Genomic DNA, 47,139 nt, shown 5'->3' on the forward strand with positions numbered 1-47,139 from the left:
TGGCGGTCTGCGCAAGAAGAGCCCCTATACGTTCTGGGCCATGATGATCGGCACGCTGGCCATCACTGGTGTGGGTATCCCGCTGACCGGGTGGATCGGCTTTGCCGGGTTCGCGTCCAAGGATGCCGTGATCGAAAGCGCCTATGCCGCCGGTCCGATGGGTTATGCGTTCTGGATGCTGGTCATCGCGGCGCTCTTCACCAGTTTCTACAGCTGGCGCCTGATGTTCCTCACGTTCTACGGCAAGCCACGCGGCGACAAGCACACGCATGAGCACGCGCATGAAAGCCCGATGATCATGCTGATCCCGCTGGGGGTGCTTGCTCTTGGGTCGGTCTTTGCCGGTGCGATCTGGTATTCGAGTTTCTTTGGCAAAGTGAACGAGGTCGTGAGCTTCTTCGGCGGTGCCTATGGCGAGCCGACGGCCGAGCTGGTCGAACAGGTGGCCGAGCGCAGCCCGAAAGCGTCGGAACTGCACTACATCATGGAAAGCGCGCCCGGTGAGGCCGCGATCTACATGGCACCCGAAAACACCGTTCTGCACGAAGCGCATTATGTGCCGACATGGGTGAAACTCAGCCCGTTTATCGCGATGCTGATTGGGCTTGGCACAGCCTGGATGTTCTACATCCGCGACCGGTCGCTGCCCAAACGGCTGGCCGAGAACCAGCGCCCGCTCTACGAGTTCCTGTTGAACAAGTGGTATTTCGACGAGATTTACAACTTCCTCTTCGTGCAACCGGCGCGCAGTCTGGGGCGGCTCTTGTGGAAACGCGGTGATGGCAATGTCATTGACGGGTCGATCAACGGACTTGCCATGGGCTTTATCCCGATGCTGACACGGCTCGCCGGGAAGGCGCAGTCCGGATACATCTTTACCTATGCCTTCTTCATGGTGATCGGCATTGCCGCGCTCATCACATGGATGACTCTGAGCGGAGGAGCGAACTGATGGATAATCTTCTTTCCATTGTCACGTTCCTGCCTGCTCTGGCGGCTTTGATCCTGCTGGTCTTCCTGCGGGGCGACGATGAGGCGGCCAACCGCAACGCCAAGTGGCTGTCGCTGATCGCGACCAGCGCGACGTTCCTGATTTCGCTGTTCATCCTGTTCCAGTTCGACCCATCCAACACCGGTTTCCAGATGGTGGAACAGGGCGAATGGCTTTTGGGGATGCAGTACAAGATGGGTGTCGACGGGATATCGGTTCTGTTCGTCATGCTCACGACGTTCATGATGCCGCTGGTGATTGCCGCGTCCTGGGATGTGTCGGTGCGCGTCAAGGAATACATGATTGCCTTCCTGATCCTTGAAACGCTCATGCTGGGCGTGTTCATGGCGCTGGACCTGGTGCTGTTCTACCTGTTCTTCGAGGCGGGCCTGATCCCGATGTTCCTGATCATCGGTATCTGGGGCGGCAAGAACCGCATTTATGCATCGTTCAAGTTCTTCCTCTACACCTTCCTTGGATCGGTTCTGATGCTGGTGGCGATGGTGGCGATGTTCTCGGATGCGGGGACGACGGATATCGAACAGCTGTTGGTCCATCAGTTCGGATCGGAAAGCTTCTCGGTGCTTGGCGTGCAGATCGTCGGCGGTTTGCAGACCCTCATGTTCATTGCGTTCTTTGCCTCTTTCGCCGTCAAGATGCCGATGTGGCCGGTCCATACCTGGTTGCCGGATGCGCACGTTCAGGCGCCCACGGCCGGGTCCGTGGTTCTGGCCGCGATCCTGCTCAAGATGGGGGGATACGGCTTCCTGCGGTTCAGCCTGCCGATGTTCCCGGTCGGGTCCGACGTGATGGCGCCGCTCGTGCTTTGGATGTCGGTCATCGCGATCGTCTACACCTCGCTGGTGGCGCTGGTGCAGGAAGACATGAAAAAGCTGATTGCGTATTCGTCAGTGGCCCATATGGGCTATGTGACCATGGGGATTTTCGCGGCCAACCAGCAGGGCATCGACGGCGCGATCTTCCAGATGATCAGCCACGGTTTCATCTCGGGCGCGCTGTTCCTGTGTGTCGGCGTGATTTACGATCGGATGCACACCCGCGACATCGACGCCTATGGCGGCCTGGTGAACCGGATGCCGGCCTATGCGCTGATCTTCATGCTGTTCACCATGGCCAATGTCGGCCTGCCGGGCACATCCGGTTTCATCGGCGAATTCCTGACGCTTGTGGGCATCTTCCAGGTGAACACATGGATCGCGGCGGTGGCCACATCGGGTGTGATCCTGTCGGCGGCCTATGCGCTGTGGCTCTATCGCCGGGTGGTCATGGGCGACCTCATCAAGGAAAGCCTGAAGACCATCAAGGACATGACCCGCCGAGAGCGCGCGATCTTTGCGCCGCTTGTGGTGGCGACGATCCTCTTTGGCGTCTACCCGGCCCCGATCCTCGATACGATCGGACCGTCGGTCGAAGCGCTGGTTTCCAATTATCAAGTCGCGGTTGCGGAGGCGGATCTCGCCACGCAGGTCGCGCATAACGAATAAGGGGGCGAGGCCATGCTCTCGGCTGATCTGGGTATCATCCTGCCGGAAATCGTGCTGTCGGTTTACGCAATGCTGGCGCTTCTGGGCGCGGTCTATACCGTCAAGGACGGCGCGGCATCGTTGCTGGTCTGGGCAACCTCGGGGCTCTTCCTTGCCATCGCGGTGTGGATCGGACTGAACGGCGCAGGCACCAACGTGGCCTTCAACGGCATGTTCATCGACGACGGCTTTGCGCGCTTTGCCAAGGTGGTGATCCTTGTGTCTGCCGCCGCGGTGCTGCTGATGTCCGAAGCCTACATGACGCGGCGCGGCTTGCTGCGGTTCGAATATCCGCTGCTGATTACGCTGGCGGTTGTCGGCATGATGATGATGGTGTCGGCAGGCGACCTGATGTCGCTTTACATGGGGCTCGAGCTGCAATCGCTGGCGCTCTATGTCGTGGCATCCCTGCGCCGGGACAGCCTGAAATCGACCGAAGCGGGGCTCAAGTATTTTGTGCTGGGCGCGCTGTCTTCGGGCCTGCTGCTCTACGGTGCATCGCTGGTCTACGGGTATTCGGGCACAACGCTGTTTTCCGGCATTATCCTGACGGCGACCGAGGGTGAGGTCTCCCTTGGCCTGTTGTTCGGCCTCGTGTTCCTGATCTCGGGTCTGGCGTTCAAGGTCTCTGCCGTTCCGTTCCACATGTGGACACCGGATGTCTACGAAGGCTCACCCACGCCGGTGACGGCGTTTTTTGCCACAGCACCCAAGGTGGCCGCGATGGCGCTTTTCGCGCGTGTTCTGCATGACGCCTTTGGTGGAGCGGTAAGTGATTGGAGCCAGGTGATCGCGCTTCTGTCTGTCCTGTCGATGTTCCTTGGTGCTATTGCCGCAATTGGTCAGACCGACATCAAGCGTCTGATGGCGTTCTCGTCCATCGCCCATATGGGCTACGCGCTGATGGGGCTGGCGGCGGGCACGGCGTTTGGCGTGCAGGCGATGCTGATCTACATGGCGATCTATGTCACGATGAACGTGGGCACCTTCGCGTTCATCCTGTCGATGAGCCGCGACGGTCAGCCGGTGTCGAATATCGCGTCGCTGAACATGTATTCCAAGCGAGAACCCGGCAAGGCGCTGGCGATGCTGGTGCTCTTGTTCTCGCTGGCTGGTGTGCCGCCTCTGGTCGGATTCTTCGGCAAGCTGTATGTTCTGCGCGCGGCTTATGATGCCGGATTGGCGTGGTTGGCAATTGCCGGTGTGGTCGCGTCGGTGATCGGTGCGTTCTACTACCTGCGGATCGTCTTCTACATGTATTTCGGAGAAGAGCGGGACGACGCGCTGGATACCGGCAAATCTCCGATCCTGTGGGGCATGTTGATGGCAAGCGCCGTGATCATGGTGGTTGGTGTCGTGAACCTTTTCGGGATCGAAGGGGCGGCGGCAGCGGCGGCGGCGACCCTTGTCAACTAAGCGAGTCCCATCGTTGGACCATCGTGGCGCGCCTTTGGCGCGTCGCTTTGTTTATTGCGCCCCGCTGCGCGGGACGCGGTGCCTCCGGCGGGAGTTTATTTGGCAAGATGAAGGTGCAGGTGACCGTGTCTGACTGGCCCCCGGGATACGCGCGACAGGTGCTGGGCGAGGTGGACAGCACCATGCTCGAGGCCGCGCGTCAGGCGCCGGGTCTGAGCGGTCCGACCTGGATTTGCGCGCTGCATCAGACGGCGGCGCGGGGACGGCGGGGGCGCGTCTGGGCCAACCCCGCGGGCAATTTTGCGGCGACGCTGGTGATGCCAACGCCGGATGCCCCCGACAAACGCGCCCTGCGCAGTTTCGTGGCGGCGCTGGCGCTGTTCGATGCGCTTGTTGCGGTGTCGGGACGCGTGGATGGGCTGGCTCTCAAATGGCCGAATGATGTCTTGCTCACCGGCGGCAAGGTGGCTGGTATCCTGCTGGAAAGTCTTGGGAATCATCTGGCCATCGGGATTGGTGTGAACCTTGTGGCTGCTCCCGGACTGTCAGAGGTCGAAGCGCACGCGGTGCCGCCGGTGTCGGTGTTGTCGGTGCTGGGGGTCGAGGTCGGGCAGGAGGTGTTCCTTGACATGATGGCGACCGCGTTTGCCCGCCACGAGGCGCAGTTCACGACCTATGGGTTTGCCCCGATCCGAGAGGCCTGGCTGGCGCGCGCTGCCCGCTTGGGCGAGGTGGTCACTGCACGGATGGGCGCGCGCGAGGTCACTGGCACGTTCGAGACAGTGGACGCGGAGGGCCGGATCGTCCTAAACACCGCGACAACCCGTCAAGCCATCGCAGCTGCGGATATTTTCTTTTGAGGAGCCTTCGGGATGCTTCTGTGTATTGATTGCGGCAACACCAACACCGTGTTTTCCATCTGGGACGGGGAGCGGTTTCTGTGCACCCTGCGCACCTCGACCCATCACGGGCGGACGGCGGATGCCTATTTCACCTGGTTCTCGACGCTGATCAAGCATTACGGGATCGACGCGGATATTTCCGATGTGATCATCTCGTCCACGGTGCCACGGGTGGTGTGGAACCTGCGGGTGTTCACGGACCGGTTTTTTGGCGTGCGCCCCATCGTGGTGGGCAAGCCTGACTGCCTCTTGCCGCACCCGCCCCGCGTCGATGCAGGCACCGGGGTGGGGCCGGACCGTCTCGCCAACGCCGCAGCGGCCTTTGATCGGCATGGCGGAGACGTGGTGGTCGTCGATTTCGGGACCGCGACGAATTTTGATGTGGTGGCCGAAGACGGGGCCTATGTGGGGGGTGTGATTTCGCCGGGTGTGAACCTGTCGCTGGAAGCACTGCACCAGGGCGCGGCGGCCTTGCCGCATGTGGATATTTCCCAGCCCGAAAGGATCATCGGCACCAATACGGTCGCCTGCATCCAGTCCGGCATTTTCTGGGGCTATATCGGTCTGATCCAGGGGATCACCACGCGCATCAAGGAAGAATATGGCCGACCCATGAAGGTGATCGGTACCGGCGGGCTTGCCCCCTTGTTTGCACAGGGTGAACTGCTATTTGACACAATCGAAGATGATCTGACCATGCATGGTCTGACGGTCATCCACGCCTATAACACGGAAAACGGATAAATCATGAGCGGTGAACGGATCATCTACCTGCCCCTTGGCGGGGCCGGCGAAATTGGCATGAATGCCTATGTCTATGGCTATGGCAAACCGGGCGAAGAGCGCCTGATCCTGGTGGATCTGGGGGTGACCTTTCCGGACATGGACAGTACGCCGGGGGTTGATCTGATCCTGCCGGACATCACCTGGCTCAAGGAGCGGCGCAACCGGCTTGAGGCGATCTTTATCACCCACGCCCATGAAGACCATGTCGGCGCGGTTGGACATTTCTGGGAAGAGCTGGGCGCGCCGGTCTATGCGCGGGCGTTCACGGCGCATATCGCACGGCTCAAGATGGACGATCACGGCGTGTCACCTGAAACGGTGAAGACCGTGTCGCCCTGGCCCGAGACGGTTGAGGCAGGACCGTTCAAGGTCGGGTTTGTTCCGATTTCGCACTCGATCCCCGAAAGCTCCGGGTTGGTGATCGACACGCCGCAGGGGCGGCTGGTGCATTCCGGCGATTTCAAGATCGACGAGACCCCGATCGTGGGAGAGGCGTTTGATCGTGCGCTTTGGGAAGAGGTCGGCAAGCCCGGTGTGAAGGCGCTGATCTGCGATTCCACCAACGTGTTCTCACTGCATGAAGGCCGCTCGGAGGCGACCGTGGGACCCGAGATCGAAACCCTTGTGCGCGACGCGACGGGCATGGTTGTCGCCACCACGTTTGCCTCCAACGTCGCGCGGGTGAAGACGCTGGCTGAGGCGGCGGAACGGGCCGGGAGATCAATTTGCCTGATGGGTCGGGCCATGCGACGGATGATCGAGGCGTCGATCAAGACAGGTGTTCTGGCGGATTTCCCCACGGTGATCAGCCCCGAAGAGGCGACGCAGATCCCGCGCGAAAACCTGATGCTGATCGTGACAGGAAGTCAGGGCGAACGGCGCGCGGCCTCGGCGCAACTGGCGCGTGGCAAGTACCAGGGTGTCACGCTTGCGGACGGAGACACGTTCCTGTTCTCGTCCAAGACCATTCCGGGCAACGAACGCGGTGTGATCCGCATCATGAATGCGTATTCCGAGCAGGGTGTCGATGTGATCGATGACAGTTCCGGCAAGTACCATGTGTCGGGCCATGCCAACCGTCCGGATCTCGAGACGATGCACGCCGTGGTCAATCCGCAGTTTGTCATTCCGATGCATGGCGAACATCGCCACCTGCGCGCGCACGCCAAGGTTGCCGACGTGGGGGGGCGCAAAGGGGTGCTTGCCGTAAACGGGATGATGATGGACCTGTCCGGCAATGAACCAACCGTGGCCGAATATGTCGAGACGGGTCGGACCTATCTGGATGGATCGGTCAAGATCGGCGCGATGGACGGCGTGGTGCGCGACCGTATCCGCATGGCGCTGAACGGGCATGTGGTTGTCACCGTCATTCTGGACGAAGATGACGAGATGCTGGGCGAGCCGTGGTGCGAGGTCATGGGCCTGCCCGAAATGGGCCGCAACAACGCGCCGCTTGTAGATGCGCTGGAGGAAGACCTGTCGCAGTTCATTGGCCGGGCCGGTGCCAAGACAATCACCGATGACGACAAGCTGGAGGAAGGTCTGCGCCGCATCGCGCGGCAAACCACGCAGAACGAGATTGGCAAAAAGCCGGAAGTGACGGTTGTCATCAGCAGGCTGGCATAGTGCGCGCGGTTGTCTTTGACCTTGACGGAACGCTGATCGACAGCCTGCCGGATATCGCCGCCGCGGCCAACGCGCTGTTGGCCGATCACGCAATGCCACCGTTGCCACAGCAGCAGATTGGCAGTTTTGTCGGAATGGGGGAGCGGGTGTTCCTTGACCGGTTGATTGCCGCAACCGCGTTGGATGGCACGGCTTATGATGCCCTGCTTGAAGAGTTTGTGGCGATCTACAAGCAGAGCACGGGGCGCACCACCGTGTTTCCCGGTGTTGTCGCTGCGCTTGAGGCGTTGCGGGCCGATGGAATCAAATTGGGGATCTGCACCAACAAACCGTCCGGACCGCTTGGCGCGGTGTTGTCGGCGGTGGATCTTGCACGATGGTTTGACGTGATCGTGGCGGGCGACACCTTGCCTGTGCGCAAGCCCGACCCCGCGCCGTTGCGCCTTGCGTTCGAGCGGATGGGCGCGACCGAGGGTGTTTATGTCGGGGACAGTGACGTGGACGCGGAAACGGCGCAGCGTGCGACTGTGCCGTTTGCGTTGTTCACCGAAGGCATCCGCACGAAACCCATCGACGAAATCCCGCATGATCGCGCGTTCACTGATTTTGCCCTGTTGCCGGGCCTTTGTCTGGATGTGATGCGTTCGATCCAGGTGGGCGATGATGCGTCGACGCATCGCGTTTTTTCGTAAACGGAAACAGGTGCGCCATACACTTTCGGGATGATCCGGTTGAGGATCATCCCTGAAACCAGTCAGCCAGCGCGGCGTTCGTCAAAGCTCTTGGCGATAAAGGACGGCATGTGGTCGCCCATTCCCACAACATTGTTGTCACGCCCGCCCCGATCGTTGCGGCGATTGCGGTTGTTGTTGTTGCGCGACGTGTCCTGCTGTGGCGCCTTTTCGTCTTGTGCAGCCTCTTGAGGAGCGTCTGGCATCTTTGCCGGTGCCGGTGCCGGTGCCGGTGCTTCGGGCGCCGCCTCTGCGGCCACCACATCCGACTTGGGCTCGGGGGCTTTGTCTGTGGGTTTTGTGCGCCCTCTGCCGCCGCGTGACCGGCGCGGTTTGGAGTTCTTGTCAGGCTCGGACGACGCATCCTGTGCAGAATCGCTGGCTGCGGGCGCAGATTCGCCCAGCGGGTTGTCGACGCGCGGAATGTCTTTTTGCAAAAGACGTTCGATGGCGTCGAAGTTCTTTTCGTCTTTCGGGCTGCAGATCATCAGCGCCTTGCCATCGCGTCCGGCGCGTCCGGTCCGGCCAATCCGGTGGACGTAGTCTTCGGCATGGCTTGGCACATCGAAGTTGAAGACGTGGCTGACCGCAGGCACGTCAAGACCGCGCGCGGCAACGTCCGAGGCGATGAGAAAACGCAGGCTGCCTTCGCGGAAGCCGTCAAGTGTCTTGGTACGCTGTGACTGGTCCAGATCGCCATGGATCGGTGCGGCGTCATAGCCGTATTTCTTGAGCGACTTTGCCACGATATCCACATCCGTCTTGCGGTTGCAGAACACGATGGCGTTGGAGCATTTGTCGCCCTCGTTGTCGATCAGCTTGCGCAGAAGCTCGCGCTTTTCGGTGCCTTCGCGATCGCGCCGCGACGCCTTGAACATGACCACGCCCTGTTCGATCGTTTCGGAGGCCGAGGCTTGCCGCGCCACTTCGATCCGCGCCGGGCCGGACAGGAAGGTGTTGGTGATCCGTTCGATCTCTGGTGCCATTGTGGCCGAGAAGAACAGCGTCTGACGGGTAAAGGGCGTCAGGCTGAAGATGCGTTCAATGTCCGGGATGAACCCCATGTCGAGCATGCGGTCGGCTTCGTCCACCACCATGACCTGAACACCGGTCAGCAGAAGCTTGCCGCGTTCGAAATGGTCAAGAAGACGACCCGGTGTTGCGATCAGAACGTCCACACCCTTGTCGATAAGCAGGTCCTGTTCCTTGAAGCTTACCCCGCCGATCAGCAGCGCTTTCGTCAGTTTGACGTATTTCGCGTAAATGTCGAAGTTTTCCGCCACCTGCGCCGCAAGTTCGCGGGTCGGGCAAAGCACAAGGCTGCGTGGCATCCGCGCGCGGGCACGGCCACGGGCCAGAAGCGTGATCATGGGCAGCGTGAAGCTTGCCGTTTTGCCGGTGCCGGTCTGGGCGATCCCCAGAACATCGCGCCCTTCGAGGGCGGGGGGGATGGCACCTTCCTGAATCGGGGTGGGCGTGTCGTAACCCGCCTCTTCGACAGCTTTCAGGACTTTCGGGTTGAGATTCAACTCAGAGAATTTTGTCATGTGTATCCGTTGTTCACGGACTGACTGCGCCCGTGCATCTGTTGCGATCCGGCCCGTATGGCCCTGTGTTTGTCCACAGTCACGATCTGCCCGCGTATGTACTCTTGGAATGGGGCGGGGTCAATGAGCCTGCGCACCGGTGTACAAATGGGCCTCTGGCGCGGCGTGATTGGTGGCGATGCCGCAACAATACCTTTGTGATGCAATGATTGTTGCGCCTATGTCATCAGTTGAGCGTCACACCGAAAACGCGCTGGATCGCGGCGTCGGGATCAAAGCGGGGCTTCAAGAGCAGGTCGTGCCGTTTGAGGTTCTTGCGCAACGCGGCACTGTCGAGGCACACCTCGTCAAAGAACAGGCGCAACCCGTCTTCGCCTTCCTCTTCGCGCAGATAGCGTAGCAGGTGGCCAATGGATTTCAGCGCGCCGTCCGATTTGATGCGGTAGGATCCCTTGGTTTGACGAAATTCAAGCTTGGCCGCAAAGCTGTCCCAATCCGGGGCGTGTAGATGCCCGACAAATGCTTCGGGTAGTGCGGCGGTGTTCAGCACGTCCTCTCCCTTGAGACGCAAGCGGTGGATGGCAAGCCGCAAGTCGCCAAGACCTGTGCGGGCGAACACCTTGCCGGCAAGATGGCTGAGGAACCCGCCACGGACATAGCTGCCGAAGGTCGGATAAATCTCATTGATTGCGCTTGCCGGGACGCCGTCGGCGGTAGTGCGCAGTTTGAAGCGCTTTGGCATCTCTCCGGGATCGGGCATCGCCAGTGCCTCGGCCGGGAAAAGGCGCACTCCGGCCATGTCGTCGGGGACCGATTTCAGCGCGGTTGACAGCTTTTTGTCGCACAGGATGAATTCGTCGGTGTCGATATGGCCAAGCCAGTCAACCGTGCCGGTGGCTGCGCGCAGGGCGCGGGTGGCGTTGTAGGTTTGTCGCAGCTGATGTGCGTCCGGGCGGGCCTTTCCGGTGTCTTTCCAATAGGCGCTGTCACACACCGTCACATCCACCTGCGGGTGATCCCGCAGCAGGTCACTGACCTCCGGATCCGGCGCATCAAGGTACAGGTAAACCCGTGTTGCGCCGATATCGAGATGATGCGCGACAAAGCGGGCAACCTCGAGCAACGGAGCGTTCGTGGTAAACACAACCCCCCAGCGCGGTGTCCGGGTGGGGACTTTCGGAACCGTCACGGTTACGCCGGTTTGCGTATCGTCATCGTTGGTCTGATCCTTTTGTCGCTGTCTGCGCGCGCGCAGGCGATGCAGGCGGCGGAACACGGTGCCGGGATCGTCGATCAACCGTTGAAGCATGTCATGGGCAAGCGGGCGGATCACCGGGTCCGTATCGGCTTCTTCATACAGGCGACCGATCATGTTCACGTCGAGCCCGCCATCCAGAAGGGAATAGGCGTTCATTTCAAGCGGGAGCGGTCCGGTCGCGCGACCGTCAAGCGTGAAGGGGCGGTCCGACTCCCGGCCCGAAAACAGCCGCTCACTTTCATAAAGTTTTATTGCGCCAAAAAGTGTCGAAAGACCAAGACCCGCGCTGCGCTGTGCCGTTGTCTTGCCGTGGTCTCCAAAGGTGGTCAGGCTCGATACCTTCCAGCGCAGGTCCATGTCACGGATCAGCAGATCGGCCTGTTCGCTCCAGAGGCGCTGGAACAGATCGGCGGTGTGTGCCGGTTGACTGTGCTTGCGCAGATGGGCGATGAGCAGGGCGTTGAGGTGAAGTAGGGCGTTTTGCCCTTTCAGTTCCTTGGCGATTTCCCAGGTCTTGCGCGCATTTTCGGACCGTGTTCTGGTGCTGTCGGCGGGCAGCTTGACCCTGGTCTTCGCCAAGGCGGCCAAATCGCAGTCAAGCGGCGGCAGTGCTTCGCCTTGGGCAAAGCCAAGTGGCGCGCGGCGTGTGTTCATCTGGTCCAGAATACCGGCCAGCCCGTTTGGATATGCCGGGTTTGGCGGCGTTGTTTTCCTGCTCATGGTCGCAGAGTGCCGTGTCGCTTGGGTTGGATCAATGAAAAAGGCATTTCGAAATGCCTTGGTCAAGCCCGTTCGAACGGGCTTGTGTCACACCATCATCTCCTTGGTCGCAGACAAGGTCACATCGGGATAATCGCGCCCGATGCGGTCAATGTCCCATTGCAGGCGGGTCAGATACACCACATCGCCGTCATTATCCTCGGCCATGTGCTGTTTGTTGGCATTGACCAGCTTGTCGACCGCCGCCTTGTCCCCATGCACCCAGCGGGCAGAGGTGAATTGCGACGCCTCGAACCGGACGGGCAGGCCGTATTCAAGTTCGATCCGGCTGCCCAGCACCTCGAATTGCAGGGCACCGACCACTCCGACGATAAAGCCCGAGCCGATCATCGGCTTGAACACCTTGGCCGCGCCTTCTTCGGCAAATTGCATCAGCGCCTTTTCAAGGTGTTTGGACTTGAGCGGATCACCGGCGCGCACGGTCTGAAGCAGTTCCGGCGCGAAGGACGGGATACCCGTCACCCTGAGCGCTTCGCCTTCGGTCAAGGTATCACCGATGCGCAACTGGCCGTGGTTCGGGATGCCGATGATGTCGCCCGCCCAGGCCTCTTCCGCCAGTTCGCGGTCAGAGGCCAGGAACAACACCGGGTTGCTGATCGACATCGACTTCTTGGAGCGCACATGGGTGAGTTTCATGCCACGATGAAAATGCCCCGAGGCAAGCCGGACAAACGCCACGCGGTCGCGGTGTTTTGGATCCATGTTCGCCTGAACTTTGAAGACAAAGCCGGACACCTTGGTTTCTTCGGGAAGAATTTCCCGCGGCGTTGCCTTTTGCGGCTGCGGTTCCGGGCCGTAGGTGCTGATCCCGTCCATCAGTTCCTTGACGCCGAACGAATTGATGGCAGAGCCGAACCAGATCGGCGTCATGTGCCCTTCCAGCACCGCCTTCGGATTGAGCGTCGGCAAAAGCTCGCGCGCCATCTCGACCTCTTCGCGCAGCTGTGTCAGCAGGGCGGCGGGGACGTGTTCGGCCAGTTTCGGATCGTCCAGACCATTGATTTCAATGCTTTCCGCAACCTTGTTGCGGTCGGCGCGGTCCATCAACTCCAGCCGGTCGCGGATCAGGTCATAACATCCCAGGAAATCGCGGCCGACCCCGATGGGCCAGCTTGCAGGGGTCACGTCGATGGCAAGGTTTTCTTGGATCTCGTCAATGATATCAAAGGTATCACGGCTTTCGCGGTCCATCTTGTTGCAAAAGGTCAGGATCGGCAAATCGCGCAGGCGGCACACCTCGAAAAGCTTTTGCGTCTGGCTTTCCACACCTTTTGCGCCGTCGATCACCATCACGGCGGCATCCACCGCTGTCAGCGTGCGATAGGTGTCTTCGGAAAAGTCAGAGTGACCCGGCGTGTCGACAAGATTGAAGCGAAACGTCTTGAAATCAAACGACATGGCCGAGGCCGAAACCGAGATGCCCCGGTCCTGTTCCATCTTCATGAAATCGGATCGCGTGCGCCGCGCCTCGCCCTTGGCGCGCACCTGTCCGGCCATCTGGATGGCACCGCCGTAAAGCAGGAATTTTTCGGTCAGGGTCGTCTTGCCTGCATCCGGATGCGAGATGATGGCAAAGGTGCGCCGCCGGGCAATTTCGGCGGGCAAGTCAGGGCGATTTGAAACGATGTCCAGCATGGCGCGCGTATAGGCGGCGCTTGGCGGCTTGTCCATAAGCCGGGTGGGGCTGTGGTGTGGTGATCAGCCGATCAGACGCAGGGTCGAGATCGGCTCTCTTGCGTAAGACTTTGGCGCATGGGACGGTTGGGGTGTGGGCACGACGGCAGGCACAAATTCTTCATCGCGCATCTGGATGTCGATCAGCACATATTCGACGCCCACCTGGAATTCCGTTTCCGACACAAAGTGCAACAGCCCGTCACAGATTGTGGCAAAGACATCGGTGCGCCGTCCGCTGGTCGTCATGAAGATCAGGTGCGCGAGATTGGTCAGCTTCCTGGTTGGCAAATTCGCAGCAAGATCGAGCGTGAAGCCCGACGTGTCGGTATCCGAAACCGAAACCGCAACCCACTTGGCGTCCCGTTTGGATCGGTAGATATCGCCCAGCATCAGATCCTGAAAGTGTTGGATCGGCTCACCACGGCACACGCCGAATTCCGCGCGAACGCCGTCGGCCGAACAGGCCTTGAAGGTCGCGATATGTGGGCTTTGGGCGGTCGTCATGCTGGGTTACTCAATCCGTGGCAGGTACTGGACAAAAATACACAGTTCGTGATGCCTTTAAGATCAAGGTAAATTGTGGCACGCCTATGGACAGGACGTGGTTTTTCGCGGACGAATTTAGTCAAATCTGGGAGTGAACGAATGGATCTGGGGATCAGTGGAAAGCGGGCTCTGGTATGCGCCTCGAGCAAAGGGTTGGGGCGGGGATGTGCCGAAGCGCTGGCAGAGGCAGGTGTCAAGCTTGTCATGAACGCGCGTGGAGCAGAGGCGCTTGAAGCGACCGCAAACGATATTCGAACCGCCTATGGCGTCGACGTGATCACCGTCGCCGCAGACATCGTGAGCGAAGAAGGCCGTGCAAAGGTGCTCGAAGCGGCAGGCGACGTGGACATTCTGGTCACCAACGCGGGTGGTCCACCTCCGGGGGTGTGGTCCGATTGGGGTCGAGAGGATTTTATAAAAGCGTTGGATTCCAACATGCTGACGCCCATCGCGCTGATGACTGCGTTGATGCCGGGCATGATCGACCGGGGCTGGGGCCGTGTCGTCAATATCACGTCGCAATCGGTCAAGGCACCGATCCCGGCCCTGGGTTTGTCCAATGCCGCGCGCACCGGATTGACCGGTTATGTTGCAGGCACGGCGCGGCAGGTGGCGCCAAACGGGGTTGTCGTGAACAACATGTTGCCCGGCATCCACGCCACCGACCGTGCCGATCAACTGGATGGCGGTGTGTCCAAGGCCCAGGGGATCACTGTTGATGAAGCCCGCGCAAACCGTCAGGCCACGATCCCGGCGCGGCGCTATGGCACGCGCCAGGAATTCGGCGCGATGTGTGCGTTCCTGTGTTCGCAGCACGCCGGCTTTATCGTCGGACAGAACATCCTTGTGGACGGTGGTGGCACCAACGCGACGATCTGATCCGTGGCGCGCGGACCGGACGGGAAAGGGCAGGCACAGGGATTTTCCCTGAAGGATCAGCTGTTCAATGCCGAATCCATCGGGGATTTGGCAGCAGAATATTCGGTTCTGCCCTACTTTGACGGTGCGCGGTTTCAGACTGACGCCCTCGCGGGGATGGCCTCGCGGGGGTTGCTTGAACGGTTGGATTGGCTGGCCGATTGCGTTCAGGCGCAACTGCCTGCACGATTTCCCGAAATGGCAGAAGCGCTGGAGGCGGCGATGCCCCCGGCGCTGAGCGCAGACAAAACGGACGATGATTTCGGGCGATTCATCCATGCCGTGCCCGGAATTCTGGCGGTGCGGCATGGACTCGAGGCCCATCGGGACCGCGCACTGGACCTGTTGGAAACTGCGACACAGCGGTTTTCGATGGAGTTTTACATCCGCCCGTTTCTGAACCGCTGGCCGGATGAAACTCTCGCGCGGCTGGAGCGCTGGGTGACGCATGACCACTATCATGTGCGACGGCTGGTCAGCGAAGGCACGCGGCCCCGTTTGCCCTGGGCGGCCAATATCGCGCTGGATCCCCTGGTTCCGGTGCGGTTGCTGGATGCGCTTCACGCCGATCCGACCCGGTATGTCACGCGTTCGGTGGCCAATCACATGAACGACCTGACGCGGCATGCACCGGATGTGGTGGTCGACCGTCTTGGCGTTTGGGTGGCCGAGCGACGGCAAGACCCGAAAGAACTGGATTGGATGACTCGCCACGCGCTGCGCACGGCGGTCAAGCGCGGCGAACCGGGTGCGCTTGCTTTGCTGGGCTATGCGCAGGATCGCGCGTTGTCGGTGGATGTCAGCCTGACACCCAACCCGGTGGCGATCGGAACGTCGCTTGAGATTTCGGTTAGGTTGGAGTCCATAGACACCCTGCCGGTCCTGGTCGATTACCGGATCGTGTTTCACCGCCCGAATGGGCGACGTGGTGAAAAGGTGTTCAAGCTGAAGGCGGCAAAGATCCGGGCAGGGGAGCCGCTTGTCCTGACCAAGGTACACAGGCTGAAAGACGCCGCGTCGACTTTTACCCTGCACCCCGGACCACATCGGGTGATTGTGCAGGTGAACGGGCAGGACAGGGCGGAAGCCGAGGTCGCGTTTGTTTAGCGGGTCGGGGGCAGATGCCCGGCCCGTGGGTTTGGCGGCCTGATCCCGTTCAAAGGATGTGGTCCATCAGAGTGTCGCGTTCGACCAGCGGGATTCCAGCTTTTCCAATGCGTCGATGCGTTCGGATGTTTTTGGATGCGACATCAGCCACGCCGGAACCACACCCGACCGGGACTTGGTCAACGCATCCAGTTTTGTGAACAGCGACTTCTGCGGCGCAATGCCGATTCCGGCCTTGTGCAGCAGGGCTGCGGCATAGGCATCCGCCTCGTATTCATCGCCACGCGACAGACGTGCGGCCAGAAGGGTTGCAACCGAGTTCGCGATCATCACGCCAATCCCGGGCAGGAACCGGGACAACACCATCGCAAGCGCGGTCCGCAAGGCGTTCTGGCCCGAGAAGTCGATCATCCTCCGCCGCGTGTGGCCAAGCGCGACATGTCCCAATTCGTGTGCGATGACGCTCGCCAACTCTTCGCCAGACACCTCGCCGTTCTGGTATTTGTGGTAAAAGCCGCGCGTGATGAAAATACGTCCGTCCGGTGCGGCAAGCCCGTTGACAGGATCGATCTCGTAGATGTGGACGCGAATACGCTCTAGCTCCAGCGCTTTGGCAAGACGGTCGGTCAATGCCTTGAGCCGCGGATCCGCCAGTTCGGTTGACTTGGCGTCCAGTTCGCGTTTCGTGCGCCAGACCGAGAAATGATACATCGCCAGCGCGTAGAGAATCGCAAGAAGGATCGGGGTGACTTTCAACATACCCAAGATATGGGTTGAGGGGACGCCAAGGGCAAGCACGGCGCGACGGTTGCGCCGTGCAAAATTTTAACGAAGCGGTCAGCTTGCAAGTTTCGCATCCAGCGTGATGTCCGCAGCCGTCAGAAGCTTGGACACCGGGCAATTTTCCTTTGCCGTGGTCGCCGCCTTCTGAAAGTCGCTTTCGCTGATTCCGGGGATCGTCGCAGTAAGATCAAGATGGATCTTAGTGATCGCAAACCCGTTCGCTTGTTCTTCAAGACTGACTTTCGCTTTTGTATCAATGGCATCTGCGACCACGTCATATTCGCCAAGGATCATCGACAAGGCCATGGAAAAGCACCCTGCATGGGCCGCGCCGATCAGTTCCTCGGGGTTCGTGCCGGGCTTGTCCTCGAACCGGTTGTTGAAGCCGTAGGGTTGATTCTCCAGCGCGCCGGACTGGGTCGAGATCTTGCCTTTGCCGTCTTTGAGACCACCAGACCAATGGGCGGATGCTGTTTTGTTGATCATGTCGACGCTCCTGTCATTCGTGTTGCACTTCCATGTGAACGACTGGCGGCTGATGTTGGTTCCAACACAGCCCCGTGTCGTCACTGCGCGTGCCGGACCGAGCGCCGCAAATGGCGTCCCAGCAGGACCGCAAGGAACGCGGCGGCAAGGGCAGCGGTGATGTTGCCTGACAGGTCGGCGATCATGTCGATATTGCTCGCAAAAGCCCAGCCAAGCCCCGCATAAAGCGTCACCCAGACCAGTTCCCCACCTGCGCTTGCCACCGAAAAGCGCATCCAGCCAAACCCTGTCGCACCCGCCGTGAGGTTTACATAAGGGCCAAGCGGGCTCATCAGCCAGCGGGTCAGAAACACCGTCAGACCACCACGCCGGGACAGCCGGTCCTTGGCCGCCGCCATCATCCGCGCAGCATTGGCCCTGCCGACGAGCGCCGAGTCGATCCGCGTTTGAAACAGCCGGGCCGCAGTGTAACCCGCCTGATCCCCCAGCACGGCGCCCGAATAGGACGCAAGCACAACAGCGGTGATCGACAGGTCACCGCCTGCCGCAAAGGCTCCGGCGGCCAGCATCAGCAAGGATGATGGCACCGGCACCATCAAACAGCTGAGAAAGGTGACAAGGAACAACAAGGGAATGCCGGTCGATGCCAATCCGGACAGCAACCATTCGGTCATGGGAGCGTCGCGTCCAGAAACAGACGTAGATCCGTGATCAGGGTCTCGACCGGGACACCTTGCGCCGCGGCAATGTCGTTCAGCGTCTGACCATGCGGTTGCACCTTCGCATCAAGACCAAGGGCCGTTGCCACGTCCTTGGGGTCGATCTCCCATGAGCGGGCAATGTAGCCGGGGGTCATCCAGCGATCCGGCTGTTGCTGCAAATGCGCCGGATCAGACCAGTAGATCGTTGCGACCGCCAGTCGTACGGCAAAGAACCCGGTCGCAAGAACGGCGAGCAGAAACGCAATCAGGGGCAGGCGGCGATGTGTCCAGAGATGCACAAGCGCCGACCAGCTCACTTTGCCAGTTCCCGGATCCCGCGGCTGATCCCGTCAAGCGTCATCGGCACCATCGCATCCTCGAAAATCTCGCGGATCATCTGGATCGACTGGGTGTAGTGCCAGTGATGTTCCGGTGTCGGGTTGATCCAGACATGGTGCGACCATTGCGTCCGCGCCCGCTCCAGCCAGACCCGACCGGCTTCGGCGTTCCAGTGTTCATTCGCGCCCCCGGCATAGGCAATCTCGTAGGGGGACATTCTGGCATCCCCGACGAAGATGCATTTGTAATCCGGCCCATAGGTGTTGAGAACGTCCATCGTTGGTGTCTGCGCGTCCCAGCGGCGGCGATTGTCCTTCCACACGCCTTCATAAAGGCAGTTGTGGAAGTAGAAATGCTCAAGATGTTTGAATTCGGCGCGCGCGGCCGAGAACAGTTCTTCCACCACTTTCACATGCGGATCCATCGACCCACCGATGTCCAGAAACAGGATCACCTTGACCGCGTTGCGTTTTTCCGGCCGCGTTTGCACGTCAAGATACCCATGCTCTGCCGTAGCGCGGATGGTGCCGTCCAGATCAAGCTCGTCCGCCGCACCGTCGCGCGCCCAGCGGCGCAGCCGTTTCAGCGCCACCTTGATGTTGCGGGTGCCAAGCTCGACACTGTCATCCAGATTGCGAAACTCGCGCTTGTCCCAGACCTTGACCGCCCGCTGGTGGCGGGACTCGCTCTGGCCGATCCGGACGCCTTCGGGATTGTAACCATACGCTCCGAACGGCGAGGTGCCGGCGGTGCCGATCCATTTGCTGCCACCCTGATGGCGGCCCTGCTGTTCCTTGAGCCGCTCTTTCAGCGTCTCCATCAGCGCGTCAAAGCCCCCCAGCGCCTCGATCTCGGCCTTCTCTTCGTCGCTCATGTGCTTTTCGGCCATCTTGCGCAGCCAGTCCTCGGGCAGGTCCAGCGCCTCGAGCACACCTTCGGCGGAAAGTTGGTCCAACCCCTTGAAAGTCTCGGCGAAGGCGCGATCAAAGCGGTCGATATGGCGTTCGTCTTTGACCATCGCAGTGCGGGCCAGGTAATAGAACGCCTCCGGATCATAGGTGGCAAGACCCGCGCGCATGGCCTCCAGAAAGCTCAGGTATTCCCGCAGGGAAACCGGAACGCCGGTGCGTCGAAGGGTGTCGAAAAACGGGACAAACATGGACTTGATCTAGCAACTGGCCGCAGCTCTGACCAGCCGTCCCCTTGCGTCTTCGGCTCAAAAATATCCCGGGAGAGGCCGCCTTGGCCGACAAGGGCAGAGCCCCCAAACGTTTCCGTCACCGGAAACGGCCGATGCGTCAACGCATCGTCGCCCTTCTCACAACACCAGTTTTTCGATCGCGATGGTTGCGATCAGCCCGAGAAGCGAAAAAGCAATCGCGTAAACAGCGCCATACTGCCACATATCGGCCCGGTTGCCTTTGCGTTTTCTGGCAGTCATGGCACCGATGATGGCGCCCAGAAGTGCCCCTGCGAGAACGATCATAGTCTGTTTCCGGCCCTGTTGAGTGGGTTGAGCACACCGATCTCGCGCAGCTTTGCCCGCACCGACCAATCCGAGCCGAACCCGTAACGCGCCCATCCCAGACTGTCCAGACGCACGTCCGTCCCGGCGGACACGCGGCCTTGCAGATCCAGTGCCTCGGCGCGCAGCATCAACAGTGTCGACAAGAGCGCTGCGTTTTCGTGACGTGTGGCCAGTTCGATCGAGATCCCGGTCAATCTCATCGCGTCTTCAGGACGGTTCTCGGTCAACGCAAACGCCGCCAGTTGCGAGGCCACATAGGCGCGATGCAATTCAGTGTGGGGCGCGCGGGCGAAATAGGCGTCCGCCTGAAGGAATTGCGCGCGTGCCGCGTCGGTATCCGTGGATTGCAGGATGCGTCCCATCGCGTAATGGGTAAAGCCGCGACGGTGGTCGTCCCACCCCATCGCAGACGCGATGCTAAGCGCATCCGTCGCAGCAGCCCGCCGCGCGACCGGCGATGCACCCGGTCCAAGTGCGGTCTGGATCGCATCGATCCACGGGCGCGGTGTGCGTGCAGGACGTCGCGCCGGCAGGAATTCGCCTTGTGGGTTGAGTCGGGCAAAAATGCCGGGGATACGCCCCAACACCTCGTTGCGGGACATGCCGTTGCGCAGGGCCGGGTCGTAATAGGCACGCAGGATCAGCATGTCATAACCGGTCAGCACCGTATGCACATTGTCATCGTTGAAGACTGAATCAGGTAGACGATACAGGTCATTCAGCGGTCCCAGGGCCTGTGCCAACTCCTCGTGAAGGCAATCGCGGGCTTCTTGCGGACTTGAATCGTTGGGCAGGAACACCGCCAGTCGGGTGCGACTGGTGATCTTGCCCCAATTCACCCGGTTTGAACGCCGCGCCGTCCGGTATTCCGAAAGGGTCGACACGTTCGGCACCACGAAACAGGCCGCCTGTGGCAAAAACCGCTGAATCTCGGCGCGGCTTACGGCGTTGATGGTGACGCTGGCATCGGCCGATGTGGTTGTGTGGATGTCGATTCCGGCTTCGGTGCGCAAGCGATGCAGCAGACGATCCAGGTCACTGGGCACGGTGGGCTGAACACTGCCAATCAGGCGCACGGTGATCGGGCCTTCGAACCGTGTGAACATCTCAAGATCACGTCCGGATTCAAGTCCCATGGCAAGATCCATGAAATCTCGGCTCAGATCGGTATTGGAGGTTTGAACCGGCTGCGGGCGCGGGACGGAAAACACCTTCATCGGCGGCAGGCTGGTATCGACAAAGGCGGCGCGGGTGGCCGGTTCCGAATGAGAGACTGGCATACACGCGCCAAGAAACAGGTAAAGCGGCAATAGGACTCGGCGCATCCGTCAGCCCCGCTGGTACTTGATGAACGGGGTAAGTTGGCCGACGCGGTCATATAGCTGCCGCGCGGTGTGGTTGAAATCCTGCGTCGTCCAGTAGACCGACGGCGCGTCGGCCTCGTCTGCCTTGGTGTACACCGCTTCGATCAGCGCGCGTCCGACACCAAGACCACGGGCCTCGGGCACAGCGAACAGATCCTGCAGATAACAGACGTTCTCGATTTTCCAGCAATGGCGGTGGAACAGGTAATGTGTCAGCCCCACCAGCCGACCATCCTGTTCTGCGACCAGGCCATTGAAATCCTGCGGATCGTCGCCCAACAGGCGCGCGAAGGTGCTGTCGTAGACGGCCTCGGAAACCGAGGTCTCGTAAAACGTCAGATAGCCGCGCCACAAGGCGCACCACGAGTCGTAATCGGTCGCGCGCACAAAGCGCACGTTCAGGTCTGGTTGGGACACGTCTGAAGCCTGCCTGCTTTCTTGCGGATACTTTACGATCCGCGGTTTTCTTGTCCTCTGTAGGGACAGCTTACGGCGAAACCGTGTTTTTTGACCAGCCCGAACGAATCGGTGCGAATCATTTTCTGTAGCATTGCGAATCGGCAACAGGAATTAATTAAAAACAATGACTTAAGATGTGCAAACAAGCAACAGACAAAGCGCTGGCCGATATCCGGGATCGGGCAATGCGCCTTTGGCTATCGGAGGCGCAGAAATCAAGGTAAGCCCGCGCCATGAGTGACACCGCACCCCTTGAGATCTTTCTGTCCGGCACGCCGGGACTGGAACCCGTGCTGCGCGACGAAGCGGTCGAAAAAGGCTTCACCAACCCGCAGGTTGTGCCCGGTGGCGTGACGCTGATGGGTGACTGGCCCGAGGTCTGGCGCGCCAATCTGGTGCTGCGCGGCGCGGGTCGGGTCCTTGCGCGGGTGGCGCGGTTCCGGGCCTTGCACCTGGCGCAGCTTGACAAGCGGTCCCGCAAGATCGACTGGGCAGGGCTGTTGCGCGCGGATGTGCCTTATCGGGTCGAGTCCACCTGCCGCAAATCCCGCATCTATCACGCAGGTGCCGCGACCGAGCGGGTCGAGACCGCGATTTCGGACGCACTGGGGCGCGAACCTGTCGAGAAAGCCGCGCTGGTTGTGCGGGTCAGGATAGAGGATGATCTGTGCGAGATCAGCCTCGACACCTCCGGCGAGGCGCTTCATCGACGTGGGCACAAACAGGCGGTGGGCAAGGCACCCATGCGCGAGACATTGGCCGCGCTGTTCCTGCGCTCCTGCGGTTATACCGGTGCCGAGCCTGTGGTCGACCCGATGTGCGGCTCTGGCACCTTTGTGATCGAAGCAGCCGAGATCGCGATGGGTCTCGCACCGGGACGCGCCCGCGCTTTCGGGTTCGAGGATCTTGCCTCTTTCGACGCCACGCGCTGGTCCGAATTGCGCGCAGCGCTCCAGGACCCCGTCGAAACCGATCGTCGCTTCTACGGGTTTGACCGTGATGCCGGCGCCATCACCAATGCCACAGCCAACGCAGACCGGGCAGGGGTGTCCGCTGTCACGCAGTTTGTCCACCAACCCGTGGCCGATCTTGTTCCCCCCGCAGGCCCACCCGGCCTTGTGATCGTGAATCCGCCATACGGTGCTCGGATCGGCAATCGAAACCTGCTTTTCGCGCTCTACGGCTCTTTCGGCACCGTGTTGAAAGAGCGGTTCTCGGGCTGGCGCGTCGGCATCGTCACGTCAGACAAGGGGCTGGCCCGTGCAACAGGTCTGCACTACCGCCAGGTCAGCGCGCCGATCCCGCATGGCGGGCTCAAGATCCAGCTGTTCCAGACCGGCCCTCTGAAATAGGCTCGATCCGGGTTTCTTTGGGCTGAAAATACCTCGGGGGGTTTGGGGGGCTGGCCCCCCAATCGTTTCCGTTGACGGAAACGGACAGATGCGTCGACGCATCTATCGTCCGGTCCCTACCGCCGCTCGCGCCGGGCCATGAAGGCCAGACGTTCAAACAGATGCACGTCCTGTTCGTTCTTGAGCAACGCCCCGTGCAGTTTCGGCAGCGCATTCACCCCGTCGCGCTTCAGATCCTCGGCCGTCATGTCCTCGGCCAGCAACAGCTTGAGCCAGTCCAGAACTTCCGACGTCGACGGCTTTTTCTTCAGCCCGGTCTGTTCGCGCAGTTCGTAGAACTGGGTCAGCGCGGAGGTCAGAAGCGCGTCCTTGATGCCGGGATGATGCACTTCGACGATGCGCCGCAGCGTGTCGGGGTCGGGAAAGCGGATGTAGTGAAAGAAACACCGCCGCAGGAACGCGTCGGGCAGTTCCTTTTCGTTATTCGAGGTGATGATCACGATGGGACGATGGCGGGCAGTCACGGTTTCGCCGGTCTCGTAGACATGGAACGCCATCTTGTCGAGTTCCTGCAGCAGGTCGTTGGGAAACTCGATATCGGCCTTGTCCACCTCGTCGATCAGCAGCACGACCTTTTCATTTGCATCAAACGCCTGCCAGAGCTTGCCCTTGCGGATGTAATTGGACACGTCGTTGACACGTTCGTCGCCCAGCTGGCTGTCGCGCAACCGGCTGACCGCGTCGTATTCATACAGACCCTGCTGCGCCTTGGTGGTGGATTTGATGTTCCATTCGATCATGCTCAGGCCCAGTCCGGCGGCGACTTGACGGGCCAGTTCGGTCTTGCCTGTGCCCGGTTCGCCCTTGACCAGAAGCGGGCGTTCCAGTGTCACCGCGGCGTTGACCGCGATGGTCAGGTCATCGGTTGCCACATAGCTGTCCGTGCCTTCGAATCTCATATGATTTCTGCCTTTTTGTGTCTTGGTCCCAGTACAGGGATTTCACTGTTTTGTGCTGCTATTCGGTAGTGACAACCTCGGGGCCTTGAGTTAAGTGCTGCGCGTAGGGGTGCCAGATATCTAGGGGAATTTCTATGACAGATACTGGCGTAGACAAGGGGACCAAGATGAAAGCCGAAACTTTCCTGCCCGATGATTATCGACCCGCCGAGGACGAGCCTTTCATGAACGATCGCCAGGTCGAGTGGTTCCGCCGTGAGCTTCTTGAGCAGCGCAGTGAGTTGCTGAGCGACAGCAAATCCACCATTGCAGGCCTTCAGGACGGAACGCGCAACATCCCGGATGTGGCGGATCGTGCGTCCGAGGAAACCGACCGTGCGCTCGAATTGCGGATCCGTGACCGTCAGCGCAAGCTGGTGTCCAAAATCGACGCGGCCCTGCGCCGGATCGACGAAGGCGAATTTGGCTTTTGTCAGGCAACCGGCGAGCCGATTTCGCTCAAGCGGCTGGTCGCTCGGCCAACCACAACGCTCAGCCTCGAAGCGCAAGAGCGCCATGAGCGACGCGAAAAGGTCCATCGCGACGATTGATGCGGAACGCGTCTGAATGAGTTTTTTCGCGCCGGAGCTGCAGCTCTGGCGCGTTTTCTTTTGAGGGGCATGACGTGGACCTGAAGTCTCTGGACATCACGGTGATCGGTGGCGGCATCGGCGGGCTGACCTCGGCCCTGGCGTTGCGGCAACGCGGGGCGTCGGTGACTGTGCTCGAACAGGCCGAAGCCATCACCGAGGTCGGTGCCGGCATTCAGGTATCGCCCAACGGTCTGCGGGTGATCGAAGCGCTGGGGTTGGCGAACGACCTCTTCGCGCGATCGGTTCAGGGGCGTGCGGTGTCTTTGCGCAACGGGTCAACCGGGGCCGAAGTGGCGCGGCTTGATCTAAAGCGACTGCCCGACGATCAACGGTATCTTTTTGTGCATCGCGCTGATCTGGTTGATCTTCTCTCGGCCGCGGCGCGCGCGCAGGGCGTGTCGGTGCGGCTGTTGCAGCGGGTGGATACGGTCACATCCGGACCGCGTCCGAAGGTCGTTCTGGCCACCGGCGACCAGCGAGAAACCGATCTGGCTATCGGTGCGGACGGGATTCATTCGGCGGTGCGACCGGGGCTCAACTCGGCGCAGAAGCCGTTTTTTACCGGGCAGGTGGCGTGGCGGTGTATCGTGCCGAACACCACCGGTCACCCGGCGCATGCGCGGGTGCATATGGGGCCGGGGCGGCACATGGTGACCTATCCGCTTCGGGATGGCACGTTGCTCAACGTGGTGGCCGTCGAAGAGCGCGCCCAATGGGCAGCGGAAAGCTGGTCGCAAAGGGATGATGCGGACAACATGCGCAAGGCGTTCGCCGGGTTCGATGCCGAAGTCCACCAAATCCTGTCCCAGGCCGAAAATCCGGGTGTCTGGGGTTTGTTCCGCCATCCGGTCGCTGCGCGCTGGTACGGGCAGGGAACCGCCTTGCTTGGGGATGCGGCGCATCCGACGCTGCCCTTTCTGGCGCAGGGGGCCAATATGGCGATGGAAGATGCGTGGGTTCTGGCCGACGCACTCACGCAGGCGCAAGACCTTGGGGCAGGGCTGGCCGAGTATCAACAGCGTCGCAAGGCAAGGGTCACACGGGTGATCGACGCCGCCAGCAGGAACGCGCGCAATTACCACCTGTCGCCGGGTCCGTTTCGGTTTGCTGCACATACGGCACTGGGCCTGCTCAGCCGGGTGTCACCGGGGCAGATGTTGGGGCGGTTCGACTGGCTTTACGGGCATGACGTCACGCGGACATCTGCGGGCTGACATGTACCACTATTGCAGGGGGCGACAGCGCGAATTGGCGTGTTACACTCTGCTTGAGATTAAGGCAAAATTCGGAGGAGATCACCTGAATGGAGCGGTTTGACACATGTCCGGAAACGGCGCTCGCCTGGCATCGCGCGGGCAAGGGGGCTGTGCTTGCCACGGTGATCGAGACCTGGGGCAGCGCGCCCCGCCGGGTTGGTGCGCAACTGGCGATATCCGGCGAGGGAGAGATCGAAGGCTCTGTCTCGGGCGGATGCGTTGAAGGGGCGGTGATCGTCGAGGCGATGGACGCACTGGAAGACGGCACACCGCGCGAGCTTGAATTCGGGGTCAGCGACGACGATGCGTTTGCTGTCGGGCTGGCCTGCGGCGGCACCATCCGCGTCTTGCTGGAACCTGTTGGTGCGGTCCTGCCCGAAGAGATTCTGGACCAGTTGGTAAAATATCGCGCCACCCGGAGCCCCGTCGCCTATGTGGTTGACCTGGATGGAAACTCCCGGTCTCTGACGCAGGATGGACATGACATGGCGTTCCGTATGGATCGCTCGGGTTTTGTCGAGGACAGTCGCACCTTTGTCGCCATCCACAACCCGCCGCTGCGGCTTATCATCGTGGGGGCGGTGCATATCGCGCAGGCGCTTGTTCCGATGGCGCGGATCGCGGGTTATGATCCAACACTGATCGACCCGCGCGAGGCTTTTGGGTCGGACAGCCGCTTTCCCGGCGAAACGATCCTGCATGACTGGCCGGACGAGGCTGTGAAGACCCTGGGGCTTGATACCCGCACGGCGCTTGTGCTGCTGACGCATGATCCGAAACTCGACGATCCCGCACTGGAACACGCCTTGCGGGCAAACTGCTTTTAGATCGGTGCGCTTGGATCGAAACGGACCCACGCAAAGCGGGTAGAGCGGTTGACGGCGTCAGGCTTTACCGAGGCGGAGATCGCGCAGATTCACGGACCCATCGGGCTTGATATCGGGGCGGCTGGTCCTGCCGAAATCGCGGTGTCGATCCTGGCCGAGATGACACGCGTGTTGCGGAAGGGCGCATGAAGTTCGGTCTGGTTCCCCTGGAAGCTGCGCAAGGGGCGATTCTCGCGCATTCCGTCGCGTTGCCCAAAGGGCGTCTGCGCAAGGGTGTGACGCTGGACAAAGCCGCTTTGGACAAACTGTCCACTGCCGGAGTGAAAGAAGTCACGGTTGCCCGTCTCGAGGAAGGGGACGTTCACGAAGACACGGCGGCGCAACGTCTTGCAAACGCCTTGGTGCCTGACCCGGATGCCGTGTGCCTGCGGGTGGCCCCGGCCAGCACCGGACGCGTGAACATCTATGCGACCCAAAACGGTGTGGCGTCAATTGATGCCGACCGGATCAATGCGGTGAACGCGGTGCATCCGATGGTGACGGTGGCAACCGTACCGCAATGGCAGCGCATGGCGGCGCGCGGGATGGTCGCGACGGTGAAGATCATATCCTACGGCGCACCGGGTCATGCGGTCGACGCCGCCTGTGCGGCCGGCCGTAACGCGCTGACGCTTTGTCCGGTGCGCCGCAGATCGGCGCTGTTGATCCAGACCAGCGTCGGCGGGCGCGACAACGGTGCCAAGGGTCAGCGCGCCATGGCGTTGCGGTTTGAGCGGATGGGGGTGTCTCTTGGCCCCAGGACCGTTGTACCGCATCAGGTGGATGCGTTGCGCAGCGCGCTGGCCGGTGCGGTTTCGCAGTTCGATATCGTCTGTGTTCTGACCGGGTCCGCTACATCGGACCTCTACGACGTGGCCCCAGAGGCGCTTCGGGCGGCAGGTGGTCAGGTGGTGCATTACGGCATGCCGGTTGATCCGGGCAACCTCTTGTTCTGGGGACATTTGGGTGACGCGCCGGTGATCGGCTTGCCCGGCTGTGCGCGGTCCCCGGCGATGAACGGCGCGGATTGGGTGCTGGAGCGCATGCTGTGCGATGTGCCCGTCACCGCCGCAGACATCATGGGGCTGGGTGTTGGCGGATTGCTGAAGGAACCGCCATCCCGCCCCGCACCGCGTGAAAAGGCATAGAAAAAGCGACCCGAAGGTCGCTTTCAAAATTTTCAGAACAAGACGTCGCGATTATTTCGGCAGCGGGCCGATCATCATAACCATCTGACGACCTTCCATCTTTGGCATGTTTTCGACTTTGCCATGCTCTTTGGTGTCTTCCGCAACCCGCTCCAAAAGCTCGCGCCCAAGGTTCTGGTGTGCCATTTCGCGGCCCCGGAAACGCAGGGTGATCTTCACCTTGTCGCCGTTCTCAAGAAACTTGAAGACGTTGCGCATTTTGACTTCGTAGTCATTCGTATCAGTATTGGGTCGAAATTTGACCTCTTTGATCTCGATGATCTTCTGCTTCTTGCGCGCTTCGGATTCGCGCTTTTGCTGTTCGTATTTGAACTTGCCGAAATCCATGATCTTGACGACCGGTGGATTCGCGTTTGGTGAAATCTCAACAAGATCCAACCCGGCTTCTTCAGCCAGCTGCATGCCGCGTTCGGGCGTGACAACACCCACGTTTTCACCGTCTGCGCCAATCAGGCGTATTTCAGCGGACCGAATGCGGTCATTGACGCGGGGGCCGGTGTCGCGCTGTGGTGGCGCGTTATGTGGTCTGCGGGCTATGGTGTTGCTCCTTTAATGCAGTTCAAATCAAGGCTGTAAAGTAGACGTCATACTGACGCGTTTCAAGCGGCTTTTCGGCGGATATGGGCCGATCTGTCCGGGGGTCCCCTTGATGTCACAGGACATGGACCGCACATCTCCTTCAGAAGCCTGCACTGTGAGGGTGCGGAGCGGCGAAGTCTCAAAGTGGGGGTCATGGATCCGATGAAAAACCTGATCATTCTAGCAGTTGTGGCTGCTGCCGGCATTGGTGTCTGGCTGTTTACCCAATCCGGCGATACGCCTGAAATGGCCGACAGCGGCACAGAGGTGGTGACCGACACCGCCGAGGACACGGCAGAGGCCACGCAAAGCGCGACCGAAGAGGCGGCGGAAGAGACCGCTGATGCTGCCGATGCGGCAGATGACGCTGCATCGGACACCGTTGATGGCATGGCCGAAACGATGGAAGAGGCTGTCACTGACGCCAACGAAGCCGCGGACAACGCAGCGACAGAGGCTGGTGAAGCGGCAAACACACTGGCCGAGTCCGCTGGTGAGGCGGTTGACGGGGCCATCACAACCGCGAACGAAGCTGCGTCCGACGCGGCTGACGCTATCGGCGAAGCCTTTGATACGGCGACCGGGACAGCGGACGACGCCGCCGAGACCGCAACCGACACAGCGGAAACAGCCGTTGACGCCACAGAAGACACTGCAGGCGATGTCATCGACGGGACAGCCGATGTGGCGAACGACGGGGCAGACGCCACAGTGGAAACCGCGAACGACGCTGCGGAAGCTGTCTCTGAAACCGCTGCCGAAACATCAGAGGCCGCAACCGACACAGCGACAGACGCCGTCGAAAGCACGGTGGACGCAACCGAAGATGCGGCGACCGCAACCGCCGATGCCGCAGGTGAGACGGCGAATGACATTGACGAACTGCTCACCGTCGAAGGTTTCGACTACGACCAAGTGGTCGACTACATCGACAATTCGGACCTTTCCCTGATGATCAAGACATCGACCAAGGCGGCACTGGATCGGGTGCGCGACAGCCCCGAGCAATTGCAAGCGGTGCTGGAGACGTTGCGGGATCAGTTGGGTCTTTGACGCAAAATCATCATGATAAGACAATGCCGCGCAGGGAAAGTCCTGCGCGGCATTTTTGTGAGTCTCGGTCAACTCAGAAGTCATCAATCAGATTATAAAACAGGTAGATACATTCGGATGTCAATGTATCACCTTAGTCAAGAAACGCTTTCTCGACCACATAAGTCCTGGGGTCGGAATTCGCACCTTCCTCGAGGCCGTATGTTTCGAGCATCTCTTTTATCTCAAGATTGAAGGCAAGGTTACCGCAGACCATGGCCCGATCGGTTTCAGGCGAAATGATCGGCACATCCAGATCCGCGAAACACTCACCCGAGCGCATCAGGTCGGTGATGCGGCCCATCTTCGCGCTCTCTTCGCGGGTGGTGGTCGGGTAATAGCGCAGCTTGTCGGCAAAGCCTTCGCCGATCAGTTCGGCCAGCAATTCGTCCGAGCGGATATCGTCGATCAGCTCCTTGCCATACTGCAATTCCCCAACTTCGCGACATGTGTGGGTCAGAACGACCTCTTCGTAATCTTCATACGTCTGCGGATCACGCAGCAGCGACGCAAACGGCGCGATGCCGGTTCCGGTGGCGAACAGCCAGAGCCGCTTGCCCGGCAGCAGCGCGTCATGCACCAACGTGCCCACGGGCTTGGGCCGCAGGATGATCTCGTCCCCCGGCTGAATGTGCTGCAATCGGCTGGTCAGCGGGCCGTCCTGCACCTTGATCGAGTAGAATTCCAGTTCTTCGTCCCACGATGGCGACGCGATGGAATAGGCGCGCAGCAGGGGCTTTTCGCGGCCGGTCTTTTCGTCCGTCTGCATGAGACCGATCATCACGAATTCCCCGGAGCGGAACCGCAAGGAGGCCGGGCGCGTGACGCGGAACGAAAACAGGCGATCGGTCCAGTGTTTGACCTGAGTCACGGTTTGCGCGTCGGGAACGGCGAGTGTCTTGGCGGCGGGCGCTTTGGTGGCTGTGGCTTCGGTCACGGGTGTCAACTCTGTCATGTTTTCATCATCGGTGTGTTTAAACCGATCCCTTACATCTATCTTTGATTTACATCAGACGAAACCCGCCCATGGTCGCAGGGACCAGGCGGGTGGTCATTTGGACCGCAGGTTCGGCTCAGGCGGCTATGCCACGCAGACGGGACTGGTAGTCATGCGCCTGCCAGTTCGCGCGGGCCAGCCATTGGCCTTCGGGCTGGCGGGTCGCCAGATCGTCGTCTATTTCCACGTCGTCAAACCCAGATCGACGCGCCATCGCGTATTGGTCGGCGATGACATGGCCCTGTGCGCGCAGCCAGCCCTTGTAGCCCTGCTGCCGGATCAGCCGGGCAAGGGTAAAGCCGCGCCCGTCGGAAAAGCTGGGAAAGGCCACGCGCACCAGTTCCTTGCCGATGAGCAGGCAGCGGAGCCGCGCCGGATCGGTGTCGGAGGCCAGATCGATGCGCGCTTCGGGGTCGATCCAGCGGGTCGGGTCGGTGGTCAGAAAGCCGGTGTCGTTGATGAGAACGGTCATTGTGCCTCTCTTGATGAGGTTGGCCGGTGCAGGCCGCATTCGTTTTTGCCTGTGCCGCGCCAGCGTCCGGCGCGGGGGTCTTCGCCTATGGCCACGCGGGTCGTGCAGGGGGCGCAGCCGATGGACGGGTAGCCGCGTGCAACCAGCGGGTGGCGGGGTAGATTATGGGTGTCGAGATGCGCCGCGATGCGTGCCGGTTTCCAGTCGATCAAGGGGTTGATCTTGATGCGGGCGGTGCCTTCGTCGAGGTCGAAATAGTGCAATCCCTCGCGGGTCTGCGCCTGATGCCGTTTGCGCCCGGTGATCCATGCGTCATAGCCTTGAAGCGCGTCGTTGAGCGGCTGGGTCTTGCGCAGGTCGCAGCAGGCGTCAGGATTACTGAAACGCAGGGCGCCGTACGGATCGACCGCGTCAACCGTACGGTCCGAGGCGCGGATGACCTGCACGTTGGTCAGGCCAAGATGGTCGGCGAGGTCTTGCTGGTAGGTCAGCGTTTCCTCAAAGAGCAGCCTTGTGTCGATGAACAGCACGGGCAGGCCGCGGTCGATCTGCGCAATCAGGTGCAACAGGACCGCGGAATCCGCGCCAAAGCTCGACACCATCGCGATGCGGTCGAAAAGCCCGCGCGTCAACACGGCCTCCAGCAAATAGGACGTGCCGAAATGGCGATAGCGCGTGTTCAACTCACCCACGCGTTCCTGCGCGGCCATGTGCTCATCAAGCGCGTGCGCGCTTTCTGCGCTGCTGTGTTGCGACAGGTGCAGCATCACGCGGCCTTCTGCTTTCTCTCGCTCTCACCATAAAGCGCGGTCTTGAACGGGGTCATGCCGACGCGGGCGAAAGTGTCGATGAACGCCTCATCGGCGCTGTCCCGTTCCGACAGGTAGGTGTCGACGATCCGCTCGATGGCGGGCACGATCTCGTCTGCGGAAAAGCCCGGCCCGGTGCGCTGACCGATGGCTGCGGTTTCGGTGTGATCGCCACCCAGCGTGATCTGGTAATTCTCGACCCCTGCACGGTCGAGGCCGAGGATACCGATATGGCCGACATGGTGGTGCCCGCACGCGTTGATGCAGCCCGAGATCTTGATCTTGAGATCACCAACTTCGTGTTCCAGTTTCAGCTGGTCGAAGCGCGTGGCAATCTCTTGCGCAATCGGGATCGACCGGGCAGTCGCCAGAGCGCAGTAATCCATGCCGGGGCAGGCGATGATGTCGCTGATCCTGCCGATATTGGCGGTGGCAAGACCGGCGTCTTTCAGCGCTGCGTAGATCGCGGGCAGGTCGGCCTTGTGGACATGCGGCAGGACGATGTTCTGTTCGTGGCTGATGCGCAATTCGTCATGGCCATAACGCGCGGCCAGATCGGCCATCACGCGCATCTGGTCTGCGGTGGCGTCGCCCGGTGTCGCGCCATGCGCCTTCAGGCTGATCTGCGCAATGGCATGACCCGGCGCGCGATGGACGCTGAGGTTGGTGTCGGCCCAGGACCGGAAGGCGGGGTCATTGGCGTAGGCCAGATCGAACGGCCCGGTGTCGCAGTCCTTGAAGGCGGGCGGCTCAAAGTCGGATTTGATCTGGGCGTAAAGCTGTTGATCCACGCCTGTGAAGGCAGGACGCAGGAGTGCGAACCGTTCCTCCACCCGGTGCCGGATGTCATCGATGCCATGCTCGTGTACGGTGATCTTGATCCGGCTCTTGTACTTGTTGTCGCGGCGGCCCAGCAGGTTCCAGACCGACACCACGGCTTCAAGATAGGGCAGCAGATCTGCCTCGGGCAGGAAGTCACGCACGACCTTGCCGATCATCGGGGTACGTCCAAGCCCACCGCCGACGATCACTTCGAACCCCGGCTCCCCGACCTCGTTGCGCACCATGCGCAAGCCGATGTCATGCGCCTTGGTTACAGCGCGGTCATTGGGCGATCCGGTCACGGCAATCTTGAACTTGCGCGGCAGGAACTGGAATTCCGGGTGATCGGTGGACCATTGGCGGATCAGCTCGGCCACCGGACGGGGATCGGCGATCTCGTCGGCGGCGGCGCCCGCGAAATGATCGGCGGTCACGTTGCGGATCGTGTTGCCAGAGGTCTGGATCGCGTGCATCTGCACTTCGGCCAATGCGTCGAGCATATCTGGCACGTCGCGCAGCGTGGGCCAGTTGAACTGGATGTTCTGACGTGTGGTGAAATGGCCATAAGCCTTGTCCCACCGCTCCGCGATCGTGGCGAGCTGCCGCATCTGGGCGCTGTTGAGCGTGCCATAAGGCACCGCTACGCGCAGCATGTAGGCGTGCAGTTGCAGGTAAAGCCCGTTCATCAGGCGCAGCGGTTTGAATTCATCCTCGGTGAGCGACCCGTCAATGCGGCGCTCCACCTGTGCGCGGAACTGGGCGTTGCGCGTCGCAACAAAGGCGGCGTCGAAATCGGTATAGCGGTACATCAGAGTGCCTCGGACTGTTTGCCGTGGGGATAGTTGGACGGGCCACGCATGCGGAACGCCTCGCGGAAATGGGTGGGCTGGGGGCCTTTTGCGTCGGGTGCCACGTCGGCAAGGTAGACGCCGACCACCTCGGAGGTGCGGGCGCTTGCGTCGATCAGGCGGATTTGGGCGTCGGCCTCGTCAGTCAGGACATCGGCATCCTTGAGGTTGCGGGTCCATGTGTCGTCTTGGGTCAGGTAGACCACGTCGCCTTTCAGCAGCGCGTTGGCGGTAACAACCTTGGGGGTGAAGATCGCTGGCATCAGATCATCTCCTGAACGTGGGGAAGGGTGGTTGCAGCCGCGTCACGCGGTGCCAGCCCGTACATGAGAAGCGCAGGGCCAGTCATGTCGGCCTCAGATAGAATGGAAGGCAGGGTGGCGAGCGTCGCGCTGACGATACGCTGTTCCGAGCGGCTTGCGTTTTCGACGATGGTCACAGGCGTTGACGGGGTCGCGCCATGCATCAGCAGGCGGCCCTGAATGAACCGCGCGGCTTTCTTCGCCATGTAGATCGCGGCGACTTCGCCGTCCCGGGCCAAAGCACGCCAGTCGTGATCTGCATAGCCTTGCATGTCATGCCCGGTGATCAGCCGCACAGCGGTGTTGCGCCCGCGCTTGGTGAGCGATTGGCCGAGAGCGGACACAGCGGCGGAGGCGGAAGTGAGGCCCGGCACGATGGTGAAGTCCAGACCCGCGTCGGTGATCGCATCAAGCTCTTCATCCAAACGACCAAAGACGGTGGGATCGCCGGACTTCAGGCGCACAACACGCGCGCCGGTCAGGGCTTCGTCCACGATCATCTGGTTGATCACCTCTTGAGTGAGTGACGGACCGAAGCCTTCCTTGCCCGCATTGCGCAAGCGGGTCTGCGGACCGACAAGCGCGAGAATCTCGGCGCTGACCAAACGGTCATGGATCACCACATCGGCGGTTTGAAGGGCGCGCAGAGCCTTGACCGTCAGAAGGTCGGGATCGCCCGGTCCTGCGCCGACAAAGGCGACAGGCTGGAGCGTGGTCATGTGCAAGTCGCGTGGCATCGGGTCGTCCTCTTCAGCGCTTTTCTTATCTCTAAAATAGAATTTTGTTCTGGTATTTTTCCAGTCCCTTGCAGGAATAAGGAAATCTGTTCTATGTGGCGGTTGGGTGAGGACATGTGACCCTCGAAATCGGCAGAAAGCGGAACAGCGATGAAAATTGACGACACAGACCGGAAAATTCTTGTCGAGTTGCAGACCGATGCGGCGCAGTCTCTGGACGACATCGCCCGCAAAGTGGGGTCTTCGAAGACGCCCGTGTGGAACCGGATTCGCAAGATGAAAGAGGCCGGGATCATCGGCGCGCAGGTGGTGCAGCTTGACGCCGACGCGCTCGGGTTCGAGGCGTGTTTCTTTGTGCTGATCCGCACCAGCGAACATGACGCGGCCTGGCAGCGTGCGTTTCTCAAGGCATTGCAGGACCGGCCCCAAGTGCAGGAGGCGCACCGACTGGCGGGGGATATCGACTACATCCTCAAGGTCCGCGTGAAGAACGCGCGGGCCTATGATGCGTTCTACCAGGCGCTGATCGCCGAGGTGAAGGTGCACAACGTGACCGCACTTCTGTCTATGGAAGAGATCAAGTCGACCACGGCTTTGCCGCTTTAGGCGGGTCTCACATTGTGCGCTGCCGCGCGCTCTTTCTCTGCCAGCGACGACGCGACGCCTTTGCCCTGTCGCGTTCAGGCGTTTGCGGCGCGTATGCATATTTAGAAAAAGAAGAAGCGGGGGGTGGGAGCACTGTCCCCCTACTTCTTCTTTTTTCAAATATGCAATAGCAAGGAGGCCGCTTGGTGCGGCTCAGGAAGTCTGTACCATCAGACGCTTCAGCCCGTGGAAATGGTAGGTGTTGGCGTAGACGGGTGGTTCCGTGATGCGCAGGGCCGGGCATCGGTCCCACAGGATCGGCAGGGCGATTTGCAACTCCAGCCGGGCCAGCGGTGCGCCGAGGCAGAAATGCAGGCCGCCGCCGAAGCTGGTGTTCTGCGTCACAGGGCGGGATGGATCGAAGCGGTGCGCGTCGGGCCAGTGCTGTGGGTCGTGATTGGCGGAGGCGAGGAGCAGGGCGACCTGATCGCCGCGTTGGAAGGTGTGGCCGTGAAGGGTAACCTCTTCATAGGCGTAGCGGGTGAACATGTGCAGCGGCGGGTCGTAGCGGAGGATTTCCTCGACGGATTGTTCGTCGATCCGGCGCGTTTCGGTTTCGAGAAGCGTCTTGATACCATTGCCCAGTGTGTGCACCGTTGCCTCGTGGCCCGCGTTCAGGAGCAGGATGCAGGTGGTGATCAACTCGTCGGTTGACAGCTTTTCGCCTTCCTCCTCGGCGGCGATCAGGTGGGTGATGAGGTCATCGCGGGGATCGGCGCGGCGGGTGTCGATATAGTGCCGCAGGAAGTCCGAGAAGTCGCCGGCGGCGGTCGCGGCGGCGTCCTCGGTCGCGCGGGTGCGGCTGGCCTGGTACATGGCGACCATCGCGTTCGACCAGCGCAGGAGGTGCGGGGCCATGTCATCTGGCACACCCAGCAGGCGCGCGATGACGATTACCGGGATCGGCTGGCAGAAGGTGGTGAGGATGTCGAAGGGGGTGTCCGTCGGGAAAGCGTTGATTTTCTCGTGGGTTAGGGCGGTTATTTCAGGTTCCAATGCCTTGATCCGCCGCGAGGTGAAGGCGCGCAGGACCAGACCACGCAAGCGAGTGTGGCGGGGTGGTTCCAACTCCAGCATGGAATGGGTCTCGACTGCGTAGAAAGGGGCGAGGTGCTCGGGGATTGACGTGGTCATTTCTGGTGGGACTTCGCGGCCGAAACGGCGGTCGCGCAGGATGGCGTGGACCGCGCGGTGGCTGGCGGCGCAGGGCATGGCGTAGTCGTCCCACCACGCCAGATCGCCGCTCTCGCGCAGACGGTCGTAGAACGGGTAGGGGTTCTGGACGAATGCCGGGTCGGTTGGGGATTGCGAAAATCGCTGCATGGGCTGGCGTTGTGTCGCTCAGTTGTTCAACGCATCGACAATGGGTGCAAAATCGGTGGCTTTGAGGCTGGCCCCGCCGACCAAAGCGCCGTCGACATCGGCAACGGCGAAGATCTCGGTTGCGTTCGAGGCCTTGACGCTGCCGCCATAGAGCAGGCGGATCGTGTCCGCGAGATCAGTGCCGAAACGCTGGATCAGCGCGCTGCGCATAAAGCCATGCACGTCGGCGATCTGGTTGGTGGTGGGCACCTTGCCGGTGCCGATGGCCCAGACGGGTTCATAGGCGATGACAGTGTTTGCGCCGGTGACGTCGTCGGGCAGGGAGGCGGCGAGTTGGCGGCCCACCACGTCGAGGGTTTTGCCGCTTTCACGTTCGTCGAGGGTTTCGCCGACGCAGACGATAGCGGTCAGGCCTGCGGCCCAGGCGGCTTGGGTCTTGTAGGCGACCAGCGCGTCGGATTCGCCGTGATCGGCGCGGCGTTCGGAATGGCCGAGGATCACGTAGGTTGCGCCTGCATCCCTGAGCATCGGCGCCGATACATCGCCGGTATGTGCGCCCGAGGCGGCGCTGTGGCAATCCTGCCCGCCTATGGCAATCGCACCTGCATTTGCCGCAGCGGACGCGACCAGCGTGACGGGTGGGCAGATCAGCACTTCGGCGTTACCACCTGCGGCGCCTTGCAACGCTCCAAGCTCGCTCAACTCAGCAAGCGTTCCGTTCATTTTCCAGTTTCCGGCGGCGAGTTTGCGGCGCATGTGGTGGCTCCTGCTGGCGTTTTGGATTGGCGTGCATCATCGCGGGCAGGCAAGCGGCGTCAAGGGCAGTTGCGTGGCATGTGGTCTGGTGTCACAAAGCCGGGCGATTGGACGGGAGGGTGCGAGATGATCCCGAGACTGGATGCGCAGGCTTTGGCGGCAGGTGATGCAGATGCTCTGGCACAGATGCGGGTGGCTGCTGAAGAAGTGGGGTTTGCCACTGTGCACAACACCGCCTTCACCTCGGCGCGGATGCGATTCGTGCTGGCGGCGTATCGCGCGTTCTTTGCCTTGCCGGACGAGATCAAGGATCAGGTCAACATGGCCCGGACCGGATCGAACCGGGGCTGGGGCGCGCCGAAATCGGAACAGGTCGATCCGCAGGCGAACCCCGACTACAAAGAGGTGTTCGATTGCGGTTATTCTTTGCCTGATGGGGACATACGCGTTGCCCTGCCTGTCTACGCGCCGAACCATTGGCCGGACCGACCAGCCGGTTTCGAACAAGTGATCCGGGCCTATTACAGCGATGCGCTGGACGTGGCGCGGGGCATTCTGCGCGGGATTGCCATGTCCATCGGGTCGGATGCGGATTTCTTCGAGGACAAGTTCGATTGCCCGATGGCGCTGTTGCGGGGCAATTACTATCCGCCGCGACCGGATTGGGCGGGGGACAAGGATTTCGGCATCGGGGCGCATACGGATTACGGCTGCCTGACGCTTTTGGCGACGGATGGTCAGCCGGGGCTCGAGTTGCAGCCGCGCGGGCACAGCGACTGGTTGCCGGTGCAGGCACCCCCCGGAGAGTTCATTATCAATTTCGGTGAGATGCTGGAGATGTGGACCGATGGCGGGGTTGTGGCGACGCTGCACCGGGTCAAAGGCGGTGGGGATGAACGGATTTCCGTGCCGCTGTTCTTCAATCCGAATGTCGAAACGAACGTGGCTCCGATCGGGTCAGGCAAGCTGATCCCTGCGGGCGATCATTTGTCAAAACGCTATGCCGAGACCTATGTGCATTTGCAGGGGAAGGGATAGGCGGTGCGTGTGATCCCGCACCCTACGCCTTGAGGTTCGGTGCGCCGTTGGCGTGCTCGGTGGCCAGTTCGTCCACGTCTTTGAACTTGATCGATTCGCCACAGCCGCAGGCGTCGGCCACGTTCGGGTTGTTGAAGTGGAAGCCGGATTCCAGAAGCGAGGTCTGGTAGTCGATCTCGGTCCCGAAGAGGAACATCTGCGCCATCGGGGCGATCATCACAATGGCACCGTCCTGATCGACCACTTCGTCGTTGGGGTCGGCGTCATCGACGTAATCCATGGTGTATTCCATGCCAGCGCAGCCGCCTTTCTTGACGCCGATGCGCAAGCCTGCATGGCCTTTGGCCTCCATCAGCTTGCGCACTTGGGATGCGGCCTTGGGGGTGAGGGTGACGGCTTGTTTGCCGGGAATGCCGAACATGGGATCTCTCGCTTTCTCAGTTACCCTTAACCTAAGGAGTCACGGCTGCGATCTCAAGGAGGGAAAGTGTTGCGTAGCCGGTGGCAAGGCCCCAGCCGAACGAGGCAAGCGTGCCGATGATGACGTATTCGCCCGCTTTTTGACCCTTGGAGGCGGTATCGAAGCGCAGCACGGATTTCGCGGCGATCAGGAAGCCGGTGGCGGTGGCCTCTCCGACGCAGAGGAAGAGAAAGATCAAGCCGCGTTCCAGTTTGCCGATCATGCGTCCGGCATTGTCGAGCCCTTCGGCACTGGGGCCAGCATCATCGGCCTCGAACTGGTCTGTATAGGGTTTCATCAGCAACCCGACGGCAAACCCTCCGGCCCAGATCGAGGTGATCGCACCGCAGAACAGGATCACGGGTGTCCTGATCGGTGCGATGTGATCGGCCCAAAGCCCTTGGGTGATGGCGTCCGGCACGAGGATCGCAGCCGCGACAAGCGTTGCGAGATGTGCTGTTTGGTCGATCATAAAGGCAGGCAGGCTGTCGCGCCAACGGTTAGGCAGACCCCAGACCTTGAGCGCGTCGATGACCAGATGCGCCGCGGCCACGGCCAGCGCCAGCTGCCAGTGACCGCCCAGCGCGACAAACGTGAGGGCGAACACGATGGCGATGTGCAGGGCAAGGAACAGCGGTTCGGCTTTGCGCCGGATCATCACGTCGGGTTGGGCCAGGAAATCCGCGATCAGGTGGGCCAGCAAAAGCGCGATGAAGACGTCTAACATGGGGCGCTCCGCAAGTGTTCTGGCTTGCTTTGGCGCAAAGAAATCGGAATCACTTGCGGGCGTCCTCTTCCATTGCGCGAAGTGCGTCGTCGAGTGCGGGGTAGCCTGCGGACCAGAGAGCCTGGTTGACCGCCTGGCGGGTGATGCCAAAGGATTTGGCGATCTCGGCGCGGGCTGGTGCGTTTGGCGGAAGCAGAGCGGCAACAGCGCGCGCCTGTGCCTGCGTCCAGCCAACGGAGATGTGGTCGGCCAAGTGCGTGGCGGCGTCTACTGCACCGCCTTGGGCGTGGGCGATGAGCCTGTTGCCGGAAATGCTGGTGAGCAAACGGCCGGACGCGACGAAGACAGGACCATGCGCTGCATTCAGATCGCCGCTGTCCGGCAGGGTTCCGTCGCCGGTGGCAAGTGCGATGCGGGTTTTCGTTGTATCCATGTCGCGTCGCAATCGGGCCTGAATGAAAAGAGCGGCACGCAGGGCTAGCGTGGGATCACCGATGGCGATTTGCCAACCATCACCACCGCGCCGCGCGAAGCGGGTCATAAGGGATGGGGTTTGCCAGTGCGAGATGTCGTCAGCGGCGCGTTCGATGGTGGCCAATGTCGCGTCCACCTCGTCTGGGGCGAGATCGGAAGAGGCGATCAAGTCACCTGTGAGAACGCAAAGACGGGCCATTTCGCAAGCTATATCACTTTCTATTGGTCAAAGAAAGTGATTTCGATTTCCGTTTTGGCCCGTCGCCTTGCGCCAAAGACCGACGCGCCCATTCGGCGGCCTCGTCCGGGTCGTCAAGGGCAGAGTCGGGCAGTGTCCAATACGGCATGTGCGCCGGTTTGCCGGATTTGCCTGCGTAGGCCCATTGTTCACAGCCTTCGGCGGCAAGATCATCGGCCAATTCGCCGCGCGCCTTGAGAAGCAGCGTTTCTTCCGGGCCGATGATGGAAAAGATGGTGCCGTCCGAGTAGACGCCAAGACCGCCGAACATCTTGCGTGTGGTGATCCCCGGAACGGCCCTGAACAGGTCACGGACAAACGTGATCTGTTCGTCGGTGACCGCCATGGCTTACATGAAGCCCAGTTCAAGCCGGGCTTCGTCAGACATCATGTCCATACCCCAGGGCGGTTCCCATGTCAGTTCGACATCGACCTGTTTGACGCCGGCCAGCGGTTCGATGGCTTCCGCCACCCAACCGGGCATTTCACCTGCCACCGGACAGCCTGGTGCTGTCAGCGTCATGATCACGCGCACTTCGTTCTGGTCATTGATGTCGAGCGTGTAGACCAGACCGAGGTCATAGATATTGACCGGGATTTCCGGGTCATAAACGGATCGGCAGGCCTCGACCACCTGATCGTAGAGCGGGTGATCGGTACTGGAGGGTGCAATCAGCGGTGCACCTTCGATTTTGGGGCTGGCGTCGTTCATGTCGGTCCTTCCCGTAAGTTCCTGACCAAAGATATAGGGAAAGGGACGGAGGGGGTAAAGGGGCGCAATGTCACGATGTCTTGCGAGCGGATTTGCGACGGGGAACAGGGGCCGGGCGAACCTTTTCCTCGATTGCGTCGTAGAGCAATCCCGCGATGTTCTTGGTGCTGGCGGTTTCGATGCCTTCAAGGCCCGGAGAGGAGTTGACCTCAAGCACCTTGGGGCCTGAATGCGAGCGCAGAAGATCCACCCCGGCAAGGCCAAGGCCAAACACCTTGGCAGCGCGCACGGCGGTGTCGCGTTCTTCCTTGCTGATGCGGACCTTGGTGGCGCTGCCGCCGCGATGCAGGTTTGAGCGGAAATCACCCTCGGACCCGGTGCGTTTCATGGACGCCACAACTTTGCCGTTCAGGACAAGGCAGCGGATGTCTTCGCCAGCGGCTTCCTTGACGAAATCCTGCACCAGAAAGTTGGCCTTGAGACCGCGAAACGCGTCGATCACCGATTCAGCCGCCTTCTTGGTTTCGGCCAGGACCACACCTTTGCCTTGCGTGGATTCAAGCAGTTTGACGATCAGCGGTGCGGTGCCGACCAGACCGATCAGGTTCGACGTATCCTTGGGTGAATTGGCAAAGGCGGTCGGGGGCATGCCGATCCGGTGGCGGGCCAGGATCTGGTGGGCATGCAGTTTGTCGCGGCTCGACGTGATTCCGGCGCTGCCATTGACCACATAGGTGCCGATGGATTCGAACTGACGCACGATGGCGGTGCCATAAGGTGTGATCGACGCGCCGATGCGCGGGATGATCGCGTCATAGCGGGGAAGACGTTTGCCGTCGTAGTACACCTCGGGGGCCATTGCGTTGATCGCCATGTAGCAGCGCGTCGTGTCGATCACTTCGACGGAATGGCCGCGGTCTTCACCTTCCTCGACAAGCCTGCGGGTCGAATAGTTGTTTTCGCGACTGAGCACGGCAATGCGCAGCGCCCGGTTCGGGGCGATCTTGCGCATCTTGGGGGTGTGATAAACGTCGAAATCCAGCTCTGGCTGATAAAACCGTTCGCTGGGAACGATGTTGACATGATCCTTGAGCGCCTGACGCCCGAGAAGCATGCGGTTTGTCATAGTGCCGCGATCCGTCAACGTGATTTCAACGTCCCACTCCATGCCGCCGACCGACAGGCGGGAGGCGATGACATACCGGCTTTCGGTTTCACCGTTCGACGACGTGACGTCGCGGCGGTCTACGATTTGGGCCGAGCAGGGGATAAGCAGGTCTTCGCGCCCCGGAATCGGGTGTACGGCAAAGCGCACGCGGGGTTTGCTGGCCGAACCGAACACCTCGATATCGGCGGCATGAAGCGCGGACGTGCGTGCGCCGGTGTCGACCTTGGCGCGGATGGCGGGAAGACCAAGGTCCGGCAGGCTGATCCATTCTTCCCAACCGAATGTCAGTGTCGTGTCGGGAGCCGACCCCGAGCCTTTGGGCGCGGGATCGTTGGATGTGGTGTCAGACATGGGAATCGCGCCTCCTTGGCAATGCGGGTGATTTGGCGCACAAGGGCGCGCTCTGCAAGTAAGGCCCGATCATGACAGTTTCTTCCTCCTTCGCTCTTCACGCCACCGATGGCACCGCGCGGACCGGCGCGATCACCACGCCGCGCGGCACGATCCGCACGCCTGCCTTCATGCCGGTGGGCACGGCGGCGACGGTCAAGGCGATGATGCCGGAAAGCGTGGCCGCCACGGGGGCGGATATCCTTCTGGGCAACACCTATCACCTGATGTTGCGTCCCACAGCCGAGCGTATCGACCGTCTGGGGGGGCTGCACAGATTCATGAACTGGGACAAGCCGATCCTCACGGATTCGGGTGGGTTTCAGGTGATGAGCCTCGCTGATCTGCGCAAGCTGACAGAGAAAGGCGTGACGTTCAAATCGCACATCGACGGGTCAAGACATGAACTGACGCCAGAGCGGTCGATGGAAATTCAGCGCCTGCTTGGCTCTGACATCGTGATGTGTTTCGACGAATGCCCTTCCTTGCCGGCCGACCGCGACCGCATCGCAGAGTCGATGCGTCTGTCGATGCGGTGGGCGGAACGGTCACGCGTGGCGTTTGGGGATCGTCCCGGCCACATGCTGTTCGGGATTCAGCAAGGTGGGCTGGAACAGGATCTACGAGAGGAATCGGCTGAGGCTTTGAAGGCCATCGGGTTTGACGGCTATGCCATTGGCGGTCTTGCCGTGGGTGAAGGGCAGGAGGCGATGTTCACCTGTCTGGATTTTGCGCCCAGCCAACTGCCCGAGGACAAGCCGCGTTACCTGATGGGCGTGGGCAAGCCCGACGACATCGTCGGCGCGGTCAAGCGTGGGGTGGACATGATGGATTGCGTTCTGCCGTCGCGGTCGGGGCGCACCGGACAGGCCTGGACGCGGCGCGGGCAGGTCAACATCAAGAACGCGCGGCATCAGGACGATCCGCGCCCGCTGGACGAGGATTGCACCTGTCCCGCCTGCCAAAACTACAGCCGCGCCTACCTGCACCATGTCTTCCGCGCGCAAGAGATGATTTCGGGCATGCTGCTGACCTGGCACAACCTGCATTATTACCAGGAGTTGATGCAGGCGATGCGGGATGCGATTGCCGGTGGCACCTTTGCCGCGTTCGAGGCGGCGTTTCATGCGGAGCGGTCCGAAGGCGATATCGAGCCGATCTAGACTGTGTCACTCGGTTCTGTGCATACGTATCCGACTTCGCATATGATCGCGGAACACGAATTTTCGGGAGAATGGATATGAGTCGTTTGATGACCCTTGTTGCTTTCGTCGCCGCTTTTGGTGCGATGCCGGTTCTGGCGCAGATGCATGGCCATCGGCACGGGGCTGACGGCGGCGGGCACGATATGGTCACGATGCCGGGCCTGCGCGGTGAAAACGCCACGGCGGAAGAAAGCGCCGAGCTGGCTTTGATGTTCCGCAAGTTCCAGACGCTGAGCCGCGAGGTCGAGACCCTGCCCAACGGCATCCGCACGGTCACCCGGTCAAGCGATCCGGACGTGATGGAGGCGCTGGTCAGCCATGTTGTTGGCATGATCGACCGGGTGGGGCAGAAAGATGATCCGAAGATTTTTATCCAGAGCCCGACGCTCGATATCTTTTTCGCGCGCGGCGACCGGATCCTGTCCGAGATCGACGTGACGGAAGACGGGGTGATCGTGACCCAGACCTCGGATGACCCAGAAGTCGTGGTGGCGATGCACACCCATGCCGCCGAAGTCACTGCGATGGTCGAGCAGGGCATGCATGCGGTTCACATGATGATGATGCAACGTCCCGCGAACTGACGCTTGCGGCGATCCACAGCTTGGGGCAAAGCTGCCGGATTGCCCGAACCGGGTACAGGAGCACGACATGGATTACGGAAAAACCGGCGCAGCCAAGCCCAGCAAGGGCGCGCCCAGATACGATGCGCACAAGTCCTCGGGCAAGGCCAAGACGGGCGCACCCGACAAGGGCGAAAAAAGCGCGCTGCTTGCACGCATGAAAGTGGCGGCCGAAAAGGGCAAGTCCTGACCGATTGCGGGGTCTTGCCCCGGTTCGGACGCTGCACAGCTTAACCGATGTTCAAAACCGACCTTGCAGGCAACGAGCATCAAGATATGGTGTCCTCAACCAGAGTGAGGTTGAAACCTACCGGGGAGCGACCCACCTTACATACCTGAACGGAGATGGCCGGGGCTGCCGCAAAGCGGGGCCAGTGCCATCTTGCCAATGATAAGGATACGAGCATGCAAGAGCCTCTCAACGCCTCCTACCCAGTGCTTCCGCTGCGGGACATCGTTGTGTTCCCGCATATGATTGTTCCGCTGTTTGTCGGGCGTGACAAATCGGTGCGCGCGCTGGAAGAGGTTATGGCCGATGACAAGCAGATCCTGCTTGCCAGCCAGATGGACCCTGCGGAGGATGATCCGCAGACAGACGGGATTTACCGGGCCGGTGTTCTGGCCAATGTGTTGCAACTTCTCAAACTGCCCGACGGCACCGTCAAGGTGCTTGTCGAAGGTCAGAGCCGTGTGCGCATCACCGAATACCTTGAGAACGACAACTTCTTCGAAGCCTCCGCCGAATACCTGTCCGAGATGCCCGGCGATCCGGCAGCGATCGAGGCGCTTGTGCGCACCGTGGCCGAAGAATTCGAGCGTTACGCCAAGGTCAAGAAGAACATCCCCGACGAGGCCCTTGGGGCCGTGTCTGATGCGGACGCGCCGGCAAAGCTGGCCGATCTTGTGGCCGGTCACCTGGGTATTGAAGTCGATCAGAAGCAAGAACTGCTTGAGACCCTTTCGGTCAGCGAGCGGCTTGAAAAGGTCTACGGCCTGATGCAGGGCGAAATGTCTGTGCTGCAGGTCGAGAAAAAGATCAAGACGCGCGTCAAATCCCAGATGGAGCGCACGCAGCGCGAGTATTATCTTAATGAACAGATGAAGGCCATTCAGAAGGAACTTGGCGACGGCGAGGATGGCCAGAACGAGGTCGCCGAACTGGAAGCCAAGGTCAACGAGACCAAGCTGTCCAAGGAAGCGCGCGAAAAGGCCGATGCCGAGCTCAAGAAGCTCAAGAACATGAGCCCGATGAGCGCCGAGGCGACCGTTGTACGCAACTACCTTGACTGGATGCTGTCGATCCCGTGGGGCACCAAATCCCGCGTCAAGAAGGATCTGGGTCGTGCCGAGCGTATCCTCGACGAGGATCACTACAGCCTCGAGAAGGTCAAGGAGCGCATCGTCGAATACCTTGCCGTGCAGCAACGTTCGAAAAAGTTGAAAGGCCCGATCATGTGCCTTGTCGGCCCTCCGGGTGTGGGCAAGACCAGCTTGGGCAAGTCGGTCGCCAAGGCCACGGGACGCGAATTCATCCGCATCTCGCTGGGCGGCGTGCGCGACGAGTCCGAGATCCGCGGTCACCGCCGGACCTATATCGGCTCGATGCCGGGCAAGATCATCCAGGCGCTGAAAAAGGCCAAGACGACAAACCCGCTGATCCTGCTCGACGAGATCGACAAGATGGGTCAGGATTTCCGGGGCGACCCGGCGTCGGCGATGCTCGAGGTGCTGGACCCGGAACAGAACGGGACATTTGTGGACCACTATCTTGAAGTGGAATACGACCTGTCCAACGTGATGTTCCTCACCACGGCGAACTCCTACAACATGCCCGGACCGCTTCTGGACCGGATGGAGATCATTCCGCTCGCGGGTTACACTGAGGATGAAAAGACCGAGATCGCCAAGCGTCACCTGATTTCCAAGCAGGTCAAGAACCATGGCCTCAAGAAGGGCGAATTCGAACTGACGGACGAGGCGCTGACCGACATGGTCCGCTACTACACCCGCGAAGCCGGGGTGCGGAACCTTGAGCGTGAGATCTCGAAGCTGGCGCGCAAGGCGGTGACAAAGATCATCAAGAAGCAGGAAGAGAAGGTGGTCATCACTCCCGACAACCTGTCCGACTATCTTGGCGTTCGCAAACACCGTTATGGTCTGGCCGAAGACGAAAACCAGGTCGGGGTTGTGACCGGGCTGGCCTACACCAGCGTGGGCGGCGACCTGCTTCATATCGAGGCGCTCAAGCTTCCGGGCAAGGGGCGGATGAAGACCACCGGCAAACTGGGCGACGTCATGAAGGAGTCCATCGACGCGGCGGCCAGCTATGTGCGGTCCATCGCGCCGGAAATCGGGGTCAAGCCGACGAAGTTCGACCTGATGGACATCCACGTCCACGTTCCGGATGGGGCCACGCCCAAGGATGGCCCGTCTGCCGGTCTTGCGATGGTGACATCCATCGTGTCGGTGCTGACAGGCATACCAGTGCGCCGTGATATCGCCATGACGGGTGAGGTGTCCTTGCGCGGCAACGCGATGCCGATTGGTGGTCTGAAAGAGAAACTTCTCGCGGCATTGCGCGGCGGCATCAAGACGGTGCTGATCCCCAAGGAAAATGAGAAGGATCTGGTGGAACTGCCGGACAACGTGAAAAACGGTCTTGAGATCATCCCGGTCGAACACGTTTCGGATGTTCTGAAGCTGGCGCTGGTCGGAAAACCCGAACCCATCGAATGGGACGAAGCGGCCGAAGAGGCTGCGGCGCAGGCCATGGCCAAGAACAATACCGGGGCATCCGCCATCGCGCACTAAGGCGATGCGACGCCCAAATGATCCTACGCCGTCCCGTTCGGGGCGGCGTTTTTCGTTGCCAAATGGCCAAACCACGACGGATATCCCGCATTTTGTGGGCGTTGCGTGTCGAAACACTGGATAATGCGTGCATCCTTGGTATGCTT

At 60.9% G+C, this 47,139-nt stretch carries 48 protein-coding genes and 1 pseudogene; 21 read left to right on the plus strand and 28 right to left on the minus strand.

The window, feature by feature from the left end; all coding sequences use genetic code 11:
* The 7 genes from ACTIEN_RS17090 to gph all read left to right on the plus strand — a co-directional run.
* Positions 1-952 (plus strand): proton-conducting transporter transmembrane domain-containing protein (locus ACTIEN_RS17090; RefSeq protein ID WP_439524359.1); only part of this gene is annotated, 952 nt, incomplete at its 5' end.
* A complete protein-coding gene (locus ACTIEN_RS17095) occupies positions 952-2,496 on the plus strand; it encodes an NADH-quinone oxidoreductase subunit M (protein WP_439524360.1) in 1,545 nt (514 codons plus the stop codon). The genes ACTIEN_RS17090 and ACTIEN_RS17095, both read left to right, overlap by 1 nt.
* Before the next feature lie 12 nt (positions 2,497-2,508).
* A complete protein-coding gene (gene nuoN / locus ACTIEN_RS17100) occupies positions 2,509-3,951 on the plus strand; it encodes an NADH-quinone oxidoreductase subunit NuoN (RefSeq protein ID WP_439524361.1) in 1,443 nt (480 codons plus the stop codon).
* A 125-nt stretch (positions 3,952-4,076) separates the two neighbouring features.
* Positions 4,077-4,811, plus strand: a complete 735-nt coding sequence (locus ACTIEN_RS17105; RefSeq protein WP_439524362.1) for a biotin--[acetyl-CoA-carboxylase] ligase — start codon at positions 4,077-4,079, stop codon at positions 4,809-4,811.
* A 12-nt stretch (positions 4,812-4,823) separates the two neighbouring features.
* Positions 4,824-5,597 (plus strand): type III pantothenate kinase, encoded by a 774-nt coding sequence (locus ACTIEN_RS17110; RefSeq protein ID WP_439524363.1) that lies wholly within the window; start codon positions 4,824-4,826, stop codon positions 5,595-5,597.
* 3 nt (positions 5,598-5,600) lie between these two features.
* A complete protein-coding gene (locus ACTIEN_RS17115; protein ID WP_439524364.1) occupies positions 5,601-7,268 on the plus strand; it encodes a ribonuclease J in 1,668 nt (555 codons plus the stop codon).
* Positions 7,268-7,960, plus strand: coding sequence for a phosphoglycolate phosphatase (gph, locus tag ACTIEN_RS17120; protein WP_439524365.1), 693 nt, complete (start codon positions 7,268-7,270; stop codon positions 7,958-7,960). The genes ACTIEN_RS17115 and gph overlap by 1 nt, the downstream gene beginning before the upstream one ends.
* 62 nt (positions 7,961-8,022) lie before the next feature.
* On the opposite strand, the gene ACTIEN_RS17125 is transcribed toward gph, so the two are convergent.
* The 4 genes from ACTIEN_RS17125 to ACTIEN_RS17140 all read right to left on the minus strand — a co-directional run bounded on the left by ACTIEN_RS17125 (position 8,023) and on the right by ACTIEN_RS17140 (position 13,765).
* Positions 8,023-9,546, minus strand: a complete 1,524-nt coding sequence (locus ACTIEN_RS17125; protein WP_439524366.1) for a DEAD/DEAH box helicase — start codon at positions 9,544-9,546, stop codon at positions 8,023-8,025.
* A 226-nt stretch (positions 9,547-9,772) separates the two neighbouring features.
* Positions 9,773-11,524, minus strand: coding sequence for a glycosyltransferase family 2 protein (locus ACTIEN_RS17130; protein ID WP_439524367.1), 1,752 nt, complete (start codon positions 11,522-11,524; stop codon positions 9,773-9,775).
* A gap of 87 nt (positions 11,525-11,611) precedes the next feature.
* Positions 11,612-13,219, minus strand: coding sequence for a peptide chain release factor 3 (locus ACTIEN_RS17135; protein ID WP_439524404.1), 1,608 nt, complete (start codon positions 13,217-13,219; stop codon positions 11,612-11,614).
* Between the two features lie 63 nt (positions 13,220-13,282).
* Positions 13,283-13,765, minus strand: coding sequence for a hypothetical protein (locus ACTIEN_RS17140; protein WP_439524368.1), 483 nt, complete (start codon positions 13,763-13,765; stop codon positions 13,283-13,285).
* Between the two features lie 141 nt (positions 13,766-13,906).
* Here ACTIEN_RS17140 and ACTIEN_RS17145 point away from each other — a divergent pair, with 141 nt between their 5' ends.
* Positions 13,907-14,686 (plus strand): SDR family oxidoreductase, encoded by a 780-nt coding sequence (locus tag ACTIEN_RS17145; protein ID WP_439524369.1) that lies wholly within the window; start codon positions 13,907-13,909, stop codon positions 14,684-14,686.
* A gap of 3 nt (positions 14,687-14,689) precedes the next feature.
* Positions 14,690-15,832: a hypothetical protein gene (locus ACTIEN_RS17150; protein WP_439524370.1), complete on the plus strand. Its 1,143-nt coding sequence runs from the start codon at positions 14,690-14,692 to the stop codon at positions 15,830-15,832.
* A gap of 66 nt (positions 15,833-15,898) precedes the next feature.
* Here the strand turns inward: ACTIEN_RS17150 and ACTIEN_RS17155 are convergent, their stop codons facing one another.
* The 8 genes from ACTIEN_RS17155 to ACTIEN_RS17190 form a co-directional block, all read right to left on the minus strand.
* Entirely contained in the window at positions 15,899-16,591 is a 693-nt protein-coding gene (locus ACTIEN_RS17155; protein WP_439524371.1) for a M48 family metalloprotease, read from the minus strand.
* A 78-nt stretch (positions 16,592-16,669) separates the two neighbouring features.
* Complete coding sequence (locus ACTIEN_RS17160; RefSeq protein WP_439524372.1) at positions 16,670-17,101, minus strand: OsmC family protein; 432 nt, start codon at positions 17,099-17,101, stop codon at positions 16,670-16,672.
* Between the two features lie 80 nt (positions 17,102-17,181).
* Complete coding sequence (locus ACTIEN_RS17165; protein ID WP_439524373.1) at positions 17,182-17,775, minus strand: DedA family protein; 594 nt, start codon at positions 17,773-17,775, stop codon at positions 17,182-17,184.
* A complete protein-coding gene (locus tag ACTIEN_RS17170) occupies positions 17,772-18,119 on the minus strand; it encodes a hypothetical protein (RefSeq protein WP_439524374.1) in 348 nt (115 codons plus the stop codon). The genes ACTIEN_RS17165 and ACTIEN_RS17170 overlap by 4 nt, the downstream gene beginning before the upstream one ends.
* Entirely contained in the window at positions 18,116-19,300 is a 1,185-nt protein-coding gene (locus tag ACTIEN_RS17175) for a vWA domain-containing protein (RefSeq protein WP_439524375.1), read from the minus strand. Before ACTIEN_RS17175 ends, ACTIEN_RS17170 begins: the two co-directional genes overlap by 4 nt.
* Before the next feature lie 159 nt (positions 19,301-19,459).
* Positions 19,460-19,627, minus strand: a complete 168-nt coding sequence (locus tag ACTIEN_RS17180) for an apolipoprotein acyltransferase (RefSeq protein ID WP_439524376.1) — start codon at positions 19,625-19,627, stop codon at positions 19,460-19,462.
* Positions 19,624-20,994 (minus strand): DUF2927 domain-containing protein, encoded by a 1,371-nt coding sequence (locus ACTIEN_RS17185; RefSeq protein ID WP_439524377.1) that lies wholly within the window; start codon positions 20,992-20,994, stop codon positions 19,624-19,626. The genes ACTIEN_RS17180 and ACTIEN_RS17185 overlap by 4 nt, the downstream gene beginning before the upstream one ends.
* A 3-nt stretch (positions 20,995-20,997) precedes the next feature.
* A complete protein-coding gene (locus ACTIEN_RS17190) occupies positions 20,998-21,450 on the minus strand; it encodes a GNAT family N-acetyltransferase (RefSeq protein ID WP_439524378.1) in 453 nt (150 codons plus the stop codon).
* A 275-nt stretch (positions 21,451-21,725) separates the two neighbouring features.
* Between ACTIEN_RS17190 and ACTIEN_RS17195 the strand changes: the two genes are divergently transcribed.
* A complete protein-coding gene (locus ACTIEN_RS17195) occupies positions 21,726-22,844 on the plus strand; it encodes a THUMP domain-containing class I SAM-dependent RNA methyltransferase (RefSeq protein ID WP_439524379.1) in 1,119 nt (372 codons plus the stop codon).
* 116 nt (positions 22,845-22,960) lie between these two features.
* On the opposite strand, the gene ACTIEN_RS17200 is transcribed toward ACTIEN_RS17195, so the two are convergent.
* Positions 22,961-23,803 (minus strand): AAA family ATPase, encoded by an 843-nt coding sequence (locus tag ACTIEN_RS17200; RefSeq protein ID WP_439524380.1) that lies wholly within the window; start codon positions 23,801-23,803, stop codon positions 22,961-22,963.
* 167 nt (positions 23,804-23,970) lie between these two features.
* Here ACTIEN_RS17200 and dksA point away from each other — a divergent pair, with 167 nt between their 5' ends.
* The 4 genes and pseudogenes from dksA to ACTIEN_RS17220 all read left to right on the plus strand — a co-directional run bounded on the left by dksA (position 23,971) and on the right by ACTIEN_RS17220 (position 27,705).
* Complete coding sequence (gene dksA / locus ACTIEN_RS17205; RefSeq protein WP_439524405.1) at positions 23,971-24,393, plus strand: RNA polymerase-binding protein DksA; 423 nt, start codon at positions 23,971-23,973, stop codon at positions 24,391-24,393.
* A gap of 74 nt (positions 24,394-24,467) precedes the next feature.
* A complete protein-coding gene (locus ACTIEN_RS17210; protein ID WP_439524381.1) occupies positions 24,468-25,649 on the plus strand; it encodes an FAD-dependent oxidoreductase in 1,182 nt (393 codons plus the stop codon).
* Positions 25,650-25,738: 89 nt separating this feature from the next.
* A pseudogene (locus tag ACTIEN_RS17215) lies at positions 25,739-26,707 on the plus strand (XdhC family protein).
* The gene (locus ACTIEN_RS17220) at positions 26,704-27,705 is read left to right on the plus strand and encodes a molybdopterin-binding protein (protein WP_439524382.1); all 1,002 of its coding nucleotides are present in this window, start codon (positions 26,704-26,706) and stop codon (positions 27,703-27,705) included. The pseudogene ACTIEN_RS17215 and the gene ACTIEN_RS17220 overlap by 4 nt, the downstream one beginning before the upstream one ends.
* Before the next feature lie 51 nt (positions 27,706-27,756).
* On the opposite strand, the gene infC is transcribed toward ACTIEN_RS17220, so the two are convergent.
* A complete protein-coding gene (infC, locus tag ACTIEN_RS17225) occupies positions 27,757-28,302 on the minus strand; it encodes a translation initiation factor IF-3 (protein WP_439524406.1) in 546 nt (181 codons plus the stop codon).
* 195 nt (positions 28,303-28,497) lie between these two features.
* Here infC and ACTIEN_RS17230 point away from each other — a divergent pair, with 195 nt between their 5' ends.
* The gene (locus ACTIEN_RS17230; RefSeq protein WP_439524383.1) at positions 28,498-29,397 is read left to right on the plus strand and encodes a hypothetical protein; all 900 of its coding nucleotides are present in this window, start codon (positions 28,498-28,500) and stop codon (positions 29,395-29,397) included.
* A 133-nt stretch (positions 29,398-29,530) separates the two neighbouring features.
* On the opposite strand, the gene ACTIEN_RS17235 is transcribed toward ACTIEN_RS17230, so the two are convergent.
* The 6 genes from ACTIEN_RS17235 to cobA form a co-directional block, all read right to left on the minus strand.
* On the minus strand, positions 29,531-30,391 hold the full coding sequence (locus ACTIEN_RS17235; protein WP_439524384.1) for a ferredoxin--NADP reductase: 861 nt from the start codon (positions 30,389-30,391) through the stop codon (positions 29,531-29,533).
* A gap of 118 nt (positions 30,392-30,509) precedes the next feature.
* Positions 30,510-30,905, minus strand: coding sequence for a DUF934 domain-containing protein (locus ACTIEN_RS17240; RefSeq protein WP_439524385.1), 396 nt, complete (start codon positions 30,903-30,905; stop codon positions 30,510-30,512).
* On the minus strand, positions 30,902-31,672 hold the full coding sequence (locus ACTIEN_RS17245; protein ID WP_439524386.1) for a phosphoadenylyl-sulfate reductase: 771 nt from the start codon (positions 31,670-31,672) through the stop codon (positions 30,902-30,904). The genes ACTIEN_RS17240 and ACTIEN_RS17245 overlap by 4 nt, the downstream gene beginning before the upstream one ends.
* Positions 31,672-33,345, minus strand: a complete 1,674-nt coding sequence (locus ACTIEN_RS17250) for a nitrite/sulfite reductase (protein ID WP_439524387.1) — start codon at positions 33,343-33,345, stop codon at positions 31,672-31,674. Before ACTIEN_RS17250 ends, ACTIEN_RS17245 begins: the two co-directional genes overlap by 1 nt.
* Positions 33,345-33,647 carry a DUF2849 domain-containing protein gene (locus tag ACTIEN_RS17255; protein ID WP_439524388.1) on the minus strand — a complete coding sequence of 101 codons (303 nt, stop codon included), beginning with the start codon at positions 33,645-33,647 and terminating at the stop codon, positions 33,345-33,347. The genes ACTIEN_RS17250 and ACTIEN_RS17255 overlap by 1 nt, the downstream gene beginning before the upstream one ends.
* Positions 33,647-34,423, minus strand: coding sequence for a uroporphyrinogen-III C-methyltransferase (gene cobA, locus ACTIEN_RS17260; RefSeq protein WP_439524389.1), 777 nt, complete (start codon positions 34,421-34,423; stop codon positions 33,647-33,649). Before cobA ends, ACTIEN_RS17255 begins: the two co-directional genes overlap by 1 nt.
* Positions 34,424-34,573: 150 nt before the next feature.
* On the opposite strand from cobA, the gene ACTIEN_RS17265 reads away from it, so the two are divergent.
* A complete protein-coding gene (locus ACTIEN_RS17265; RefSeq protein WP_439524390.1) occupies positions 34,574-35,029 on the plus strand; it encodes an Lrp/AsnC family transcriptional regulator in 456 nt (151 codons plus the stop codon).
* A gap of 192 nt (positions 35,030-35,221) precedes the next feature.
* On the opposite strand, the gene ACTIEN_RS17270 is transcribed toward ACTIEN_RS17265, so the two are convergent.
* Both ACTIEN_RS17270 and tpiA read right to left on the minus strand, forming a co-directional pair.
* A complete protein-coding gene (locus tag ACTIEN_RS17270) occupies positions 35,222-36,391 on the minus strand; it encodes a cytochrome P450 (protein ID WP_439524391.1) in 1,170 nt (389 codons plus the stop codon).
* Between the two features lie 18 nt (positions 36,392-36,409).
* Positions 36,410-37,147, minus strand: coding sequence for a triose-phosphate isomerase (gene tpiA, locus ACTIEN_RS17275; RefSeq protein ID WP_439524392.1), 738 nt, complete (start codon positions 37,145-37,147; stop codon positions 36,410-36,412).
* Positions 37,148-37,273: 126 nt separating this feature from the next.
* On the opposite strand from tpiA, the gene ACTIEN_RS17280 reads away from it, so the two are divergent.
* Positions 37,274-38,185: an isopenicillin N synthase family dioxygenase gene (locus ACTIEN_RS17280; RefSeq protein WP_439524393.1), complete on the plus strand. Its 912-nt coding sequence runs from the start codon at positions 37,274-37,276 to the stop codon at positions 38,183-38,185.
* A gap of 22 nt (positions 38,186-38,207) precedes the next feature.
* Here the strand turns inward: ACTIEN_RS17280 and ACTIEN_RS17285 are convergent, their stop codons facing one another.
* The 6 genes from ACTIEN_RS17285 to rimK all read right to left on the minus strand — a co-directional run bounded on the left by ACTIEN_RS17285 (position 38,208) and on the right by rimK (position 42,315).
* Positions 38,208-38,606: a HesB/IscA family protein gene (locus ACTIEN_RS17285; RefSeq protein WP_439524394.1), complete on the minus strand. Its 399-nt coding sequence runs from the start codon at positions 38,604-38,606 to the stop codon at positions 38,208-38,210.
* Positions 38,607-38,637: 31 nt separating this feature from the next.
* Positions 38,638-39,372, minus strand: a complete 735-nt coding sequence (locus ACTIEN_RS17290) for a DUF3307 domain-containing protein (protein WP_439524395.1) — start codon at positions 39,370-39,372, stop codon at positions 38,638-38,640.
* A gap of 49 nt (positions 39,373-39,421) precedes the next feature.
* On the minus strand, positions 39,422-40,015 hold the full coding sequence (locus tag ACTIEN_RS17295) for a MarR family transcriptional regulator (protein WP_439524396.1): 594 nt from the start codon (positions 40,013-40,015) through the stop codon (positions 39,422-39,424).
* A gap of 43 nt (positions 40,016-40,058) precedes the next feature.
* Positions 40,059-40,430 carry a TfoX/Sxy family protein gene (locus ACTIEN_RS17300; RefSeq protein ID WP_439524397.1) on the minus strand — a complete coding sequence of 124 codons (372 nt, stop codon included), beginning with the start codon at positions 40,428-40,430 and terminating at the stop codon, positions 40,059-40,061.
* A gap of 3 nt (positions 40,431-40,433) precedes the next feature.
* On the minus strand, positions 40,434-40,796 hold the full coding sequence (locus ACTIEN_RS17305) for an SUF system Fe-S cluster assembly protein (RefSeq protein WP_439524398.1): 363 nt from the start codon (positions 40,794-40,796) through the stop codon (positions 40,434-40,436).
* 70 nt (positions 40,797-40,866) lie between these two features.
* Positions 40,867-42,315 carry a 30S ribosomal protein S6--L-glutamate ligase gene (rimK, locus tag ACTIEN_RS17310; protein WP_439524399.1) on the minus strand — a complete coding sequence of 483 codons (1,449 nt, stop codon included), beginning with the start codon at positions 42,313-42,315 and terminating at the stop codon, positions 40,867-40,869.
* 71 nt (positions 42,316-42,386) lie between these two features.
* Here rimK and tgt point away from each other — a divergent pair, with 71 nt between their 5' ends.
* The 4 genes from tgt (at position 42,387) to lon (ending at position 46,993) form a co-directional block, all read left to right on the plus strand.
* Positions 42,387-43,517, plus strand: coding sequence for a tRNA guanosine(34) transglycosylase Tgt (gene tgt, locus ACTIEN_RS17315; protein ID WP_439524400.1), 1,131 nt, complete (start codon positions 42,387-42,389; stop codon positions 43,515-43,517).
* 77 nt (positions 43,518-43,594) lie between these two features.
* Complete coding sequence (locus ACTIEN_RS17320; RefSeq protein WP_439524401.1) at positions 43,595-44,143, plus strand: hypothetical protein; 549 nt, start codon at positions 43,595-43,597, stop codon at positions 44,141-44,143.
* A gap of 67 nt (positions 44,144-44,210) precedes the next feature.
* Complete coding sequence (locus tag ACTIEN_RS17325) at positions 44,211-44,372, plus strand: hypothetical protein (protein ID WP_439524402.1); 162 nt, start codon at positions 44,211-44,213, stop codon at positions 44,370-44,372.
* 215 nt (positions 44,373-44,587) lie between these two features.
* Positions 44,588-46,993 carry an endopeptidase La gene (gene lon / locus ACTIEN_RS17330; RefSeq protein WP_439524403.1) on the plus strand — a complete coding sequence of 802 codons (2,406 nt, stop codon included), beginning with the start codon at positions 44,588-44,590 and terminating at the stop codon, positions 46,991-46,993.
* The last annotated feature ends 146 nt before the right edge of the window (positions 46,994-47,139 follow it).

Source organism: Marivita sp. (genome assembly GCF_051859345.1).
GTDB lineage: Bacteria > Pseudomonadota > Alphaproteobacteria > Rhodobacterales > Rhodobacteraceae > Marivita.

Coding starts and splice junctions, on each gene's coding strand:
- ACTIEN_RS17095 (WP_439524360.1), top strand. CDS start 952: ATGGATAATCTTCTTTCCATTGTCACGTTCCTGCCTGCTCTGGCGGCT.
- nuoN (WP_439524361.1), top strand. CDS start 2,509: ATGCTCTCGGCTGATCTGGGTATCATCCTGCCGGAAATCGTGCTGTCG.
- ACTIEN_RS17110 (WP_439524363.1), top strand. CDS start 4,824: ATGCTTCTGTGTATTGATTGCGGCAACACCAACACCGTGTTTTCCATC.
- ACTIEN_RS17115 (WP_439524364.1), top strand. CDS start 5,601: ATGAGCGGTGAACGGATCATCTACCTGCCCCTTGGCGGGGCCGGCGAA.
- ACTIEN_RS17125 (WP_439524366.1), bottom strand. CDS start 9,546: ATGACAAAATTCTCTGAGTTGAATCTCAACCCGAAAGTCCTGAAAGCT.
- ACTIEN_RS17130 (WP_439524367.1), bottom strand. CDS start 11,524: ATGAGCAGGAAAACAACGCCGCCAAACCCGGCATATCCAAACGGGCTG.
- ACTIEN_RS17135 (WP_439524404.1), bottom strand. CDS start 13,219: ATGCTGGACATCGTTTCAAATCGCCCTGACTTGCCCGCCGAAATTGCC.
- ACTIEN_RS17140 (WP_439524368.1), bottom strand. CDS start 13,765: ATGACGACCGCCCAAAGCCCACATATCGCGACCTTCAAGGCCTGTTCG.
- ACTIEN_RS17145 (WP_439524369.1), top strand. CDS start 13,907: ATGGATCTGGGGATCAGTGGAAAGCGGGCTCTGGTATGCGCCTCGAGC.
- ACTIEN_RS17155 (WP_439524371.1), bottom strand. CDS start 16,591: ATGTTGAAAGTCACCCCGATCCTTCTTGCGATTCTCTACGCGCTGGCG.
- ACTIEN_RS17160 (WP_439524372.1), bottom strand. CDS start 17,101: ATGATCAACAAAACAGCATCCGCCCATTGGTCTGGTGGTCTCAAAGAC.
- ACTIEN_RS17165 (WP_439524373.1), bottom strand. CDS start 17,775: ATGACCGAATGGTTGCTGTCCGGATTGGCATCGACCGGCATTCCCTTG.
- ACTIEN_RS17175 (WP_439524375.1), bottom strand. CDS start 19,300: ATGTTTGTCCCGTTTTTCGACACCCTTCGACGCACCGGCGTTCCGGTT.
- ACTIEN_RS17180 (WP_439524376.1), bottom strand. CDS start 19,627: ATGATCGTTCTCGCAGGGGCACTTCTGGGCGCCATCATCGGTGCCATG.
- ACTIEN_RS17185 (WP_439524377.1), bottom strand. CDS start 20,994: ATGCGCCGAGTCCTATTGCCGCTTTACCTGTTTCTTGGCGCGTGTATG.
- ACTIEN_RS17195 (WP_439524379.1), top strand. CDS start 21,726: ATGAGTGACACCGCACCCCTTGAGATCTTTCTGTCCGGCACGCCGGGA.
- ACTIEN_RS17200 (WP_439524380.1), bottom strand. CDS start 23,803: ATGAGATTCGAAGGCACGGACAGCTATGTGGCAACCGATGACCTGACC.
- dksA (WP_439524405.1), top strand. CDS start 23,971: ATGAAAGCCGAAACTTTCCTGCCCGATGATTATCGACCCGCCGAGGAC.
- ACTIEN_RS17220 (WP_439524382.1), top strand. CDS start 26,704: ATGAAGTTCGGTCTGGTTCCCCTGGAAGCTGCGCAAGGGGCGATTCTC.
- ACTIEN_RS17230 (WP_439524383.1), top strand. CDS start 28,498: ATGGATCCGATGAAAAACCTGATCATTCTAGCAGTTGTGGCTGCTGCC.
- ACTIEN_RS17235 (WP_439524384.1), bottom strand. CDS start 30,391: ATGACAGAGTTGACACCCGTGACCGAAGCCACAGCCACCAAAGCGCCC.
- ACTIEN_RS17240 (WP_439524385.1), bottom strand. CDS start 30,905: ATGACCGTTCTCATCAACGACACCGGCTTTCTGACCACCGACCCGACC.
- ACTIEN_RS17245 (WP_439524386.1), bottom strand. CDS start 31,672: ATGCTGCACCTGTCGCAACACAGCAGCGCAGAAAGCGCGCACGCGCTT.
- ACTIEN_RS17250 (WP_439524387.1), bottom strand. CDS start 33,345: ATGTACCGCTATACCGATTTCGACGCCGCCTTTGTTGCGACGCGCAAC.
- ACTIEN_RS17255 (WP_439524388.1), bottom strand. CDS start 33,647: ATGCCAGCGATCTTCACCCCCAAGGTTGTTACCGCCAACGCGCTGCTG.
- cobA (WP_439524389.1), bottom strand. CDS start 34,423: ATGCCACGCGACTTGCACATGACCACGCTCCAGCCTGTCGCCTTTGTC.
- ACTIEN_RS17265 (WP_439524390.1), top strand. CDS start 34,574: ATGAAAATTGACGACACAGACCGGAAAATTCTTGTCGAGTTGCAGACC.
- ACTIEN_RS17270 (WP_439524391.1), bottom strand. CDS start 36,391: ATGCAGCGATTTTCGCAATCCCCAACCGACCCGGCATTCGTCCAGAAC.
- tpiA (WP_439524392.1), bottom strand. CDS start 37,147: ATGCGCCGCAAACTCGCCGCCGGAAACTGGAAAATGAACGGAACGCTT.
- ACTIEN_RS17280 (WP_439524393.1), top strand. CDS start 37,274: ATGATCCCGAGACTGGATGCGCAGGCTTTGGCGGCAGGTGATGCAGAT.
- ACTIEN_RS17285 (WP_439524394.1), bottom strand. CDS start 38,606: ATGTTCGGCATTCCCGGCAAACAAGCCGTCACCCTCACCCCCAAGGCC.
- ACTIEN_RS17290 (WP_439524395.1), bottom strand. CDS start 39,372: ATGTTAGACGTCTTCATCGCGCTTTTGCTGGCCCACCTGATCGCGGAT.
- ACTIEN_RS17300 (WP_439524397.1), bottom strand. CDS start 40,430: ATGGCGGTCACCGACGAACAGATCACGTTTGTCCGTGACCTGTTCAGG.
- ACTIEN_RS17305 (WP_439524398.1), bottom strand. CDS start 40,796: ATGAACGACGCCAGCCCCAAAATCGAAGGTGCACCGCTGATTGCACCC.
- rimK (WP_439524399.1), bottom strand. CDS start 42,315: ATGTCTGACACCACATCCAACGATCCCGCGCCCAAAGGCTCGGGGTCG.
- tgt (WP_439524400.1), top strand. CDS start 42,387: ATGACAGTTTCTTCCTCCTTCGCTCTTCACGCCACCGATGGCACCGCG.
- ACTIEN_RS17320 (WP_439524401.1), top strand. CDS start 43,595: ATGAGTCGTTTGATGACCCTTGTTGCTTTCGTCGCCGCTTTTGGTGCG.
- ACTIEN_RS17325 (WP_439524402.1), top strand. CDS start 44,211: ATGGATTACGGAAAAACCGGCGCAGCCAAGCCCAGCAAGGGCGCGCCC.
- lon (WP_439524403.1), top strand. CDS start 44,588: ATGCAAGAGCCTCTCAACGCCTCCTACCCAGTGCTTCCGCTGCGGGAC.